Source organism: Pseudomonas sp. G2-4 (assembly GCF_030064125.1).
Classification (GTDB): domain Bacteria; phylum Pseudomonadota; class Gammaproteobacteria; order Pseudomonadales; family Pseudomonadaceae; genus Aquipseudomonas.
In genome coordinates, this window is record NZ_CP125957.1 from 6,545,343 (window position 1) to 6,602,490 (window position 57,148).

Below are 57,148 nucleotides of genomic sequence, written 5' to 3' on the forward strand. Positions count from 1 at the left end.
ATCCACATCCTGATTGATGGTTGAACCTGCGGCCGTGTTTGAACCATCAGCGATGGTCACCGGCGCTACCAGCGAGTTATTGGAGCCGATGAACACATCCTCACCCAGCACGGTTTTCCACTTGTTGGCACCGTCGTAGTTGCAGGTGATGGTACCGGCGCCAATGTTGGTGCGAGCGCCGATTTCAGCATCGCCCAGGTAAGTCAGGTGACCGGCCTTGGCGCCTTCGCCCATGTGAGCATTCTTCAGCTCGACAAAGTTACCCACATGGGCGCGCGCTTCCAGCACGGTACCGGGACGCAGGCGGGCAAACGGGCCGGCATCGCTGCCTTCCCCCATGACCGCGCCGTCGAGGTGACTGTTCGCCTTGATCACCACGCCTTTGCGCAGGGTGCTGTCCTTGATTACACAGTTCGGACCGATCACCACATCGTCTTCGATAACCACCTTGCCTTCGAGGATGACGTTGATATCGATGACCACATCACGCCCCACGCTGACGTCACCGCGCACGTCAAAACGAGCCGGGTCGCGCAGGGTCACGCCTTGCGCCATCAGGCGGCGGGCGGCACGCAGCTGGTAGTGACGTTCCAGCTCGGCCAGTTGCCGACGATCGTTGGCGCCCTGCACTTCCATGGCGTCCAACGGTTGCTCGGTGGCTACCGTCAGACCGTCGCTGACGGCCATGGCGATCACATCGGTCAGGTAGTACTCGCCTTGGGCGTTGTTGTTCGACAAGCGGCCCATCCACTCACCCAGGCGCTCAGCCGGTACGGCCAAAATCCCGGTGTTGCCCTCGGTGATAGCGCGCTGGACCTCGTTAGCGTCCTTCTGCTCGACGATGGCAGTCACCTGGCCATCGGCGTTGCGCACAATGCGGCCATACCCGGTAGGGTCCTCCAGCACGACGGTCAACAAACCCAACTGCTGTGGAGCGACATGCTTGAGCAGGCGCTGCAAGGTCTCGACTTCGATCAGCGGCACGTCGCCATAAAGAATCAGCACCGTATCGGCGGTAATGAACGGCACGGCCTGGGCCACCGCATGACCGGTCCCCAATTGCTTGTCCTGCAGGACGAAATTCAGGTCATCAGCCGCCAGGCGCTCACGTACCGCATCGGCACCGTGGCCGATCACCACATGAATGCGCTGTGGATCAAGTTGCCGGGCGCTGTGGATAACATGGCCGAGCATGGAATTGCCAGCCACCGGGTGCAAGACCTTGGGCAGCGCCGAACGCATGCGGGTGCCTTGACCGGCCGCGAGGATAACGATTTCGAGAGACATGACTGGCTACCAATCCTGGGTGGTCAGCGGCTGCGACCAGAAGATGAATGTCGGGAAAAAGAAAAAGGGTAGCCGAGGCTACCCTTTTTAATCAATCGCACAGAAAGCAGACGGCTTAGCCGCCGAACTTCTTGCGGATCTGCTGGACGGTGCGCAGCTGGGCTGCGGCCTCGGCCAGACGAGCAGCAGCAGAACCGTAGTCGAACTCCGCGCCCCGCTCGTGCAAAGCCTTCTCGGCAGCCTTGACGGCTTCCTGAGCAGAGGCTTCATCCAGGTCGGCAGCACGTTGCACGGTGTCGGCAAGTACCATCACTCTGTTCGGCTGAACCTCGAGGAAACCACCGGAGATGTAATACACCTCGGCTTCCCCGCCCTGCTTGATCAAGCGGATCGGACCTGGTTTCAGATTCGTGATCAGCGGTGCGTGACCCAAGGCGATACCAAGATCACCCAGCTCACCATGCGCAATCACCATCTCGACCAGACCGGAGAAGATTTCCCCTTCCGCACTGACGATATCGCAATGGACTGTCATAGCCATCTGATTGCCTCAACCTAAATTAGCGCCCGTTACCGGGCGCCGGGATTACAGTTTCTTGGCTTTCTCGATCGCTTCTTCGATGCCGCCGACCATGTAGAACGCTTGTTCTGGCAGGTGGTCGTAGTCACCGTTGAGGATGCCTTTGAAGCCAGCAATGGTGTCTTTCAGGGAAACGTATTTACCCGAGGCACCGGTGAAGACTTCAGCCACGAAGAACGGCTGCGACAAGAAGCGCTGGATCTTACGAGCGCGGGATACCAACTGCTTGTCGGTTTCCGACAGTTCGTCCATACCCAGGATCGCGATGATGTCCTTCAGCTCTTTGTAGCGCTGCAGCACGTACTGGACGCCGCGAGCGGTGTCGTAGTGCTCCTGGCCAATCACGTTCGGGTCCAGCTGGCGCGAAGTCGAATCCAGTGGGTCTACCGCTGGGTAGATACCCAGGGAAGCGATGTCACGGGACAGAACGACGGTGGCGTCCAAGTGGGCGAAGGTGGTCGCTGGCGACGGGTCGGTCAAGTCATCCGCAGGTACGTATACCGCTTGGATCGAGGTGATCGAACCTTCCTTGGTCGAAGTGATGCGCTCTTGCAGTACGCCCATCTCTTCAGCCAGGGTCGGCTGGTAACCTACTGCCGAAGGCATACGGCCCAGCAGTGCGGATACTTCAGTACCGGCCAGGGTGTAACGGTAGATGTTGTCGACAAACAACAGTACGTCGTTACCTTCGTCACGGAACTTCTCGGCCATGGTCAGGCCGGTCAGGGCTACGCGCAGACGGTTTCCCGGCGGCTCGTTCATCTGACCGTAAACCAGCGCCACTTTGTCCAGAACGTTGGAGTCCTTCATCTCGTGGTAGAAGTCGTTACCCTCACGAGTACGCTCCCCCACACCGGCGAACACGGAATAACCGCTGTGCTCGATGGCGATGTTACGGATCAGCTCCATCATGTTTACGGTCTTGCCCACACCGGCACCACCGAACAGACCGACTTTACCGCCCTTGGCGAACGGGCAAACCAGGTCGATAACCTTGATGCCGGTTTCCAGCAGGTCGTTGCCGCCTGCCTGTTCAGCGAAGGATGGCGCAGGACGGTGAATGCCCCAGCGCTCTTCGGTGTCGATCGGGCCAGCTTCGTCGATCGGGTTACCCAGTACGTCCATGATCCGGCCCAGGGTCGCTTTACCGACCGGTACGGAGATGGCAGCGCCAGAGTCGATAACGTCCAGACCGCGCTTCAAGCCTTCGGTAGAACCCATCGCAATGGTACGAACCACGCCGTCGCCCAGCTGCTGCTGAACTTCCAGGGTGGTTTCCGCGCCTTGTACTTTCAGCGCGTTGTAGATGCTCGGTACGCTGTCGCGTGGAAATTCCACGTCGATAACGGCGCCGATGATTTGAACGATACGTCCGCTACTCATAGCTGGATCCTCTGAATATTTGAACCGTTAAACCGCGGCAGCGCCGCCGACGATTTCCGAGATCTCTTGGGTGATCGCAGCCTGACGCGCCTTGTTGTAGATCAGCTGCAAATCGCTGATCAAATCACCGGCGTTGTCGGTAGCGTTCTTCATCGCGATCATCCGCGCCGCTTGTTCAGCTGCGTTGTTCTCGACCACCGCCTGGTACACCTGCGACTCCACGTAGCGGACCATCAAGCCGTCAAGCAGCTCCTTGGCATCCGGTTCGTAGAGGTAGTCCCAGTGGTGCTTGAGTTCCTGTTCCGGGGTCGCCACCAGTGGGATCAATTGCTCCACGGTTGGCTGTTGCGTCATGGTGTTGATGAACTTGTTGGATACCACGGACAGACGGTCAATCCGGCCTTCCAGGTATGCATCCAGCATCACCTTGACGCTGCCGATCAGATCATTGATCGACGGCTCTTCACCCAGGTGGCTGATAGCGGCGACGACGTTTCCGCCGAAGTTGCGGAAGAATGCCGCACCCTTGCTACCAACCACGCACAGATCGATCTCGACGCCTTGTTCACGGTTTGCAGCCATGTCCTTGACCAGGGCCTTGAACAGGTTGGTGTTCAAGCCACCGCACAGACCACGGTCACTGCTCACCACGACGTAACCGACGCGCTTGATGGCGCGGTCGATCATGAACGGGTGGCGATATTCCGGGTTGGCGTTGGCCAGATGACCAATAACCTGGCGGATGCGCTCCGCATAAGGACGGCTAGCAGCCATGCGCATTTGTGCCTTGCGCATTTTACTGACCGCCACTTTTTCCATGGCGCTGGTAATCTTTTGCGTGCTTTTGATGCTCGCAATCTTACTGCGAATCTCTTTTGCGCCTGCCATGTAACACCTATCAGGTTAGCAAGCGGGAGCCTTGCGGCTCCCGCTGCGGCTTACCAGGTTTGGGTGGCCTTGAACTTCTCGATACCGGCTTTCATGCCAGTGTCGATTTCGTCATTGAAGTCACCCTTCACGTTGATCTTCGCCATCAAATCGGCGTGATCGCGGTTGAAGTAAGCAATCAGCGCTTGTTCAAAGCTGCCGACCTTGGCGATTTCGACGTCAGTCAGGAACCCACGCTCAGCGGCATACAGCGACAACGCCATGTCAGCGATCGACATAGGAGCGTATTGCTTCTGCTTCATCAGCTCGGTAACGCGCTGACCATGCTCAAGTTGCTTACGGGTCGCTTCGTCCAGGTCAGAAGCGAACTGGGCGAATGCCGCCAGTTCACGGTACTGAGCCAGAGCGGTACGGATACCACCGGAGAGCTTCTTGATGATCTTGGTCTGAGCGGCACCACCCACACGGGATACCGAAACACCGGCGTTCACAGCAGGACGGATGCCCGAGTTGAACATGGCCGATTCCAGGAAGATCTGACCGTCGGTGATGGAGATCACGTTGGTCGGAACGAACGCGGAAACGTCGCCAGCCTGGGTTTCGATGATCGGCAGTGCGGTCAGGGAACCGGTCTTGCCAGTCACTGCGCCGTTGGTGAACTTCTCTACGTACTCTTCGGAAACGCGGGATGCGCGCTCCAGCAGACGGGAGTGGAGATAGAACACGTCGCCTGGGTAGGCTTCACGGCCTGGTGGACGACGCAGCAGCAGGGAGATCTGGCGGTAAGCCACTGCCTGCTTGGACAGATCGTCATAAACGATCAGCGCGTCTTCACCGCGGTCGCGGAAGTATTCGCCCATGGTGCAACCGGAGTACGGTGCCAGGAATTGCAGCGCAGGAGATTCCGAAGCACTGGCAGCCACGATGATCGTGTTGGCCAGGGCGCCGTTTTCTTCCAGCTTGCGAACCACGTTGGCGATGGTCGATTGCTTCTGACCGATTGCTACGTAGACGCAGAAAATGCCGCTGTTCTTCTGGTTGATGATCGCGTCGATCGCCAGAGCGGTTTTACCGATCTGACGGTCGCCGATGATCAGCTCACGCTGGCCACGGCCGACAGGAATCATGGCATCGACAGCCTTGTAGCCAGTCTGTACAGGCTGGTCTACCGACTTACGCCAGATCACGCCAGGAGCAACTTTCTCGACCGCATCGGTCTCGGTGTTGTTCAGCGGACCTTTGCCGTCAACAGGGTTACCCAGTGCGTCGACTACGCGACCCAGCAGTTCCTTACCTACCGGAACCTCGAGGATGCGGCCAGTGCACTTGGCGCTCATGCCTTCAGCAAGAGAGGTGTACGCGCCCAATACCACGGCACCTACAGAGTCTTGCTCCAGGTTGAGGGCCATACCGTAGACGCCGCCCGGAAACTCGATCATCTCGCCGTACATGACGTCGGCCAGACCGTGAATCCGCACGATGCCGTCAGATACGCTGACGACAGTGCCTTCGTTACGGGCTTGGGAGGTCACATCGAGCTTGTCGATGCGGCCCTTGATAATTTCACTTATTTCGGAAGGATTGAGTTGCTGCATTGCTCTGCTGCCCCTTCAAACTCAAGATTTCAATGCTTCGGCAAGTTTCGCGAGTTTGCCGCGAATCGAGCCATCGATAACCAGGTCGCCGGCGCGGATTACAACGCCCCCTATCAGGGACTTGTCTTCCTCGACTTGCAGGCGCACTTCCCGGTTGAGTCGTGCACTGAGAACCTTGGCGAGTTTGTCTTGCTGTTCTTGGTTCAATGCAAAAGCACTGGTCACTTCCACGTCTACCGACTTCTCTTGCTCGGCCTTGTACAGGTCGAAAAGAGCGGCAATCTCCGGCAGAAGCGGGAGACGGTCGTTTTCGGCAACGACGTGGATGAAATTCTGTACCTTGGCATCGAACTTGTCGCCGCACACGTCAATGAACGTGGCGGCCTTTTCTGCGCTCGTCAGTCGCGGGGCCTTGAGCACGCGCTGCATGGTGTCGTCTTGCGACACCGCTGCTGCCAGGCCGAGCATGGCTGACCAATTGGCCAGTTGCTGGTGGGCCTGAGCGTGCTCGAAGGCCGCCTTAGCGTAAGGTCGGGCCAACGTGGTCAGTTCTGCCATGATCGCCCTCGCTTAGATTTCAGCAGCCAGTTGGTTAACCAGCTCTGCGTGCGCGTTTTGATCGATTGTGGCACCCAGGATCTTCGAAGCACCGCCAACGGCCAGGCTACCCACTTGGGCACGCAGCGCGTCTTTGACACTGTTGATTTCCTGTTCGATCTCGGCCTGAGCCTGAGCCTTCACACGGTCAGCTTCGACGCGAGCCTGTTCACGGGCTTCGTCGACAATCTGGGTACCGCGTTTCTTGGCTTGCTCGATGATTTCAGCTGCTTGAGCTTTCGCTTCGCGCAGTTGCTGACCCACTTTTTCATGGGCCAACTCCAGGTCGCGAGCTGCACGGCTGGCAGCGTCCAGACCATCAGCGATCTTCTTTTGACGTTCGTGCAATGCCGCAATGACCGGAGGCCATACGAACTTCATGCAGAACAGTACAAAAATCAGGAACGCAACGGACTGGCCAATCAGGGTCGCATTAATGTTCACGCCAACACCTCGCAGTTACGTTGTCCATCACACCAATTCACTCGAAACATCCGAGCAATTAGCCAGCGATTTGACCAACGAACGGGTTCGCAAAGGTGAAGAACAGAGCGATACCAACACCGATCATGGTCACGGCGTCGAGCAGACCGGCCACGATGAACATTTTGACTTGCAGCATCGGAACCATTTCTGGCTGACGCGCAGCGCCTTCCAGGAACTTGCCGCCCAGCAGGCCGAAACCAATTGCGGTACCCAGTGCGCCCAGGCCGATCAACAGTGCAACAGCGATAGCGGTTAGACCAACTACAGTTTCCATCTTTCCTCCCGACTTTTACGTCGTATGGTTTAGGTTTTTTAGATTAAAGCGGTAAAACAAATCGTTTCATCAAGCCCGTTCGGGCCCCTTCCCGGGTGACCGGGAAGGACATCAGACTAGTCGAGACTGGCCTTAATGGTTTTCTTCGTGCGCCATCGACAGGTAGACGATGGTCAGCATCATGAAGATGAACGCCTGCAAGGTGATGATCAGGATGTGGAACACAGCCCACGCCCACTGCAGGACCACGCCCAGGCCACTGAGCCAGAGCAGGCCGCTGCCGAACATCACAGCGATCAGGATGAACACCAGCTCGCCGGCATACATGTTGCCGAACAGACGCAGGGCCAGAGAGATTGGTTTTGCAATCAGGGTCACGAATTCCAGCAGGAAGTTCACCGGGATCAGCAGAGCTTGGACCAGGATGTTCTTGCTACCGAACGGATGCAGAGTCAGTTCGCCGATGAAGCCGCCGATGCCCTTGACCTTGATGCTATAGAAAATGATCAGTGCGAAGACCGAGAGCGCCATGCCCAGTGTCGCGTTCGGGTCGGTGGTCGACACGGCGCGGAATGGGATGTGCGGGTCACCGGAGATGAGGATGGCCAGCTGAGGAATCCAGTCGACCGGTATCAGGTCGACAGCGTTCATCAGGAACACCCAGACGAAGATGGTCAGTGCCAGCGGTGCAATCACCGGGCTGCGGCCATGGAAGCTGTCTTTCACGCTGCCATCGACGAATTCGACCAATACTTCAACGAAGTTCTGCAGTGCACCAGGCTGACCGGAAGTCGCCTTCTTGGCCGCCATGCGGAAAAGAAGAACGAAGACCAGACCCAATGCGACCGACCAGCCGAGGGTATCGACGTGGAAAGCCCAGAAACCCATTTCCTTGGCTTCTGCTGCGGTGTGGGCGAAGCCCCAGCCGCCGTTGGGTAGCTGACCGAAGGTCAGGTTCTGCAAGTGGTGCTGGATATAGCCCGAAGCGGTTGTCTCTGCCATGGTTGCCTCAAACGCCCTAAGGTCTCGAAAGTCTTGTTCTCATTAGCAGGGGAGCGAACCAGCTAACCAGTTGGGTCAGCAAGAAGACACCGAATACAGCCAGTGGTGCCAACGGCTTCACACCTGCGAACGTCAATGCAAACAGCACTGCCGTCAAAATCAGTTTCCCTGCCTCGCCGGCATAAAAAGACCGGACGATGGCTTGGGCTGCTCGGGCGCCGGAAAACCGAAAGGCCCTATGAGCAAAATAAATATTGGGAAGCAAGGCTATCAGGCCTCCGCAAAGCCCTGAGTATCCGGCGACGACTCCTTTCCATTGCCAGAGCGCCAATGCGGCGATCAGTACAACGACGAACTGGGTCATCAAAACCGGGAAAACTGCCAGACGATGGAACGGCAAGCGGTTTGGCGTGCGGGTTTCCATCGCTTTTGCTCTCCAATGGTCGGCCGCCATAATTCAATAACTTGGCATAATTTGTGCCGACAAAATGCGCGCAGAGTATAGGGGCGGTTCTGCCCCTATTCAACTGCTAGGTAGTGATTTCCGACTGCGCGCTACATGAGCAATTGTTTCAGCGAATGTGCGCAAGGACACCCTGTAGCTCATCAAGTGAGTTATAGCCAATCACCAATTGCCCTTTGCCCTTCTTACCGTGGCGAATCTGCACCGCAGAGCCCAGGCGCTCGGCCAGGCGCTGCTCCAGGCGAGCGATATCCGGATCGGTTTTAGGCGCTTCGACAGGGGCCGGTTTGCCGCTCAGCCACTGACGCACCAGTGCCTCGGTTTGGCGCACGGTGAGGCCTCGTGCGACAACATGTCGCGCCCCTTCAACTTGTTGATTTTCCGGCAAACCGAGCAATGCCCGGGCATGACCCATTTCCAGATCACCGTGGGACAACATGGTCTTGATGACTTCCGGCAGCGCAATCAGCCGCAACAGATTGGCCACGGTTACGCGGGACTTGCCCACCGCTTCGGCGACCTGTTGCTGGGTCAACTGGAACTCCTGCTGCAAACGTTGCAGGGCCACGGCTTCTTCAATCGGGTTGAGGTCTTCACGCTGGATGTTCTCGATCAGCGCCATGGCAATGGCGGTTTCATCCGGCACATCACGGACCATCGCCGGGATGGTTTCCTGGCCGGCCTGCTGGCTGGCGCGCCAGCGACGTTCGCCGGCGATGATCTCAAAGCGTCCGTTGGCGATCGGACGCACCACGATCGGCTGCATCACGCCCTGGCTCTTGATCGACAGGGCCAGTTCTTCCAACGCCTGGGGATCCATGTCCCGACGTGGCTGATATTTGCCACGCTGGATCAGGTCCAGAGGCAGGTGCTGCAACTCGCGCTGATCGACCTGCACGGCCTGCTCTTCCAGCGAACTGACAGTGGGACCACTGAGCAGTGCATCCAGTCCACGTCCGAGACCTCGTTTCTTGACGGCCATGGGGTTTCCTTAAGTTGGCTGGGCTGCAGCGGTGCGTGGATTACGGCGCTGACGGCGAACCATCTCGCCTGCCAGGGCCAGGTAGGCCAGCGCACCGCGGGATTGTTTGTCGTAGGCCAAGGCCGGCATGCCGTAGCTCGGTGCTTCGGCCAGGCGGATGTTACGCGGAATGACCGTGTCGTAGAGTTGCTCGCCGAAGTGTTCCTTGAGCTGGGCCGATACGTCGTTCATCAGGCTCAGGCGCGGGTCGTACATGGTCCGCAGCAGCCCTTCGACTTTCAGTTCCGGGTTCAGCAGTTCGGCGATGCGCTTGATGTTATCCACAAGGTCGCTCAAGCCTTCAAGGGCGAAGTACTCGCACTGCATGGGGATAATCACCCCATCGGCGGCCACCAGGGCATTGAGGGTCAGCATCGACAGCGACGGCGGACAATCAATCAGGATGTAGTCGTAGTTTTCCCGGATCGGCGCCAAGGCGCTACGCAGACGGCTTTCCTTCATCTGCATTTCCAGCAGCACCACTTCGGCGGCCGTCAGGTCACGGTTGGCCGGCAGCAGTTGATAACCGCCGTGTTCGGAAAAATGCATAGCCTGACCCAGATCGCACTCTCCGATCAGGACGTCGTAGATGGAGTTTTCCAGGCCATGTTTATCCACACCGCTACCCATGGTGGCGTTGCCCTGTGGATCGAGATCGATCAACAGCACCCGGCGCTTGGTCGCGACCAGGGATGCTGCGAGGTTGATACAGGTGGTGGTCTTGCCCACACCACCCTTCTGGTTCGCTATCGCGAATACCTTAGCCATTCTTGCTTGTGTTCCCAATCATGCCGTGCGGCGCAGTATCAGCAGATGGCGTTGGCCTTGGCAACCGGGTACGGCCAAGGCGTGTTCGCTATCGAGGTGGAAGTCTGCCGGCAATGCTACCAGCTCATCGGCCGGATGAACGCCCTTCATTGCCAGCCAGCGCGTGTCGGCGTCGCCCAGATGGCGAGTCCAGTTGCTGAAGTTCTCCATGCTGCTGAACGCCCGGGAGATGATCCCGTTGAAAGGTTGTGCAGGCTGGAACGCTTCGACACGGCTGTGGATAACTTGCAGGTTATCCAGTTTGAGTTCGAGTTTGACCTGGGTGAGGAAACGGGTTTTTTTGCCGTTGCTGTCCAGGCAGGTCACTTGCGAGTCCGGAAACAGGATCGCCAATGGGATTCCCGGCATACCACCGCCACTGCCGACATCGAGCCAGCGACCGTTTTCGATGAAGGACATGACGCTCAGGCTGTCGAGCAGATGCCGGGAGACCATTTCATCCGGATCGCGCACCGCTGTCAGGTTGTAAGCCTTGTTCCATTTGATCAACAACGCCAGATAACCCAGCAATTGCGCGTGCTGGGCTTCGCTCAGGCTGACGCCGAGCTGACGGGCACCTGTGGATAACTCTTCGGCGTGTTGCGAGGTGACCATCGAACTCAAGCGCTTTGCTCCAACTGACGGCCCGCGCCGCGTTTTTTCAAATGAATCATCAACAGGGAAATGGCCGCCGGGGTCACGCCGGGGATGCGCGAAGCCTGGCCCAGGGTTTCTGGACGGGTTGCACCGAGCTTGCTCTGGATTTCTTTCGACAACCCGGAAATGCCCGTGTAATCGATATCCACAGGCAGCTTCGTGTCTTCACTGGCGCGCAGGCGGGCGATTTCGTCTTGCTGACGGTCGATGTAGCCGGCGTATTTGGTCTTGATCTCGACCTGTTCGGCCACCTGCGGATCTTCCGCGCCCTGGCCGGTGACTTCCACCAGCCCGACGTAATCGATTTCCGGCCGGCTCAAGAGATTGAGCAGGTTGTATTCGTGGGTCAGCGGCGTGCCGAATTTCGCTGCAATGGCATCGCCCTGCTCGGTACCGGGACGAACCCAGGTACTTTTCAGACGCTGCTCTTCCAGCTCGATGCTCTCGCGTTTCTTGCAGAACGCGGCCCAACGGACATCATCCACCAGCCCCAGCTCACGACCTTTCTCGGTCAGGCGCAGGTCGGCGTTGTCTTCGCGAAGGATCAGGCGATATTCCGCACGGGAAGTGAACATCCGATACGGCTCCTGGGTACCCAGGGTAATCAGGTCATCCACAAGTACACCGATGTACGCCTCATCGCGACGCGGGCACCAGCTGTCCTTGCCCTGGGCACGCAGTGCAGCGTTGGCCCCGGCCAGCAGGCCTTGGGCACCGGCCTCTTCGTAACCGGTGGTGCCATTGATTTGCCCGGCGAAGAACAGACCGCCAATGACTTTGGTTTCCAGGCTGTACTTCAGGTCACGAGGATCGAAGTAATCGTATTCGATGGCGTAGCCCGGGCGAACGATGTGGGCGTTTTCCATGCCGCGAATCGACTGCACGATCTGCAATTGCACATCGAACGGCAGGGAGGTGGAGATCCCGTTCGGGTATAGCTCGTGAGTCGTCAGGCCTTCGGGCTCGATGAAGACCTGGTGGCTTTCCTTGTCGGCAAACCGATGGATCTTGTCTTCGATCGATGGGCAATAACGCGGGCCAATCCCTTCGATTTCACCGGCAGCGGAATACATCGGCGAACGATCAAGGTTCGCCGCAATGATTTCATGGGTGCGGGCATTGGTATGGGTGATCCAGCAACTGACTTGCCGTGGATGCTGTTCCTTGTTGCCCATGAACGACATTACCGGGATCGGCGTATCACCAGGCTGCTCGGTCATCACCGAGAAATCCACGGACCGACCGTCGATACGCGGTGGCGTACCGGTTTTCAAGCGCCCGACACGCAATGGCAGCTCACGCAGACGATGAGCCAGAGCAATCGACGGCGGATCACCAGCGCGACCGCCGGAAAAGTTCTGCAAACCAATGTGGATAAGTCCACCGAGGAATGTCCCGGTGGTCAGCACTACGGAATCGGCGAGGAAACGCAGGCCCATTTGCGTGACGACACCGCGTACCTGGTCTTGCTCGACGATCAGGTCATCGGCCGCTTGTTGAAATATCCACAGGTTCGGCTGGTTTTCCAGGATCTCGCGGACAGCGGCCTTGTACAAAACTCGGTCGGCCTGGGCGCGAGTAGCACGCACGGCGGGACCTTTGCGGCTGTTCAACACGCGAAACTGGATACCGCCCTTATCAGTGGCCATGGCCATCGCACCACCGAGGGCATCGATTTCCTTGACCAGGTGACTTTTGCCGATCCCGCCAATGGCAGGGTTGCAGCTCATGGCGCCGAGGGTTTCCACGTTATGCGTCAGCAGCAGGGTTTTTGCTCCCATGCGGGCTGATGCAAGTGCTGCCTCGGTACCGGCATGACCGCCGCCGATGACGATCACTTCAAAACGGGAAGGGAAATCCACCACGCACCTCGTGCCTGCTTAATTCAGGTAATTCGGAAAATAGGTCTTGAGCCTGGCCAGAGCGTTTTTCGAGCCAGGTCGGCAAGTATAGGGACTTCGCCTTGCCTAAAGAACCCTTTGCACAAAATTTAACCAGCTGTGGAAAACTCGCGGTTAAAGAAATTAAAAAGAAAGAAATTTATAAAACCTTTGTTTTTATGTTTATTCTTACTGAGCCACTTATCTGTGGATAGATTGCTACAGACCTTTATTATCATAATGTACAGAGATTTTAAAACCTGTGGTCATGTGGCAATGAGAGGCTTGGATAACCGGTGTAAGCCTGTGGATGAATGGCATGGTTATCCACAGAGGCGGTTATCTTCAGTTTTCAAGGGGGTTTATCAACCTACCTTAAGGCCAGTTATTCACAGGGCTTAATCCGCTGAAATGGTCCTCTGCCGGACAGAACCTTGCCCACAGACAAGCCGCCACGAAGGGCAATCGTTCTGGACAGGAAGGAAACCGGACTGGGTTCGCCTCGATGTGCGGTCGAGTGACAGCCCGGTTTTTAGAGAAAGGAGGTTATTTGCCGATGCAGAAGCTGGAAAAGATTCGCCCCAGCAAGTCATCGGAGCTGAAAGCACCGGTGATTTCCCCAAGGGACTGTTGAGCCTGACGCAAATCTTCGGCCAGCAACTCACCAGCACCGGCCAGGGTCAATTGCGCGCGACCGTGCTCCAGCGCCGCGCTGGCGTGGCGCAGGGCTTCAAGGTGCCGACGGCGGGCGCTGAAGCTGCTTTCCGAGGTTTGCTCATAGCCCATGCAGGCCTTGAGGTGTTCGCGCAGCAACTCCAAGCCTTCTCCCGCCGATTTTGCGCTCAGGCTGATGGTCACATGGCCATCGCCGCTGACTTCCAACACAATCGCTTCCCCGGTCAGGTCGGCCTTGTTGCGAATCAAGGTGACTTTGGCCGGGTCCGGGCGGATCTCGAGGAATTCAGGCCACAGGGCAAATGGATCGTCCGCTTCCGGCGCGGTGGCATCCACCACCAGCAAGACCCGGTCGGCCTCGCCAATGGCCTTTAGTGCTCGTTCAACACCGATCTTCTCCACCTGGTCGTCGGTATCCCTCAAGCCTGCGGTGTCGACCACATGCAGTGGCATGCCGTCGATGTGGATATGTTCGCGCAGGATGTCCCGGGTCGTGCCGGCGATCTCAGTAACAATGGCGGCCTCACGACCGGCCAGAGCGTTCAATAGACTGGATTTGCCGGCGTTTGGCCGTCCGGCAATCACCACGGTCATGCCGTCGCGCAACAAAGCTCCCTGTCCCGCTTCGCGCAACACTGTGGATAACTCATCGCGTACCTTATCGAGCATGCTCAACACATGGCCATCGGCGAGGAAGTCTATTTCCTCTTCCGGAAAGTCGATCGCAGCCTCCACATAAATCCTCAAGCCGATCAATTGTTCGGTGAGGTTATGCACACGCTGTGAGAATGCACCCTGCAAGGAACGCAACGCATTGCGCGCGGCCTGGGCAGAACTGGCTTCGATCAAATCGGCGATGGCCTCAGCCTGGGCCAGGTCGAGCTTGTCGTTGAGGAACGCCCGCTCACTGAACTCCCCCGGCCGGGCCAGGCGACAGCCCAGTTCCAGGCAACGCTTGAGCAACATGTCCAACACGATCGGACCGCCGTGTCCCTGCAGTTCCAGGACGTCCTCACCGGTGAAGGAGTTGGGGCCCGGGAAATACAAGGCCAGGCCTTCGTCGAGCACCTGCTGGTCATCACTGAAGAACGGTCCGTAGTGGGCAAACCGCGGTTTAAGTTCACGGCCGCTGATAGCCTTGGCCGCGACACTGGCCAAAGGTCCGGAAATACGGACGATGCCGACCCCTCCACGACCTTGGGCGGTGGCAACGGCAGCAATGGTTTCACGCGGTACGCTCATAAACCGGTATCCAGACAAAAGTGGCAGATAGCAAAACGCCCCACTAGGGGGCGTTTTGTGTGGTTATCCACAGAGCAAGTTACGCCTCGGCTTTTTTCGCAGCCGCTTCGATCTTACGCGTGATGTACCACTGTTGAGTAATGGACAACACGTTGTTCACAACCCAGTACAGCACCAGGCCTGCTGGGAACCACAGGAAGAAGAAGGTGAAAATAATCGGCATCATCTTCATGACCTTCGCTTGCATCGGGTCCGGAGGTGTCGGGTTCAGCTGCTGCTGGATGAACATGGTCGCGCCCATGATGATCGGCAGGATAAAGAACGGATCCTTGATCGACAGGTCGGTAATCCACAGCATGAACGGTGCCTGACGCATCTCCACGCTTTCCAGCAGAACCCAGTACAGCGCCAGGAACACAGGCATTTGTACGAGAATCGGCAAGCAACCACCCAACGGGTTGATCTTCTCCTTCTTGTACAACTCCATCATGGCCTGGGACATTTTCTGCCGGTCGTCGCCATGTTGTTCTTTCAGAGCGGCCAGTTTCGGTGCCACTGCGCGCATGCGCGCCATGGATTTGTAACTGGCTGCCGACAATGGGAAGAAGATCCCCTTGATCAGCATGGTCAGGAAGATGATCGACCAGCCCCAGTTACCGACGAGGCTGTGGATATGTTGCAGCAGCCAGAAGATCGGCTGGGCAATGAACCACAGGAAACCGTAGTCCACGGTCAGTTCCAGACCTGGGGACAACTCTTTCAATACCGCCTGGCTTTTTGGACCGGCATACAGAATGGCACTGGTCTCGACTTTCGCACCTGGCGCGGCAGTCAATGCCGGGCCGGTGTAGCCGACGATGTAGTTGCCTTTGCTGTCTTTACGCGTCTGGACGACGTTGCTTTCGCCCTTCTGCGGGATCCAGGCAGTTACAAAGTAGTGCTGCAACCAGGCAACCCAGCCGCCCTGAACGGTTTCCTTGAGCTGCGCCTTGTCCATGTCTTTCATGGACACTTTCTTGTACGGCTCCGAACTTGTCCACAGGGCTGCGCCCAGGTAAGTCGCGGTACCGGTGGCAGTGCTCGACGACGGATCAGAACTGGCGTCACGCTTCAGTTGCGCAAACATCGCACCGGACCAGGACTGAGCGCTCTGGTTGTCAATCAAATAGGAAACGGTCACGTCGTACAGGCCACGTTTCAAGGCGAAACGCTTGATGTAGTTGACGCCGTCCTTGCTGAACTTCAGGTCCACGACCAACTGGTCCTGACCGTCAGCCAGTTGAAAAGTCTTCTTCTCGGCGGAGTAAACCGGGCGACCGGCCGGGCTTGCGTCCGGGCCATTGGTGCCAATCAGGCCACTTTGGGCCAAATAGGTCAGCTCGTTGCCGTTGTCGAACAGCTGGAACGGAATGTCCGGATGATCCTGGCGACGTGGATACAACGGCAGCTTCAGCTGGGCGATGTCACCACCTTGTGGATCGATTGCCAGTTCAAGCACATCGGTCTTGACCTGAATCAGATCCTTGCTCGCAGCCACGGGGGCTTCGGCTGGGGCACTGGTATCGTTTGCCGCGCGCGGAATATCGTCATTGCTGGCAGCGGTGGTACCCGTTGGGGTGTCCGGCAGGCTCGGTGCGGTATTGCTGGCTGCAACATTCTGAGTCGGCAGGGCAGCCTGGCCATAGTCCTGGTTCCATTTAAGGACCATGACGTAGGACACGATTGCCAGGGCGACGATCAGGATCGTGCGTTTGATATCCATGATTACTCGGCCATCGAAGAAGAACGGGAGGTAGGGATAGGCGGAACCGGGTCATAACCGCCGGGATTCCACGGATGACAGCGACCTAAACGACGAAAGGTCAGCCAGCCACCGCGCAGAAGGCCATGATTTTCTATGGCTTCATACGCGTAGCAGGAACAACTGGGGTAGAAACGACAGTGACTGGCCATCAGGGGACTAATGGCATAGCGATAAAACTGGATCGGAACGAGTGCCAGTTTACGCATCGGGACTGTCTACCCCTACAGTTTCGGTGTTGACTGCTGGTACTGGCTTGTTGCGTGCCAGACGCTTCCAGAGCTTGCCGAAATGCTGAATCAATTCGGGGTTTTCTACATCACCCAAACCTTTGCGCGCGACGATAACGATGTCCCAACCGACCAGTGAATCCTGGTTCAGGCGAAACGATTCGCGCATCAGACGTTTGAGGCGATTGCGCTGAACGGAGAGCTTGACGCTCTTTTTCCCGATAACCAGCCCTAGTCGGGGGTGATCGAGATCGTTGTTGCGCGCAAGGAGCAGGAGATTTTTCCCCGGAACCTTGCCGGTAGGGGAGTCAAAGACTGCCTTGAAATGCCGGGGGGTAAGCAGACGCTTTTCCCGACTGAAGTCCTGACTCACCTCCAGTGCCGGATTATCAAACTGCCAGACGCGCACGACCTTTGGCGCGGCGACGCGACAGGACGGCACGACCGTTCTTGGTAGCCATGCGAGCACGGAAACCGTGGGTACGAGCGCGTTTGATAGTGCTTGGTTGGAAAGTACGTTTCATGTCGTGTTACCTGGTTCGTCCACAACGGGCCGGAATGGCCCCCGTTTTAAGAGACCGGGGATTCTAGAGAAAGCAAGCCTCTAGGTCAATTTCCAACCAGCGTTTCCTTCAAATAGATCTCCAGCCGCTTCGATGGATTCACTCCGCAGCGCTAGATATAGAAATAAAGAAGGGAATTATTTAAAGCTTTTCTGTAAAGCTTATAAAAGCAAGGGTGGCCGTTGCCTGTGGATAACAGCGCTTAGCCCTTGTAATTCAGCATGTACAGAGAATGACAACTACAAGGGAAAGCAGTGGTCAGCCTGTGCTGCGCTGTCGGATAAGCTGTGTGTGGAATGGCTAGTTATCCACAGGGCGGTTACCCACAGACTTTCACCCCTACTTGTGCAACGACCTCAAGGGTGGTTATCCACAGAGCTTATCCACCGACCGCCTGTCGTCTTTCTCTCTGTTAAGGCATTGATAAATCATGGGCGATCAGCAACCTGCATGTGGATAAGTGGACGTCTGCTCGCTACAATGGCCGCTTGTTTTTGCCTCACCGGCTTTCAACTTAGGGGATATCCGTGTCAGTGGAACTTTGGCAGCAGTGCGTGGAGCTTTTGCGCGATGAGCTGCCTGCCCAACAATTCAACACTTGGATCCGTCCACTACAGGTCGAAGCCGAAGGCGACGAGTTGCGCGTCTACGCACCGAACCGTTTCGTTCTCGACTGGGTTAACGAAAAGTACCTGGGCCGGGTCCTTGAACTGCTCGACGAGCATGGCAATGGCATGGCGCCTGCGTTGTCCTTATTAATAGGTAGCAAGCGCAGCTCGGCGCCGCGGGCCGCACCCAATGCCCCGCTGGCTGCTGCAGCCTCCCAGGCCCAGGCCGTAGCGGCGCCGGTTAACCATGCTGCACCGGTCCCTGCGCCTGCTTCGAGCAAACGTAGTACGCAAAAAACGGCCGAGGTCAGCGAAGAGCCCTCTCGGGACAGCTTCGATCCAATGGCCGGCGCCAGCTCCCAGCAGGCTCCGGTGCGCGCCGAACAGCGCACCGTCCAGGTCGAAGGGGCGCTCAAGCACACCAGTTACCTGAACCGCACCTTTACCTTCGAGAATTTCGTCGAGGGTAAGTCCAACCAACTGGCCCGAGCGGCCGCCTGGCAGGTCGCGGATAACCCCAAGCATGGCTATAACCCGCTCTTCCTTTATGGTGGCGTGGGCTTGGGTAAGACCCACTTGATGCACGCGGTGGGTAACCACCTATTAAAGAAGAACCCGAATGCCAAGGTCGTGTACCTGCATTCCGAGCGTTTCGTGGCCGACATGGTCAAGGCGCTGCAACTGAACGCAATCAACGAGTTCAAGCGTTTCTACCGTTCGGTGGACGCCTTGCTGATCGACGATATTCAGTTCTTCGCCCGCAAGGAACGCTCCCAGGAAGAGTTTTTCCACACCTTCAACGCGTTGCTTGAAGGCGGGCAGCAGGTCATTCTCACCAGCGACCGCTACCCGAAAGAAATCGAGGGCCTTGAAGAACGCCTGAAGTCGCGTTTCGGCTGGGGCCTGACGGTAGCCGTCGAGCCGCCAGAGCTGGAAACCCGGGTGGCGATCCTGATGAAGAAGGCCGACCAGGCCAAGGTCGAGCTGCCTCACGACGCCGCGTTCTTCATTGCCCAGCGTATCCGCTCGAACGTGCGTGAGCTCGAAGGCGCCCTCAAGCGCGTGATTGCTCATTCGCACTTCATGGGCCGCGACATCACCATCGAGCTGATTCGTGAATCCTTGAAGGATCTGTTGGCGCTCCAAGACAAACTGGTTTCTGTGGATAACATTCAGCGTACTGTTGCTGAATACTACAAAATCAAGATTTCCGATCTGCTGTCCAAGCGTCGCTCGCGTTCGGTGGCTCGCCCACGCCAGGTGGCCATGGCCTTGTCCAAGGAACTGACCAACCACAGCTTGCCGGAAATTGGCGATGTGTTTGGCGGGCGTGACCACACCACGGTGTTGCACGCCTGCCGCAAGATCAATGAACTTAAGGAATCCGACGCGGACATCCGCGAGGACTACAAGAACCTGCTGCGAACACTGACCACTTGATGACCACCAGCGCAGCTTATTAAGGCAAGGGACTAGACCATGCATTTCACCATTCAACGCGAAGCCCTGTTGAAACCCCTGCAACTGGTCGCAGGCGTCGTCGAACGCCGCCAGACCTTGCCGGTACTTTCCAACGTGCTGCTGGTTGTCGAAGGCCAGCAATTGTCGCTGACCGGTACCGACCTGGAAGTCGAGCTGGTCGGTCGTGTGCAGCTTGAAGAGCCTGCTGATCCGGGTTCCATTACCGTACCGGCGCGCAAGCTGATGGACATCTGCAAAAGCCTGCCCAACGACGCCCTGATCGACATCAAGGTCGATGAGCAGAAGCTCGTGGTCAAGGCCGGTCGCAGTCGCTTCACCTTGTCGACCCTGCCGGCCAACGATTTCCCGGCGGTGGAAGAAGGCCCGGGCTCGCTGACCTGCAGCCTCGAGCAAAGCAAATTGCGTCGCCTGATCGAACGCACCAGCTTCGCCATGGCCCAGCAGGATGTGCGTTATTACCTCAACGGCATGCTTCTGGAAGTCTCCGCCGGGATCATCCGCGCCGTCGCCACCGACGGCCATCGCCTGGCGATGTGCTCGATGCAGGCCGATATTGGTCAACCCGACCGCCACCAGGTGATCGTGCCGCGTAAAGGTATTCTGGAGCTGGCCCGTCTTCTGACTGAGCCGGACGGCAACGTCAGCATCGTGCTCGGCCAGCACCACATCCGCGCGACCACCGGCGAGTTCACCTTCACCTCGAAACTGGTGGACGGTAAATTCCCTGACTACGAGCGTGTGCTGCCTAAAGGCGGCGACAAGTTGGTATTGGGCGACCGTCAGGCGCTGCGCGAAGCCTTCAGCCGTACCGCGATTCTGTCCAACGAGAAGTACCGTGGCATTCGCCTGCAACTGGCCAATGGTCTGCTGAAAATCCAGGCGAACAACCCGGAGCAGGAAGAGGCGGAAGAAGAAGTGGGCGTTGAATACAACGGCGGCTCCCTGGAAATCGGCTTCAACGTCAGCTACTTGCTCGACGTGCTGGGCGTGATGACCACTGAGCAAGTACGTCTGATCCTGTCTGACTCCAACAGCAGTGCGCTGGTGCAAGAGTCCGATAACGACGATTCGGCTTACGTTGTCATGCCGATGCGTCTGTAATCATGTTCAGCAGAAGCTAGATGTCTTTAAGTCGCGTCTCGGTCACCGCGGTGCGCAATCTGCACCCGGTGACCTTCTCCCCCTCCCCCCGCATCAATATCCTTTACGGCGCCAACGGCAGCGGCAAAACCAGTGTCCTGGAAGCCATTCACCTGCTGGGGCTTGCCCGTTCGTTTCGCAGCAGCCGCCTGTTACCGGTCATCCAGTACGATCAATTGGCTTGCACAGTGTTCGGGCAGGTGGAGCTCGCTGAAGGGGGTCACAGCGCCTTGGGGATCTCCCGAGACCGGCAAGGTGAGTTCCAGATTCGCATTGATGGACAGAACGCTCGCAGCGCCGCGCAGCTGGCTGAGATCCTGCCATTGCAGTTGATCAACCCGGACAGCTTCCGTTTGTTGGAGGGCGCGCCGAAGATCCGTCGGCAGTTCCTGGACTGGGGTGTGTTTCACGTGGAACCACGTTTCATGTCGACTTGGCAGCGCTTACAGAAGGCGCTGCGCCAGAGAAACTCTTGGCTGCGACATGGTACACTTGACGCCGTTTCGCAAGCGGTTTGGGACAGGGAACTGTGCCAGGCCAGCGCTGAAATCGATGAATACCGCCGCGCTTACATCAAAGCCTTGAAACCGGTCTTCGAGCAGACCTTAAGCGAACTGGTTGAGCTTGAGGGTCTGACGCTCAGCTATTACCGAGGCTGGGACAAGGATCGGGAATTGAGTGCCGTGCTGGCTGGCTCGCTGCAGCGGGACCAGCAGATGGGCCATACCCAGGCCGGACCACAACGCGCTGACTTGCGCCTCAGATTGGGCGCGCATAACGCCGCGGACATCTTGTCCCGGGGGCAGCAGAAGTTGGTGGTGTGTGCCTTGCGTATCGCCCAAGGGCACCTGGTCAGCCAGGCCCGTCGCGGTCAGTGTATTTATCTGGTGGATGACTTGCCGTCCGAGCTGGACGAAGCCCACCGTCGCGCACTTTGCCGCTTGTTGGAAGACTTACGCTGCCAGGTGTTCATCACCTGTGTAGATCACGAATTATTGAGGGAAGGCTGGCAGACGGAAACGCCAGTCGCTCTGTTCCACGTGGAACAGGGCCGTATCACCCAGACCCACGACCATCGGGAGTGAAGGCATTGAGCGAAGAAAATACGTACGACTCAACGAGCATTAAAGTGCTTAAAGGCCTGGATGCCGTACGCAAACGTCCCGGTATGTACATTGGTGACACCGACGATGGCAGCGGTCTGCACCATATGGTGTTCGAGGTGGTCGACAACTCGATCGACGAAGCCCTGGCCGGCCATTGCGACGACATCAGCATCATCATCCACCCGGATGAGTCCATCACCGTTCGCGATAACGGCCGTGGCATCCCGGTAGACGTACACAAAGAGGAAGGCGTTTCCGCCGCCGAGGTCATCATGACCGTCCTCCATGCTGGCGGTAAGTTCGACGATAACTCCTATAAAGTATCCGGCGGTCTGCACGGTGTAGGTGTCTCGGTCGTGAACGCACTGTCCGAACAGCTTGTTCTCACCGTGCGCCGCAGTGGCAAGATCTGGGAGCAGACCTACATCCACGGCGTGCCCCAGGCACCGATGGCAATCGTTGGCGACAGCGAAAGCACCGGCACCCAGATCCATTTCAAGGCTTCCAGCGATACCTTCAAGAACATCCACTTCAGCTGGGACATCCTGGCTAAGCGGATTCGTGAGCTGTCCTTCCTGAACTCCGGTGTCGGCATCGTCCTCAAGGATGAACGCAGCGGCAAGGAAGAGCTGTTCAAGTACGAGGGCGGCTTGCGTGCGTTCGTCGAGTACCTGAACACCAACAAGACGCCGGTCAACCAGGTGTTCCACTTCAACGTCCAGCGTGACGACGGCATTGGCGTGGAAATCGCCCTGCAGTGGAATGACAGCTTCAACGAGAACCTGCTGTGCTTCACCAACAACATTCCCCAGCGCGATGGCGGTACCCACTTGGTGGGCTTCCGTTCAGCGCTGACGCGTAACCTGAACACCTACATCGAGCAGGAAGGCCTGGCGAAGAAGCATAAAGTCGCCACCACCGGTGACGATGCTCGTGAAGGCCTGACCGCGATTATCTCGGTGAAGGTGCCGGATCCGAAGTTCAGCTCCCAGACCAAAGACAAGCTGGTCTCTTCCGAAGTGAAGACCGCGGTCGAACAGGAAATGGGCAAGTACTTCTCCGACTTCCTGCTGGAGAACCCGAACGAAGCCAAGCTGGTGGTCGGCAAGATGATCGACGCCGCACGTGCCCGTGAAGCCGCGCGCAAGGCCCGTGAGATGACCCGCCGCAAAGGCGCGCTGGACATCGCCGGCCTGCCGGGCAAACTGGCCGACTGCCAGGAAAAGGACCCTGCCCTGTCCGAGCTGTACCTCGTGGAAGGTGACTCTGCTGGCGGTTCCGCCAAGCAGGGACGCAACCGCCGGACCCAGGCCATCCTGCCGCTCAAGGGTAAGATCCTGAACGTCGAGAAGGCGCGCTTCGACAAGATGATCTCTTCCCAGGAAGTCGGCACGTTGATCACCGCGCTGGGCTGTGGCATCGGCCGCGAAGAGTACAACATCGACAAGCTGCGTTATCACAACATCATCATCATGACCGATGCTGACGTCGACGGTTCGCACATCCGTACCCTGCTGCTGACCTTCTTCTTCCGTCAGTTGCCGGAGCTGATCGAGCGCGGCTACATCTACATCGCTCAGCCACCGCTGTACAAGGTCAAGAAAGGCAAGCAAGAGCAATACATCAAAGACGACGACGCCATGGAAGAGTACATGACGCAGTCGGCCCTGGAAGATGCGAGCCTGCACCTTAACGAAGAAGCCCCAGGCATCTCTGGCGAAGCCCTCGAGCGCCTGGTCAACGACTTCCGCCTGGTGATGAAGACCCTCAAGCGCCTGTCGCGCCTGTACCCACAGGAACTGACCGAGCACTTCATCTACCTGCCGGCTGTCAGCATGGAGCAGCTGTCCGATCACGCGGCGATGCAAGATTGGCTGGCCCAGTATGAAGTTCGCCTGCGCACCGTAGAGAAGTCTGGCCTGGTCTACAAAGCCAGCCTGCGCGAAGATCGTGAACGTAACGTCTGGCTGCCGGAGGTCGAACTGATCTCCCATGGCCTGTCGAACTACGTCACCTTCAACCGCGACTTCTTCGGCAGCAATGACTACAAGACCGTTGTATCCCTCGGCGCGCAACTGAGCACGCTGTTGGATGATGGCGCCTACATTCAGCGCGGCGAGCGCAAGAAAGCCGTCACCGAGTTCAAGGAAGCCCTTGAATGGCTGATGGCCGAAAGCACCAAGCGCCATACCATCCAGCGCTACAAAGGTCTGGGTGAAATGAACCCGGATCAGCTGTGGGAAACCACTATGGACCCAAGCTCGCGCCGGATGCTGAAAGTCACCATCGAAGACGCCATTGGCGCGGACCAGATCTTCAACACCCTGATGGGTGATGCGGTCGAACCTCGCCGTGACTTCATCGAGAGCAATGCGTTGGCGGTGTCTAACCTGGATTTCTGATCCAGCAACCGCTCCAACGAAAAAAGGCCAACGCTCATGCGTTGGCCTTTTTTTATACCTGAAACAACAAGGTATTCCCTCGACAGACCGACGGGTCAGTAAGCGGGTAACCCAGTAACACCCCAACACAAAATCTTTTAATTCAATGAGTTAAGAATATGACGTGGGCCCCGGCATACGGGGAGATGGCAATCCCTGGCGTAGATCTTGCGTATTAAATAAATTACACATCGTTTTTTTAAATTTACACAGAAAACGATGGTCCGAGGTGGTACGAATAAATCTAATACCAAGGGTAGTCTCAATGAGCGGTACGCAAACATCCAACACTCTGGAGCAAGGCCTTAAACCACGGCATGTGACCATGCTATCCATCGCCGGCGTAATTGGCGCCGGCCTTTTCGTCGGCTCCGGCCACGCTATCGCAGCGGCCGGTCCGGCCGTGCTGTTGGCCTACGCTGCCGCGGGCGCACTGGTGGTGCTGGTGATGCGGATGCTGGGCGAAATGGCGGTGGCATCGCCGGACACCGGTTCATTCTCGACTTATGCCGACCGTGCGATCGGTCACTGGGCCGGTTTCACCATCGGCTGGCTCTACTGGTGGTTCTGGGTCCTGGTTATTCCGCTGGAGGCCAACGCGGCCGCGACCATCCTGCACGCCTGGTTCCCCAACGTGGCCATCTGGGCCTTCACCCTGGTCATCACCCTACTGCTGACGGTCACCAACCTGTTCAGCGTGAAGAACTACGGCGAGTTTGAGTTCTGGTTCGCCCTGGTCAAGGTTGTAGCGATCATTGGCTTCATTGGCCTAGGCATCCTGGCGATCTTTGGCTTGCTGCCCAACAGCGAGGTTAGCGGCGTTTCTCACCTGTTTGATACCCAAGGCTTCCTGCCCAACGGTATGGGCGCGGTGCTGGGGGCGATCCTGACCACCATGTTTTCATTCATGGGCACCGAGATCGTGACCATTGCGGCCGCCGAATCGAAGAACCCTGGCCAGCAGATTTCCAAGGCGACCAACTCGGTCATCTGGCGGATTGGCTTGTTCTATCTGGTGTCCATCTTCATCGTCGTGGCCCTGGTGCCATGGAACGATCCGATTCTTACCAGTGTAGGTTCCTACCAGACGGTGTTGGAGCGCATGGGCATCCCGAATGCCAAGCTGATCGTCGATATCGTGGTCCTGGTGGCGGTTACAAGCTGCCTGAACTCCGCGTTGTATACGGCTTCGCGCATGATGTTCTCGTTGGGCAAGCGCGGTGATGCACCGGCCGTTTCCCAGCGTACCAACAAGAGCGGCACACCTTACTGGGCTGTGATTCTGTCGACCACTGCAGCCTTCGTTGCAGTGTTCGCCAACTACGTGGCCCCGGCCGCTGTCTTTGAATTCCTGCTGGCCAGTTCGGGTGCCATCGCGTTGCTGGTGTACCTGGTCATTGCGGTTTCGCAACTGCGTATGCGCAAACAGCGCATGGTTCGCGGTGAGAAAATCGCCTTCAGCATGTGGCTGTTCCCGGGCCTCACCTACGCGGTGATCGTGTTCATCGTCGTGGCTTTGACCATCATGCTGTTCCAGGAGGCCCATCGCGTGGAGATTCTTGCGACCGGTCTGCTGAGTGTGTTGGTGGTGATATCCGGCGTGCTGATACAGCGTCGCCGGATCGCAAAAGCAGGAAGCTTGGTACCGACGATCGGGTGATATCCGTTGTGTGTGGCGAGGGAGCTTGCTCCCGCTTGAGTGCGAAGCGCTCACAAAAAAGGGGCTGCTGCGCAGCCCAGCGGGAGCAAGCTCCCTCGCCACGGGGATGCCATCCAGTATGAGCCGTCGGTTTCCTAACTGGCCACCGACGCCTCACTGCCTGCCGCCACACTCTCCAACCGATACCCATACCCGTAAATCGTCAGCAGCTGCCAACCTCGATCCGCCGTCAGCCCGAGCTTGTTGCGCAGGCGATAGATGTGGGTGTCGAGCGGACGCGACGAGGTCATTTCCTCGTGGGTCCAGAAGCGCTCGTAGAAATACTCCCGGGACAGCGGACGGCCCAGATTGGCGAACAGGCAACGGGCCAAACGGTATTCCCGTTCGGTCAGGCTGATGGGGATGCCGGCGCGGGTGACGGTCAGTTCAGCGTCGTCGAACTCCAGATCGTTGAACACCAGCACATCGCTGGCGGGGGTGCGCTGTAGGTTGTGACGGCGCAGCACGGCTGTGACCCGCGCCTTGAGTTCGTTGGGCCTGAAGGGTTTGCTGACATAGTCGTCAGCGCCGGCGTTGAGGGCCTGGACGATGTCGTGCTCGCCGTCGCGGCTGGTGAGCATGATGGCCGCCGGTGGCGAGTCCATGTGCTCGCGTGTCCAGCGCAGCAGCGACAACCCGCTGATATCGGGCAATTGCCAGTCGAGGATCAACAGGTCGAAGGTTTCCCGGCGCAGTTGGCGCAACAGGTCTTCGCCGCGTTCAAAACTATGCAGGGTCCAGGCTTGCTCGTTCTTGCTGGGGATTTGTTGCAGTGTCTGTTCCACCCGGCGCAGTTCGGCCGGTTCGTCATCCAGTATGGCGACACGCATGGGACGCGATTCCTTGATCTCGGGAGTAACGGACATCTCAGGGTTTATGCAATCTGGATCAGCTTGCGGCGTGCCAGCTGATTCATGCCATTGCCCTGTCGCTGGCTGCGACAATACCGGCTCGCGGCGTTCAGGGAAAGCCAGCTGCGCGCTACCTGGCGAGTCCGCTATAGTCTGGGGCTTTCTTTCGTCCCGTCGTTCCACTGTTCAGTCAGAGTGCCTATGAGCAACCAGCGTCGCCGTGAAAGTCGTGAACCGACCCAGGTCCAACGATTGTTTCGACAATTGGTGCGGGAGTGGTTGTGGATAAGTTTGCTTCTACTGCCGCTCACTGCCCTGCTGTCGTTCACTACCCAGACCATGAGCAACGGGTCGGTTGCAGCCTTGTTGTCGGTGTGCCTGGTAGCCTGCGTATTGGGATTGCTGCTGCTGCGCCCGCAGCTGGCGCTATGGACGACGGTGGGGGGCATGGGCCTGGCACTGTTGCTCAGCGCGGTGCTGGGCGCGGAGGGCTGGTGGTGGTCGCCGATGGCCAGTGTCTTGGGCATGTTGTTGGGTTACCTGATCTGGAACTGGCGGCGTCTGAGCGTAGTGCTGGCCTATTTCGGCTGGGAGTTGGCGCGCCTGGATGGGGAGCCGAAGGTGTTCCCGGAACGTCGCCGTGCCCCGTACACCGGCAGTGACCGCCTGCAGGGCCAGATCATGGCCCTGGAACAAGCCATGAGTCGAACGCGGGACACGCGCCGTTTCATCGCCGACGGCCTGGAATACCTGCCCGTGGCAACCATGATCAGCGACCCTCAAGGCAAGTTGTTGCTCGGTAACCGCAAGGCACGTGATCTCTTCGGCCATGGCCTGGCGGGCGGTGATGTGCTGGAGCATCTCGCGCAACTGGGTTACCCGGCGCTGGAGCGAGGGCCCCATCGGTTATCCACATTGCCGTTGGTGGAGTTTCGCGACACTCGCGAGCGCAGCTTGCGTCTGGAACGGGCCGCCCTATTGCCTGTCGACGGCGATGCGCCGATTGGCTGGCTGCTGAGCCTCACCGATCTGAGCGCGGAGCGAGAAGCCGAAGAGCAACGCAGCGTCATGCTGCGTTTTCTGTCCCATGATCTGCGTGCGCCTCACTCGGCGATCCTCGCGTTACTGGATGTGCAACGCCATCAGGCGGGCGATACCAACCCGGTGTTCGATCAGATCGAGCGCCAGGTGCGTCGCGCCCTGGACCTGACCGATGGCTTCGTGCAATTGGCCAAGGCTGAATCCGAGGCTTATCAATTTCAACCGACGTTGTTCGCCATGCTGGTTCTGGACGTGGTCGACCAGGCATTGCCCATCGCACAAGCAAAACGCATTCAACTCAGCCACGAAATACACAACGAAGAAGCGATGGTGAAAGCAGACCAATCTTTGCTGACCCGTGCGCTCTTCAATCTGCTGGAAAATGCCATCAAGTACAGCTCGCCCGACTCCTGCATTTCGCTGCAGGTCCATTGCACGATGGGTTGGTTGACCTGCACTGTCGCTGACCAAGGCAAGGGCATCAGCGTCGAAGAACTGCCGGACCTGTTCACCCAGTACCGACGATTTTCATCCGCTCAGGGAGTGGATGGCATTGGCCTGGGACTGTCGATGGTCAAGGCGGTGGTTGACCATCATGGCGGAAAAATCGAGTGCCACAGTGTGGTGGGTAAAGGCACGACGTTTAGCTTGGGATTCCCCTTGCTGGAAGACTAAAAAAAATCGCTGCCCTCAGCAGGAAGTGCCGATGGCAGCGATCTTTTTTGGAGCGCTATAAAAACTTATGCACCTTTTTGGCCGTTTTATGTGTTTATGAAATATGTATAAAAAACATAGTCTTAGAACATAAAAGCGACGCTTTCAGGGAAAACGGTACACAGCTTATCCACAGATCTCAAACAGCGATTTGATCCGTAGCAGTGGGAGCTGCGGGCAGTGAACCCATCTCCCGTTGCGTCTGTTCATTCCAGGCTTGTACACGGTCGTTAAGCTCGGCGATGGCCCGAGGCCCACTGCCTTGGGCATACATCGGCGCGCCGATCACCACCGTGATGACCCCCGGCGTTTTTATCCAGCCAGCCTTGGGCCAGAATTTGCCGGCATTGTGTGCAATCGGCAGTACCGGCAGATCCGCATTCACCGCCAACGCGCTACCGCTGCGGGAGAATTTTCCGACCGTTCCATAAGGAACACGAGTGCCCTCGGGGAAGATCAGTACCCAAGTCTTGTCCTTGAGCAGTTCGTCACCCTTCTTCGCCACTTGCTTGAGCGCCACCTTGGGATTGTCGCGATCGATGGCAATCGGACGCAGCATTGCCATGGCCCAGCCGAAGAACGGCACGAACAACAGTTCGCGCTTGAGCACTTGGCTCAACGGCTCGAAATAGGCCGAGAGGAAGAATGTCTCCCAGGTGCTCTGGTGATTGGACTGGATCACGCAGGGCCGGTCAGGCACGTTCTCAGCGCCCTTCACTTCATAGCTGATGCCCAGGAACACCTTGCTCAACCACAGTGCGCAACGGCACCAGTACACATTGATAAAACGGTAGCGCGCCCTGAACGGCAAGAAAGGCGCGATAAAGAAACTCAGGGAGCACCACAGCAAGGAACTGGTGCCCAACAGCAGGTAAAAGAGAAAGGTTCTGATGGCCTGCAATATCGACATAGCGGCATTTACCGTTGCGGGCAATGCCCGCCTGTTCAAGCGCTTCCCGAACAATCCTTGATCAGGTTGTCTTGGGAGCTCTAATTGTGGATAAGTTCAGCGGCAATCGCCGCCAGGTCGTCAAAAATCAAGGTGCCCACCGGCAGGGTCTTGCCCAGAGTCTTCTCGCCTTTCCCGGTCTTTACTAAAACTGGCTGACAATCGACGGCTTTGGCCGCCTCCAGGTCACCGAGGCTGTCGCCGACGAACCACACACCCGCCAGCGGCACATCATAATGCTCGGCAATGGCCTTCAACATGCCCGGCTTGGGCTTGCGGCAATCGCAGCCTTCGTCCGGCCCGTGAGGGCAATAGACGATCAGCCCGACTTCCCCGCCCTGCTCGGCCACCAATGCGCGCAAGCGCTCATGCATGGCGTCCAGCACGGCGAGGTCGTAGTAACCGCGAGCAATGCCCGACTGGTTGGTGGCCACCGCCACCGTCCAGCCGGCCTTGCTCAACTGCGCGATGGCTTCGATCGAACCGGGCAGCGGCAACCACTCCTCCACCGATTTGATATAAGCGTCGGAGTCGTGATTGATCACCCCGTCCCGATCGAGAATCAGCAGTTTCAAGGCTTACCCCAGCAGCGAAATATCGGCGACGCCGAGGAACAAACCACGCAGGCGCGCCAAAAGCGCGTAACGGTTGGCCCGTACGTTGGCATCTTCGGCATTGACCATCACTGCTTCGAAAAACGCATCCACCGGTTCGCGCAGTGCCGCCAGGCGCGTCAGGGTTTCATTGTATTGACGTGCCGCCGCCATTGGCTGGACAGCCTGGTCCGCCTGCTGGATCGCCGAATACAGGGAGAACTCATTGGCGTTGTCGAAGTATTTGGCTTCGACGGTGGCCGCGATCTTGCCTTCGGCTTTGCTCAGCAGGTTCGACACACGCTTGTTCACCGCTGCCAACGCTGCAGCTTGCGGCAGTTGGCGGAACGCCTGCACCGCTTGTACGCGCTGGTCGAAATCCAGGGCCGAACCCGGCTTCAGTGCACGCACCGACAGGTAGGTCGCGACATCGACGCCTTCGTCTTCATAACGCGCACGCAGGCGGTCGAAGATGAATTCCAGCACGGCATCCGCCAGGCCGGCCGACTTGACCTTGCTGCCGAACGCGTTGACGGCGAACGCCACGGCGTCGTTCAGGTCCAGGTCCAGTTGCTTGTCGATCAGGATCCGCAGCACGCCCAGTGCCGCACGACGCAAGGCATACGGGTCTTTGCTGCCGGTAGGCAGCATGCCGATGCCGAAGATGCCGACCAGGGTGTCGAGCTTGTCGGCGATGGCCACGGCCGCACCGGTCAGGGTGGTCGGCAGTTCAGCGCCGGCACCGCGGGGCATGTACTGCTCGTTCAGCGCCAGGGCTACGTCTTGTGGCTCGCCATCATTGAGGGCGTAGTAGTAACCGGCGACACCTTGCATCTCCGGGAACTCACCGACCATCTCGGTGGACAGGTCGCACTTGGACAGCAGTCCGGCACGGGCCGCGCGCTGGGCGTCGCCGCCGATGCGCGGGGCGATGAACGCCGCCAGTTTCGATACGCGCTCGGCCTTGTCGTAGACGCTGCCGAGTTTTTCCTGGAACACCACGTTCTTCAGGCGCTCGTTGAAGCTTTCCAGCGGCTGTTTCTTGTCTTGCTTGAAGAAGAACTCGGCATCGGTCAGGCGCGGGCGAACGACTTTTTCGTTACCGGCGATGATCTGCTGCGGGTCTTTGCTTTCAATGTTGGCCACCGTGATGAAGCGCGGCAGCAACTTGCCGTCGGCGTCCAGCAGGCAGAAGTACTTCTGATTGTCCTGCATGGTGGTGATCAGCGCTTCCTGTGGCACTTCGAGGAAACGTTCCTCGAACGAGCACACCAGCGGCACTGGCCATTCCACCAACGCGGTCACTTCGTCCAGCAGGTTGGCCGGCACGATGGCGGTGCCTTCCTGTTGGGAGGCCAGCTCTTCGGTGCGCTTGCTGATCAGCTCGCGACGTTCGTTGGCGTCGGCCAGCACGTAGGCGCCACGCAGATCGGCCAGGTAGTTGGCCGGCGAGGTGATGCGCACGCTCTGCGGATGATGGAAGCGGTGCCCACGGGAATCGCGACCGGCCTTCTGGGCCAGGATCGTGCAATCGATGACCTGGTCACCGAGCAGCATCACCAGCCATTGGGTCGGACGCACGAACTCTTCCTTGCGCGCGGCCCAGCGCATGCGCTTGGGGATCGGCAAGTCATTGAGGGAGTCTTCGACGATGGTCGGCAGCAGGCTGGCGGTCGGCTTGCCCTTGATGCTCTGGCTGTAGCGCAGCTTCGGGCCGCTCTGGTCGATTTCGCTCAGGTCCACGCCACACTTCTTGGCGAAACCGAGGGCGGCCTGGGTCGGGTTGCCGTCGGCATCGAACGCGGCCTGGCGTGGTGGGCCGTCGAGGTTGATGCTGCGGTCCGGCTGCTGGGTCGCCAGGGCGGTGATCAGCACGGCCAGACGGCGCGGCGCGGCGTAGACGTGCTTGGCTTCGAAGTTCAGGCCAGCGGCTTGCAGGCCTTTTTCGATACCGGCCAGGAATGCATCGGCCAGGGTGTTCAGGGCTTTGGGTGGCAGTTCTTCGGTGCCCAGTTCAACCAGAAAATCTTGAGCACTCATTGTGCAGCCTCCAGCTTAGCCAACACTTCATCACGCAGATCCGGGGTCGCCATCGGGAAGCCCAGCTTGGCACGGGCCAGCAGGTAGGCTTGCGCAACGGAACGCGCCAGGGTGCGTACACGCAGGATGTATTGCTGGCGCGCGGTCACGGAAATTGCCCGGCGTGCATCCAGCAGGTTGAAGGTATGGGACGCCTTCAACACCATTTCATAGCTCGGCAATGGCAGCGGCTGGTCCAACTCGATCAGGCGCTTGGCTTCGCTTTCGTAGAAATCGAACAGCTCGAACAGCTTCTCGACGTTGGCCTGTTCGAAGTTGTAGGTCGACTGCTCCACTTCGTTCTGGTGGAACACATCGCCATAGGTCACTTTGCCGAACGGGCCGTCAGCCCATACCAGGTCATAGACTGAGTCCACGCCTTGCAGGTACATGGCCAGGCGTTCCAGACCGTAGGTGATCTCGCCGGTCACCGGGTAGCACTCGATGCCGCCCGCTTGCTGGAAGTAGGTGAACTGGGTGACTTCCATGCCGTTGAGCCAGACTTCCCAGCCCAGGCCCCAGGCGCCCAGGGTCGGCGATTCCCAGTTGTCTTCGACGAAACGAATGTCGTGCACCAGCGGGTCGAGGCCCACGTGCTTGAGGGAGCCGAGGTACAGCTCCTGGAAGTTTTCCGGGTTCGGTTTCAGCACCACCTGGAACTGGTAGTAGTGCTGCAGACGGTTCGGGTTTTCGCCGTAGCGGCCGTCAGTCGGGCGGCGGCTGGGCTGCACATAAGCGGCGTTCCAGGTTTCCGGGCCGATGGCACGCAGAAACGTGGCGGTGTGGAAAGTGCCGGCGCCTACTTCCATATCGTAGGGCTGAAGTACCACGCAACCTTGCTCGGCCCAGTATTGCTGGAGGGCGAGGATCAAGTCTTGGAAGGTACGCACGGCTGGCGTAGGCTGGCTCACGAAATTCACCTGTTTCTTGGGCTGCGATTTAAAGAGCGGGAGTATACCCGATTCGTTCGTGCGCACGCCCCCTGGAGCCTTATGCCACGCTGCTTTTGGTGTTCTGACGATCCGTTGTACATGGCTTATCACGATCAGGAGTGGGGCACGCCGCTGCGCGATGCGCAGGGTTTGTTCGAGTTGCTTTTGCTCGAAGGGTTCCAGGCCGGACTGTCCTGGATCACCGTTTTGCGCAAACGCGAGCGCTATCGGCAAGTGCTGTTTGGCTTTGACGTGCAACGAGTGGCGCAGATGAGCGATGCGGAAATCGACGACCTGATGCTCGACTCCGGCATCATCCGCAACCGCCTCAAGCTCAAGGCGGCCCGGCGCAATGCCCAGGCCTGGATGGCCCTGGAAGATCCGGTGGCGTTTCTCTGGTCGTTCGTGGGCGACAAACCCATCATCAACCACTTCAAGGACCGCACCGAAGTGCCGGCCATCACGCCCGAGGCGCTGGCGATGAGCAAAGGCCTGAAAAAAGCCGGGTTCACCTTCGTCGGCCCAACCATTTGCTACGCCTTGATGCAGGCCTCGGGGATGGTCATGGACCACACCCAGGATTGCGACCGTTACGCCGAGCTGGCAAACGGTGGTTAGAATAGTCGGCTCGCAATACGACCCAAGAATTCAGGAGTGACCTGTGGATAAGTTGAAAGGCGCCTTGCTGGTCGGCGCTCTGCGGTTGTTTGCGCTGCTGCCCTGGCGCGCGGTGCAAGCGGTGGGCTCGGCCATTGGCTGGTTCATGTGGAAGCTGCCCAACCGCTCCCGCGACGTGGTGCGGATCAACCTCGCCAAGTGCTTCCCCGAGATGGACCCGGCCGAGCGCGAGCGCCTGGTGGGCCAGAGCCTCAAGGACATCGGCAAATCCCTGACCGAAAGCGCCTGCGCCTGGATCTGGCCGGCCCAGCGCTCCATCGACCTGGTGCGTGAAGTCGAAGGCCTGGATGTATTGAAAGAAGCGCTGGCGTCCGGCAAAGGCGTGGTGGGCATCACCAGCCACCTGGGCAACTGGGAAGTGCTCAACCACTTCTATTGCAGCCAGTGCAAACCGATCATTTTCTACCGCCCGCCCAAGCTCAAGGCGGTGGATGACTTGCTGCGCAAACAGCGCGTGCAATTGGGCAACAAAGTCGCGGCGTCGACCAAGGAAGGCATCCTCAGCGTCATCAAGGAAGTGCGCAAAGGCGGCCAGGTGGGCATCCCCGCCGACCCCGAACCGTCGGAATCCGCCGGCATCTTCGTACCCTTCTTCGCCACCCAGGCCCTGACCAGCAAGTTCGTCCCCAACATGCTCGCCGGCGGCAAAGCCGTCGGCGTCTTCCTCCACGCCCTGCGCCTGCCGGACGGCTCCGGCTACAAAGTCATCCTCGAAGCCGCACCAGACGCCATGTACAGCACCGACACCGAAACCGCCTGCGCCGCCATGAGCCAAGTGGTGGAGCGCTACGTGCGGGCCTACCCGAGTCAGTACATGTGGAGCATGAAGCGCTTCAAGAAACGCCCACCGGGCGAGGCGCGGTGGTACTGAAGGCAGGGTTCTAATTGTGGCGAGGGCGCTCGCTCCCGCTGGGCTGCGCAGCAGCCCCACCCCCAACCTTCAACCTAAAGCTTGAGCCCCCACTGTCGATAACCCATGTATCCGCCAATCATGGACCGATGAAATGGAACTCTCTCTTAGCACTGCCTCTATCACTCCAGCCAACACCAACCTCACCCGTTCCGAGCAGAAGTTGGTCACCCATCCTCCAGCAGGCTCCGTAAAGGAACTGGAAAATGGCGGCCCAGCGGCCATCTACCACCCCAGTGAAGAAACCCAGGCCATGGAGCAAACGCTGGTGGTCACCACCACCTGGGTGGGTCGATCCCAATCGCCCGATTTCCCTCGACTTGCCGAGATCACCGCGGGAGCGAAAAGCACGCTGACCACCTCCTTCGAGACATTCCAGTCAACGCTGTCGGCAACCGATCCGGACTTGGCCAGCAAGAAATACGGCTTCACCGTCGAGGCCGACGGCAAGCTGAAAGTGCTCAACACGGCCGGCCAGCTCAGCAGCTCGGAAATCCAGCGGCTCACCGATTTGCTCAATGAATCCGATGACCTGAAAGCCGCCGCCAATGCGTTCCGCGACGCCTCCATCGACATGGTCGACGCCGACTCACCATGGTCCGGTAGCTATCTGGGTCTCTACAACCTGACCAAGGAAAACTTCGCCAGCACCATCGATCTGGCGCCGATGCTCAAGCGCGCCGGCTCGGTGCCGCCCAAGGAATTTTCGGATGGGTTGTTTTTCAACCAACTGGCGTACAAAGGCGAACGGGCCACGCGCGAGACGGAAGCCGCGATGCTTGAACGGCGTGCTGCGCAGCGATTTACCGCGCAGGCTTGAACGGCAGGGTCGCGCGTGATCAGTAGCGGTCAGGAATTAATTCTGGAAAAGGATTAAGTGTGGTGAGGGGATTCATCCCCCGATAGGTTGCGCAGCAACCCCGTCATTGTGGCGAGGGGATTTATCCCCGCTGGGCTGCGCAGCAGCCCCAAGTTTGATCGTTTCCAAGCCTACCCTGAACCCCGTGGCGAGGGAGCTTGCTCCCGCTGGGCTGCGAAGCAGCCCCAACCGACCAAGCGCACAACCCAACGGAGGCGAAATGGATAACGCTCCAGGCAAACGCGTCATCGTCATCGGTGCGGGCATCGTCGGCGCATCCCTGGCCTACCACCTGGCGGCCAAAGGCGCGTATGTCACGGTCGTCGAGGCCAAAGGCATTGCGTCAGGCGTGACCGGCAGCTCATTCGCCTGGATCAACACCACACACGGCGACCCCGATCCTATTGCGCCATTGCGCGGTGCCGCCATCCAGGAATACCACCAACTTGAAACACAGCTACCCGGCCTGAAGATCCAATGGACTGGCGCCCTGTCTTACGGCGTGAGCACAAAAACTCCGGCAAACCGGATACCCCGATCGAGCATTCTCGAGCTTGAGCCAAACCTCAAGAACCCTCCTCAATTCGCTTCGTATGCAGCAGAAGAAGGCGCATTGGACGCCGTAGCAGCCACCCATGCATTGATCGCCGGCGCCCAGGCGAATGGAGCGCAAGTACTCACCCAAACGCCGGTTCTCGGCTTTAAAACCCAGGGTTCCACGGTGTTGGGCGTCGAAACCGCCGCAGGTATCATCGAGGCCGATATTGTCGTACTGGCAGCCGGCACAGGCATCAAGAAGCTGACCGACCTGCTTGAAGTGCCCCTGCCCATAGAAACTTCGCCGGCGATTTTCATCCGCTACACGTCGCAACCCAACGTGGTACGCACCCTCATCTCCAACCCGGAAATGGAAGTGAGGCAAACCCCAGAGGGTACGTTGCTGGCGGCCGAAGACTACCTGGGCGACGCCTTGGAAAACCAACCCTCGGAGATTGCGTTGCGAACGGCCAACGCCATCAAAAACGAGCTCCACGGCGTCATCTCCCTGGACCTGCAATCGGCTTGTGTCGGATACAGACCCATGCCTGCCGATGACATCCCCATCATTGGTTATCTTCCGCAGGTCGGCGGCGTATACGTGTGCGTCATGCACCCCGGCGTTACCCTGGCGGCGGTTGTGGGCCGTCTTGCCAGTGAAGAGATCATCGGCGACAAGCCTTCCCCTGCCCTCACTCCCTGCCGTCCGGATCGATTTTTTCAAGCTTAGTGAGGCGTGAATGGCCTAAGCTCGCCTACTCCCCAATCAGCCAAGGAAGCGTCAATGGGCATTCGCGGAAATGACCGTCAAATCGATAACATCGAGTTCAATGTCAACGACATCGCCCGAAGCAAAGCTTTCTATGGCAGCGTATTCGGCTGGCGTTTCGTCGACTACGGCCCGACCTATACCGAATTCAGCGACGGTCGCCTGACCGGTGGGTTCACGACCGGTGAACCTGTTCGCCCAGGTGGCCCGTTGATCATCCTGTACGCGGATGACCTTGAAGGCACCCAACTCAGGCTCGAAGCCGCAGGGGCCACCATCAGCCGTGAAGTGTTCGCCTTCCCGGGTGGCCGACGTTTCCACTTTATCGACCCAGATGGCTATGAATTGGCGGTGTGGTCGGCTTCCTGAGTGACTGATCAAAAACAGGCCCCGAGTAAAGATCTTTCCAATAAAACGAACCCGACTATTTGCGTCAGGTTCGTTTACTCCACTCAGGCTGTCCGTCACAACAACACCCACAAAGAGGCGCAAATCCCCAATCGCGTCCATGATTAACCCCCTGCGATATCGAAAGCGCTGGATGAACGACGATTCGAGACCCTCGAAGATCCATCTCTAACCCCGTTTAACTATCATCCAGCCAAAAATATCGCGCAGCCCCCAGGTCCATTCATCAAGGAGTTCCTCCCATGAAAATCGACTTCACCGGCCGTCACGTCTTAGTCACCGGATCCACCAGCGGTATCGGTTTCGCCACAGCCAAAGGCTTCCTCGAAGCCGGCGCCCAAGTGGTTATCAACGGTCGCAGCGAGAGCAGCGTGGAAGATGCGTTGCAGCGCTTGGGCGATCTTGCCTCAAGGGCCGACGGTTTCGTGGGGGACCTCAGCAACGAGCCGGGCTGCCAGGCATTGATCACGAAGTACCCGCGCTTCGATATCGTCATCAACAATCTCGGCATTTTCAAACAGCAGGATTTCTTCGAAACACCGGACAGCGAATGGCAACGCTTCTTCGAAACCAACGTGATGTCGGGCGTGCGTGTTTCCAGGGCCTACGCGCAGGGCATGGTCGAGCGGGGTTGGGGGCGGATTGTGTTCATCTCGTCGGAATCGGGCGTGAACATCCCAGCGGACATGATCCACTACGGCTTCACTAAGACCGCCCAACTTTCCATTGCTCGCGGCTTGGCCAAGCGGCTCGCTGGCACGGGCGTTACGGTGAACTCGGTGCTGCCTGGGCCGACGCTTTCCGAAGGGGTCGCCCAGATGCTCCAGGCAGACGTTGAGCGCACCGGGGAAAGCCTGGAAAAGGTCGCGGCAGATTTCGTCAATGAGCACCGTAGCACTTCGATCATCCAGCGCGCGGCGCGCGTCGAGGAAGTCGCCAACATGATCATTTACGTCAGCTCGGAGCAGGCTTCGGCTACCACGGGTGCGGCACTGCGTGTCGATGGTGGCGTGGTGGATAGCATCGTTTAGGATCCCACGACACGTTGCAAAAAAAACGCCGCTTCCTCATGAGAGATAAGCGGCGTTTTTTGTTTTGGAGACAACATGGGTTGATTTGACCGACTTTGGCGTGGTGAAGGGCTTGTTCAGCCCACTCTGTTTTCCATCAGGCGATCCGAACCACCTTCGGCTACACGGTTTTCGATCAGTCGGTCCGAGCCACCTTCGGCTACACGGTTTTCGATCAGTCGGTCCGAGCCACCTTCGGCTACACGGTTTTCGATCAGGCGATCCGAACCACCTTCGGCTACACGGTTTTCGATCAGGCGATCCGAACCACCTTCGGCTACACGGTTTTCGATCAGGCGATCCGAACCACCTTCGGCTACACGGTTTTCGATCAGGCGATCCGAACCACCTTCGGCTACACGGTTTTCGATCAGGCGATCCGAACCACCTTCGGCTACACGGTTTTCAATCAGGCGATCCGAACCACCTTCGGCTACGCGTTTTTCGATCAGGCGATCCGAGCCGCCTTCGGCTACGCGCTTTTCGATCAGTCGATCCGAGCCACCCTCAGCGAACGTAGGTTGAACAAATGAAGTGGCGAACGCATTGCCGAGGGACAGTGCCAGAAGCGAACCAACGAGTGTTTTGCGGAAAGTTTTCATGTCCTGATCCTTTTATTTGTATGTGAGTGAGTTAGACGGTGACGTGCAAACGGACGTCGACGTTGCCGCGTGTTGCGTTGGAGTACGGGCAAACCTGGTGAGCCGCGTCGACCAGCGCTTGAGCATCGGCTTGGTCCAGACCTGGCAGGCTGATGTGCAGGTCGATGTCCAGACCGAAACCGCCAGGGATCTGGCCGATGCCGACGTGTGCCGTGATCGAGGCGTCGGCAGGAATGCTGCGTTTGCTCTGGCTGGCGACAAATTTCAGTGCGCCGATGAAGCAGGCGGAGTAGCCGGCTGCGAACAGTTGCTCAGGGTTGGTGGCTTCACCACCGGCACCACCCAAGGCTTTTGGCGTGGCCAGTTTCACGTCGAGAATCTTGTCGCTGGAAACAGCACGGCCATCACGGCCACCGGTGGAGGTTGCGACTGCGGTGTAGAGAACGTTCATGGTGTTTCCTCTTGCTGAATGGGCTGATCGAATTTTGGTTTTTGGCTGCGCCAAATATTTGTGCGCTAACCAGTTGCGATTAAATTAACGCTCAAATAATTAGCGCGCAAGATAAATTTTCAAAAATTTAGCGGGATTTATTTAAATTATTGATCTTAAAAGAAATTTATTTTCACGAGGCGCAGTGCCGCCAGCTTGTGTGGGCCAGAGGTGAGCCAAGGGGAAGGAGGTGCTAGGGGATATCAGCAGGGCCAGCGCAATTGCAGGCCTTCGGAGAGAGGGAGTTCACAGCACAATGATGGTCTTCTGGATCGTTCCCGCGCTCTGCGTGGAAATGCCGCCAGGGACGCTCCGCGTTCCGCTTCTGGAAGGGGACGCAGAACATGGACACGAGCAAATCACGACTGATGAGGCAAAGCCAACCCGACTAAGCAACAGCCACTCGATTGCGCCCCAGCGCCTTCGCCCGATACAGGGCCTTATCCGCATCGTTCATCAAGCCGTGAAGATCCTTATTACAGGCCTCCGTCGACGCGACGCCAAGGCTGGCGGTTATGCAGTGAACAGGCTCGATCATCAAACCCGCAATTGTATCGATGAGCTGTTCTGCAATCTGGGTGGCGACCTCAATAGACGTATCCGGAAGCAGAATGGCGAATTCCTCTCCCCCTAACCGGCCGTGAACGTCCGTGGCCCGAAAGGACGAGCTGATGACCATCCCCATCTGGCGCAGAACCTGATCCCCCACCTGATGGCCGTAGGTGTCGTTGATGTGCTTGAAGTGATCCATATCCAACATGACCGCACACAACTCCAACCGGTTGGTTTTGCACTTGTTGTAGAGCTGTTGGGCATGTTCGAAAAAGGCGCGTCGGCTCTTCAGGCCGGTGAGTTCATCGGTTTGGGCTGCGCGGGTTGAAATGCTGTTCGCCTGTTCCATTTCACGGGTGAGTCGAAAAGCGGTTTCCAGTGCCTGGGACATTTTGTGTGCAGCGAGGGCAGCAAATGCGGTGAACACCAAAATCGACAGTGCCATGCCGACTTGAGTCGGGGACGGTTGAAAGAGAAGCCAGGCGGTGCACGGCAATAGAACCGAGCCAATGGAGACAAGCGTCATGTTGCGGTAGGCGGAGTAGCAAGACACCGCACTGACGGACATCCCGACAGTAAAGAGCATGACCAATGCCTGGGACAAAAGATCGTCTGCCGGCATGAGCGCTAATGCGCCGCCCCCCCAGATGCTGGCGGACAGCACCAGCGTGATCCAGTATTTGCGCTCCCAGCGTTCAGGCGTGCGCTCACTTTTGTCGCTGCGGACGTAGGCAACAAACAACGAGATGCGCAACAGCGTCGATCCGGTCAGGATGGCCAGCCACCAAAAGATAACGTTGTGTTCAAAACGATCCCAGCACAGCCAACTCAGCATGATGGCAGCGAGGTAGCTACCAAAAACGGCAGACACGGATTGGCTAAAGAGTTGCTGCAATCGGTCAGTTCGCACCTGCTCGGCTATGAAAAGCGCCTGGTCATTCCGTGATCTTGGGCCATGCATGTGATCCACCTGATCGTGACGCAACGAAAACGACGATTGTGGCACCCGGCCACCAATGCAAACAACTGAATTACACCCACGGCCCCGATTGAACCAAAACCCCGTGGCGAGGGAGCTTGCTCCCGCTGGGCTGCGTAGCAGCCCCACCCTTCTCACAGACAAATCGAATCAGGATCAGGCTGGAATCAATCCTGTTTCCCGATAGCTCAAAATCAGATCATCGAACAGACCGACATCCGCCCGAGTTCGCGCGATTAACTGAGCACCCGCAACAGCGGAGTAAATGGCGCGGGCGCGGCGTTCGCATTCTTTTGCACTGCCTGTTCCAGCATCTGCCAACAGCTGGGCGAGCCATGTCACATTAACGTCCGCAAAAGCCCTGATCTCTCGTGACACCTCCTCGGGAAGGTCTTCGTATTCGGCTGCCATGAAGCTGGACAGACAGAGCTTGTTGCCGTCCTCAAGCGACTTTCGAAAAATGGAGGGGTACAGCCGTACGCACTCCTTCGGATCGCTATTGGCGGCGCGGATCCCTTCAAGCCCCCGCAGCGTGTCCTGCCAGTAGCGTTCAGCAACCGCCGCAGCCAGGCCTGCCTTGCTGGGAAAGTGGTAGTAGATGCTGGCGTTCTTGATACCCACTTGGTCGGCAATGCTACGGAAATTGATACCGCTGTAACCGTGCAGTTGGGCTGCGGATCTAGCCGCCGCCAAAATGGCCTCTCGAGCATTTTCGTTCATGTTGCCACCTCGCTTCGAGTGTTCGACTCATTCATCCGCCCGGATTCTACTCCCTGATGCGCTTACCTGCCAATTGTCAGGTAGGGGCTTGACAGCGTAAATTCTCCGGCCCAGTCTTTACCTACCAATTGACAGGCAGGTGATCGAATCATGACTTCTTCACAGCAGCGCGTTGATGTTCCTACTCATCCCACGATGAAAATCTACGATTGGTTCAACGGCCCTTACCCCGCCCGAGTGCGCATAGCGCTGGCGGAAAAAGGCTTGTTACCGAAGATTGAATTCGTGTCGGTGAATCTCTGGACCGGCGAGCATAAGAAACCCGAGTTCCTGGCCATCAATTACTCCGGGACGCTGCCTGTGCTGGAACTGAACGATGGGACGCGGATCGCGGAGTGCACGGCGATTACCCAATATCTGGATAGCCTGGACGGTCATCCGACGCTGACGGGCGAAACGCCTGTGGAAAAAGGCATCATCCATATGATGACCAAGCGTGCCGAGATCGAGTTTCTCGATGCCGTCAGCGTGTATTTCCACCATGCCACGCCGGGCCTCGGCCCAGATGTCGAGCTATACCAGAATGCTGAATGGGGCGGCCGGATGCGTGATAAGGCGATCAGGGGCATGCGCTATTTCGACAACCTGCTCAAGGACCGACCCTTTGTTGCGGGTGAGACGTTCTCGATGGCCGACATTGCGGTACTGGGCGGCATGATCTTCGCTTCGCTGGTGCAGCTCCCCGTTCCTGATGAGTGTGCAGCGCTGCGAGCCTGGCACGCCAGGATGCAAGAACGCCCTAGCGTCCAGGTATGGCGTGCCATGGTCGAGGGTGGCCCTGCGTAGCACTAAAGAAAAACCCGACGCTATACGTCGGGTTTTTCGTGGGGCACGGCTTGGGTTACTCGACTTGCGACAGCTTGGCGTCGTCGCAACCGGCAGCACGGCACTCGCGCTCGACAGCTTTGAGTATGACGATACGCGCCTCGGTCTTCTCATTGGCACAGTCCAGGTAGAGCAGGCCATCGTTGGAACAGGCGCTGTCACGATTTTTGATCCACTGGATTTGAGCGGCTTTCACTTTTTTCTTTTGATCCGGGTTCAGGGCACTCATCGTCTTCTTGTATTGATCATTGATGTCCTGATCCGACTGAACCATTTTCAGCGACGCGCAATAGGTTCTGTCATAGGCGTTTCTAGGGTTATCGCAACTCATCGCAGATGCCGATGCTGATGCCATTGCCAGCAATGTCCCAACCAACAAAGACTTGATCACCATTTCTCTCCCTGAATGCCCTCTATTCATTAGAGGTCGCGGCGGGGAATTTATCATGGGGGTTGTAGAACAATGAAGCAGATCCTTACGAGCAAAAAAAAACGGGCCTGCATTCTCACGCAGCCCCGTTTTTTCACCATCCGATCAGATCAAAACGCCGGCAAAACCGCGCCTTTGTACTTCTCAAGAATAAAAGCCTTCACTTCCGGCGTATGCAACGCCGCAACCAGCTTCTTCATCGCCTCACTGTCCTTGTCATCCTCGCGAGCCACCAGAATATTCACATACGGCGAGTCGCTACCTTCAATCACCAGCGCATCCTTGGATGGATCAAGCTTCGCCTCCAACGCGTAGTTGGTATTGATCAACGCCAAATCCACCTGGGTCAGCACCCGAGGAATAGTCGCCGCTTCCAGTTCACGGAACTTCAGATCCTTGGGGTTCTCGGTGATGTCCTTGGTGGTCGACAGGATGTTGTTCGAATCCTTCAACTTGATCACCCCAGCCTTCGCCAGCAGCAACAGCGCACGGCCGCCGTTGGTAGCGTCGTTAGGGATCACTACGTTAGCGCCGCCCGGCAGTTCTGTCAGTGCCTTGTACTTGCTGGAATACGCGCCCAGGGGTTCCAGGTGCACACCGGCCACGCTCACCAGATGGGTGCCCTTGGCCTTGTTGAATTCATCCAGGTACGGCTGGTGCTGGAAGAAGTTGGCGTCCAGGCGCTTTTCGGCGACTTGTACGTTCGGCTGGATGTAGTCGGTGAAGACCTTGACCTTGAGGTCCACGCCTTCCTTGGCCAGCGCTGGCTTGACGAATTCGAGGATTTCCGCGTGCGGGACCGGCGTTGCGGCGACGGTCAGGGTGTCGGCGGCGTGGGCGGAAAACGCTGCGGCGGCAGCGAAGGCAACCAGTAATTTTTTCATTCAGCTAACTCCTTTTTAGGCGCCCGCTCTCGGCGCCTGCCAGCGAATGGCCGGCTCATGGTTTATTGGCCGCGAGGCCTTATTTTCTAGAAAAATGTACAACCAGTTTGTCGCCCACGGTTTGCAGAACTTGGACCAGCACCAGCAGCAACACCACCGTGACCACCATGACGTCGGTCTGAAAGCGCTGGTAACCGAAGCGGATCGCCAGGTCGCCCAAACCGCCGGCGCCGACCACACCGGCCATTGCCGTGTAGGACACCAGCGTAATCGCTGTCACCGTAATCGCTGCAAAAATGCCTGGACGGGCTTCCGGCAGCAAGGCGTTGACGATGATCTGTCGAGTCGTCGCGCCCATGGCCTGAGTCGCTTCGATGATGCCGCGATCGACTTCGCGCAGGGCGGTTTCCACCAACCGCGCAAAGAACGGCGTCGCGCCGACCACCAGCGGCGGGATCGCACCAGCCACGCCCAACGAGGTGCCGGTAATCAATACCGTGAACGGGATCATCACGATCAACAGGATGATGAACGGCAGCGAGCGCAGGATGTTCACGATCAGCGACAGCAGCGCATAGAGGCCGCGAGCCTCGAGCAGTTGGCGCGGGCTGCAGAGGAACAGCAACACGCCCAGGGGCAGGCCGAGCAGCACGGTAAACAACAGCGAACCGAAGAGCATCAGGAAGGTGTCGCCGGTGGCCAGCCAGATTTCCAGCCAGTCGATGTTGGAGAAGAACGAGCTCAACAGTTCCATCAGCGCAGCACCTCCATGTGGACATCAGCCGCGGTGAAGCGGGCAAATGCCGCCTCCATGTCACCGCCGGTGATGGCGAGGGTCAGTTGCCCGTAGGGGGTGTCTTTGATGCGGTCGATGCGACCGGCCAGGATGCTGTAGTCCACACCGGTTTCCCGGGCGACGGTTCCGAGCAGCGGCGCGTAGGTTGCTTCGCCCTGGAATGTCAGACGCACGATGCGCCCCGGTACGTGAGCAAAGTCGTCGCGCTGTTCGCTTTCGTCGATCTGTTCGTCTTCCTGGACGAAACGCTTGGTGGTCGGGTGCTTGGGGTGCAGGAACACCTCGGCCACCGAGCCTTGCTCGACAATCACGCCGGCGTCCATCACCGCCACTTGATCGCAGACCCGGCGGATCACGTCCATTTCATGGGTGATCAACACGATGGTCAGCTTCAGTTCGCGGTTGATCTCCGCCAGCAGTTGCAGCACTGATGCGGTGGTTTGCGGGTCGAGGGCGCTGGTGGCTTCGTCGCACAGCAAAATCTTGGGCTTGGTCGCCAGGGCGCGGGCGATGCCGACGCGTTGCTTCTGGCCGCCGGACAGTTGCGCCGGGTATTTCTTGGCGTGGTCGGACAAGCCCACGCGGGCGAGCAACTCGGCGACGCGCTGGTCAATTTCGCTGCGGGACAATTCGCCCGCCAGCGTCAGCGGCAGCGCCACGTTGTCGGCCACGGTCTTGGACGCCAGCAGGTTGAAGTGCTGGAAAATCATCCCGACCTGCTGACGGAAACGCCGCAGGCCGCTGGCGTCCAGGGCGGTGACTTCTTCGCCGTCGACGATGATCTTGCCGCCACTGGAATCTTCCAGGCGATTGATCAGGCGCAGCAGGGTACTTTTCCCCGCACCGGAATGGCCGATCAGGCCGAAGACCTGACCGTTCTCAATCGTCAGACTGGTCGGGTGCAGGGCGGGGATATCCCTACCGGCAACCCGGTAGGTTTTATGGACGTTTTGAAACTCGATCACGTAGCGAACCTTGTGGGGCGCGTTGGAAAAGGGTCAGCGGTTAGCCGGCCGCGCATTTTAGCCTGTCCGTATAGAGGTTCTTAGCATTTATTTGCGATCAGACCTGTCATTTGGCAATAACGCGATCAAAGGCCATAAAAAAGGAACACGGCCAAACGGCATCGGTCACTCATTAAGCCACTCGAAAATGCCCGGGTACGGAACCTGCGGTATCGAACTCAAGAGTCCTGGCCTCCGGGATCGCAAAGAGGAGTTATGCCTGATGAGTACCAAAAAGCCCACGGTCAACAAGAGCCAGCTGGCCGGGACCGACACCCTGGATCGCGGCAACACCAACGCCAAGCTCGAGAGCCTGGAGCCATTTCGCTCTGACGCCACCGAACAGGCGTTGCGCACCAATCAGGGTGTGAAAATCGCCGATAACCAGAACACCCTCCGGGTCGGTGCCCGTGGCCCGTCGCTGCTGGAAGACTTCATCATGCGTGAAAAAATCACGCATTTTGACCATGAACGCATCCCGGAGCGCATCGTTCACGCCCGCGGTACCGGTGCCCATGGTTACTTCCAGAGCTATGAAGCACATTCGGCACTGACCAAGGCCGGATTCCTACAAGACCCAAGCAAGAAAACCCCGGTGTTCGTGCGTTTCTCCACCGTGCAAGGTCCACGGGGTTCCGGCGACACCGTGCGTGACGTTCGTGGCTTTGCGGTCAAGTTCTTCACCGATGAAGGCAACTTCGATCTGGTGGGCAACAACATGCCGGTGTTTTTCATCCAGGATGCGATCAAGTTCCCCGACTTTGTCCACGCGGTGAAACCCGAACCCCACAATGAAATCCCTACGGGCGGTTCAGCCCACGATACGTTCTGGGATTTCGTCTCGCTGGTGCCTGAATCGGCGCACATGGTGATCTGGGCGATGTCCGACCGGGCCATTCCGAAAAGCCTGCGGAGCATGCAGGGCTTCGGTGTGCACACCTTCCGCATGATCAACGCCGAAGGCAAAAGCAGCTTCGTCAAATTCCACTGGCGGCCAACAGTCGGTACTTGCTCGTTGGTGTGGGACGAAGCCCAGAAGCTGGCGGGCAAAGATACCGACTACCACCGTCGCGATCTCTGGGAGTCGATCGAGATGGGCGACTACCCGGAATGGGAATTCGGCGTACAGATCGTCGCCGAGGAAGACGAGCATAAATTCGACTTCGATCTGCTCGACCCGACCAAGATCATCCCCGAAGAACTCGTGCCTATCACGCCGTTGGGCAAGATGGTGCTCAACCGTAACCCGGACAATTTCTTCGCCGAGGTTGAGCAAGTTGCGTTTTGCCCTGGGCACATCGTGCCGGGCATCGACTTTTCCAACGACCCCTTGCTGCAGGGCCGGCTGTTTTCCTACACCGATACGCAAATCAGCCGACTCGGCGGGCCGAACTTTCATGAGCTGCCGATCAACCGGGCGATCACCCCGGTGCACAACGGTCAGCGTGATGCCATGCACCGCACCACTATCGACAAGGGCCGCACGTCCTACGAGCCGAACTCCATCGATGGCGGTTGGCCGAAGGAAACCCCGCCAGGCCCTGAGGACGGTGGCTTCGAAAGCTATCCAGAGCGTATCGATGCCCACAAGATCCGTCAGCGCAGTGAGTCGTTCGGCGATCATTTCTCCCAGGCCCGGCTGTTCTACAAGAGCATGAGCGCCCACGAGCAGGAGCACATCATCGCGGCCTACAGCTTCGAACTGGGCAAGGTAGAGCGGGAGTTCATTCGGGCGCGGCAGGTCAACGAGATCCTCGCCAACATCGACCTGGAACTGGCTGCGCGGGTGGCGAAAAACCTGGGGCTGCCCGCCCCTACTGCGGGCACCGTCGATGTACCGACACCCTCGCTGGAGCAATCCCCCGCCTTGAGTCAGGCGAACCTGCTGTCTGGGGACATCAAGACGCGAAAAGTGGCGGTGCTGGTGGCTAACGGCGTCGATGGGGCGATCATCGATTCGCTCAAGAAGGCTTTGAAGGCGCAGGGCGCCCACGCGAAGGTGCTGGGGCCGACTTCTGCGCCAGTGACCACCGCCGATGGGAAAACGCTACCGGTGGATGCGTCCATGGAAGGGTTGCCGTCCATCGCCTTTGACGCCGTGTTCGTACCGGGTGGCGCGGAGTCGGTCAAGGCCTTGAGTGGCGATGGTGTAGCCCTGCATTACCTGCTGGAAGCCTATAAGCACCTCAAGGCCATTGCTCTGAATGGCGAAGCGCGGCAGTTGCTGGTGTTGTTGAAACTGGAGGCGGATGCGGGGCTGATTCCTGACGCGGATGCTGGCAAGTTCCAGACGTTCTTCGATGCGATTGCCCAGCATCGGGTGTGGGCGCGGGAGCCCAAGGCGAAGGGGATTCCGGCTTGATGGGTGTCTGAAAGAGGCTTGTTGTCTGGTAGGGCGCTATCGCGAGCAAGCTCGCTCCCACAGGGTTAGGTGTCGATCACTAAACTGTGATCACCCTAGATCCAATGTGGGAGCGAGCTTGCTCGCGATGCTGTTAAGGCTTGCGCGGTGTCAGCACCATCTGCGCGGGCACATTGCGCAGGGTCTGCTTGCGCAGATTCAGTTCAAACCCTGGATCAAGCTTCTTAACCCGCTTGGTCAGCAAGGTCGCCAGCCACGGATAGTCATCGGTGCGCGGTGCCTGGATGCTGACGTCACACTGGTAGTTCACTACATCGGCGGCGATGGCGTCCAGTTGGCGACGCATTTTCTGGATATCACCGATATTAAGCGCAACAGTAGTGCTCTCGGCACTCGGATCAATCACTTTGGCAACCGGTTTGGCTTCGGCGGCCTTGAGGGCAGCTTCGGCTTTTTCCAGTTCGGCCTTGCGGGCTTCGGCAATGGCGCTGTTGACCTCGCCGGACAGCGCCGGCGCCTTGGGCATCAAGGCGCGCGCACGGCTCAGTGCGGTGGTGGCGGCGTTGACATCGCCTTTTTGCAGATCGATCTGGCTGCGGCGCAAGTATGCCTCGGCCAATTGCCGTTGGTAGGGCTCCAGCGCCGGATCTTCGGGCGTCTGGGCCTGCAAGGCGGCCAGCTGGCCTTCGGCCGTGGCCAGCTCATTGCTGGCCAGGCTTTGTTCGAGCTGCGCGATGGCCGGGCCCCGCGTATCGGGAGCCTCGGTGACCGGCGGTGAACTCTGACAAGCGCCCAGTAGCAGGGAAAATGCGACAAGGAGCAGATAACGGGAGGCGAACGGCTTCATTCCTGCGACTCTCTATTTGCGCAAAAAGCGAGCAAGTCTACACCCCTCGGCGGGGCAGGACAAAACTCAGCAGAAACAGCGCAGCGGCGCTGACCACGATCGACGGCCCCGCCGGGGTGTCCTTGAACCACGACAACGCCAGCCCGCCACACACTGCGAGCATGCCCAGCAGGCTCGCGCCCAGGGCCATTTGCTCCGGGGAGCGGGCGTGTCGCTGGGCCGCGGCCGCGGGGATGATCAGCAACGAAGTAATCAGCAGCACACCGACGATTTTCATCGCCACGGCGATCACCACGGCAATCAACAGCATCAGCGCCAAACGCAGCCCCACCACGGGCAGGCCTTCGACCCGCGCCAATTCCTCGTGCACGGTGACGGCCAGCAACGGCCGCCAGAGCGCCACCAGCAACAGCAGCACCGCCGCGCTACCGCCCAGGATCCACGACAGGTCCATGGGGCTGATGGCCAACAGATCACCGAACAGGTAGGCCATCAGATCAATTCGCACGTCATGCATGAAGCTTAGTACCACCAGCCCGAGGGACAGGGTACTAGGGGCCAAAATGCCCAGCAGCGTGTCGGACGCCAGCGGCTGGCGCTGTTGCAAGGTCACCAGCAGCACCGCCAGCAACAGGCAGCCGACGGTCACCGCCACCGCAGGGCTGACGTCCAGCAGAAACCCAAGCGCTACGCCCAGCAGCGCCGCGTGGGACAGGGTGTCGCCAAAATAGGCCATGCGTCGCCAGACCACGAACGAACCCAAGGGGCCGGCCACCAGCGCGAGGGCCAGGCCTGCGAGCAGGGCATACAACAGAAAATCAGCCATGCTTGCAGCCATCTCCATGAACATGGGTAGAAACAGAGGCGTCGCTGACCACTGAACCATGCAGGTCATGGGCGTGGTCATGATGGTGGTGATAAATCGCCAGGCTTTGTGCGTTCTTTCCGAACAGTTCGACGAAAGCCGGATCGCCGCTGACCTGCTCGGGGTGCCCGGAGCAACAAACGTGGCGATTGAGGCAGACTACCTGGTCGGTGGTGCTCATCACCAAGTGCAGATCGTGGGACACCATCAGCACGCCGCAGCCGTGACGGTCGCGCAGGCGGGTGATCAGGCTGTACAACTCGGCTTGGCCCGCGACATCGACGCCTTGCACCGGCTCGTCGAGCACCAGCAATTCAGGCTCGCGCAGCAGGGCGCGGGCCAGCAGCACGCGCTGCATTTCGCCACCGGAAACACTTTGCACCGGGCTGTCGATCACCTGTTCGGCGCCGACTTCGTTGAGCGCCGCCAAGGCCCGCTCGCGATCCACGCCGGGCACCAGACGCAAGAAGCGCAACACTGACAGTGGCAGCGTCGGGTCTACGTGGAGTTTTTGCGGCATGTAGCCAACTCGCAGCTTCGGCTTGCGCCAGACACTGCCGCTGTCCGGCTTGAGCAAACCCAGCACGGCGCGCACCAGGGTGGTCTTGCCGGCGCCATTGGGGCCGATCAGGGTGACGATCTGCCCCGGCTCGACGCTCAGCTGGATGTTATCCAGCACGCTTTGCCCGGCGAACGTCACGGCCACCTGCTCGAGGCGGATCAAGGCGTTGCTCATCAGGCCCCCTGGCAGCCGGAGCACAGGCCGACCACTTCGACGGTCTGGCTCTCGACCACGAAGCCCACGTCCTTGGCGCTGGCGACAATGGCATCGCTGATGGATTTCTGCTCCAGCTCAATGGCTGCGTGGCAGACACGGCAGATCAGGAACTGGCCCTGGTGCGCGTGCTCCGGATGGTTGCAGCCGACGAAAGCGTTCAGCGACGAGATGCGGTGCACCAGGCCGTTTTCCAATAAAAAATCCAGTGCCCGATACACCGTTGGCGGCGCGGCGCGGCGGCCGTCCTGCTCACTGAGCACGGCCAGGATGTCGTAGGCGCCCAGCGGCTTGTGGCTTTGCCAGACCAGCTCGAGCACGCGTCGACGCAGGGCGGTCAGGCGCAAGCCCAGGCGCGCGCAGATGGCATCGGCCTCGGACAGCGCGGTGTGCACGCAGTGGGAGTGATCGTGGGGGCGACTGGCAAGGGGTGTGATAGGCATGGGCAGCGACGAGTTCAGTGAGAGACGTTATTATGTTACCCGTTCTCAGCACTTCGAGTGGTCATCGTGTCCCGGATTTTTTCGATCTTTGTCGTTTTTGTCGCAAGTTTTCTGTTGATTGGCCCGGCCCAGGCCGAAGTCAAAGTCCTTACCAGCATCAAGCCGTTGCAGCTGATCGCCGCTGCAGTGCAGGACGGCGTAGCCGTTCCAGAGGTGCTGCTGCCACCCGGCGCGTCGCCCCATCACTATGCGTTGCGGCCATCCGACGTACGGAAGGTGCAGTCGGTGGATCTGCTCTATTGGATCGGCCCCGACATGGAAAGCTTCCTGCCGCGGGTGCTGAACGGTCGTACGCTCCCTTCCGTTGCCGTACAGGATCTGCCAGGCCTCAAATTGCGTCATTTCGCCCAGGACAGTCAGTCTCACGCCGAAGATGACCATGACGGCGACGAGCATGATCACGACCACCGCCCTGGCAGCATTGACGCCCACCTGTGGCTGTCGCCGACCAATGCACGGGTGATCGCCGCAAAAATGGCGGCTGACCTGAGTACGGCCGATCCGGCCAATGCCGCGCGTTACCAGAGCAATCTCAAGGGCTTCAACGAACGTCTCGACGCCCTCGATATGCGTCTGAAGGCGCGTCTGGCCGGGGTCGTGGGCAAGCCGTATTTCGTGTTCCACGAAGCGTTCGACTATTTCGAGGACAACTACGGCCTCAAGCACGCCGGGGTGTTCGCCGTGGCCGCCGAGGTCCAGCCCGGCGCCCAGCACGTGGCGGCAATGCGCACGCGCTTGCAGACTGTGGGCAAGACCTGTGTCTTCAGCGAACCGCCCCTGCGCCCGCGCCTGGCCGAAACCCTGGTGGCCGGGTTGCCGGTGAAGTTGGCGGAGCTGGATGCACTGGGCGGCTATACCCCGGCGACGGCGCAGGGGTATGAGCAGTTGTTGGAGAAGTTGGGCAATGATCTGGCGGGGTGCCTGGAGTCGCTATAGCTCCGGCCCCGCCCTCTGCTGTCGAACATCGATCCTATGTGGCGAGGGAGCTTGCTCCCGCTCGGTTGCGCAGCGACCGAAAAATCTTGGGGCTGCTGCGCAACCCAGCGGGAGCAAGCTCCCTCGCCACAAGAGCATCCTGCTTCGCGCCTGGTTACAGGGCGAAAGGCAACAACGCGCTGACCGTCTGCCGCTGCGCCAATCGCTGCTGAAACTCCATCGGATCGTGAATCAACACATCCTGCCCGGCAAACGATTCGGCGGCGATCAACCGCGACAACCAGAACCGCACGCACGCCACGCGCAACAGGGCCGGCCATAATTCGGCCTCGGCGGCGGTGAACGGCCGCAGCGCCGCATAGGCCCCCAGCAGCGCCCGCGCCCGTGCGCCATCGAGCACACCGTCGTCATCCGAACACCAGTCGTTCAAGGCGATGGCGACGTCATACAGCATCGGCCCGGAGCAGGCATTGTAGAAGTCGATCAGCCCGGTCAGGTGCGTGCCTTCGAACATCGCGTTGTCGCGGAACAGGTCCGCGTGGATGTTGGCCCGGGGCAGCGCCAGGATGCCCACCTTGCGCAACGAAATTTCATCCAGCGCAGCCTGCAGCAACTGGCGCGGCTCGGCATCGAGGTGCGACAGCAGCTTCGCGCCCTCCTCCTGCATCCAGTCCAGGCCACGATCGGTCTTGCGCTTGATCATGTTGTCTCTGGTCGCCAGGTGCAGGTGCGCCAGCAACTCGCCGACCTGGGCGCAATGCTGCGCGTTGGCCTGCTTGATGTGCTTGCCCGCCAGGCGCGGTTGCAACAACGCCGGCTTGCCCGCCAGTTCCCGCAGCGCCACGCCGTCGGTTGTGCGCAAGGCGTAAGGCACCGGGAGGTCGGCGTCATGCAGCACGTCCAGCAGTTCGATGAAGAACGGCATTTCCTGCACCGGGCCACGTTCCACCAGGGTCAGGACGAATTCGCCTTGCTCCAGGCTGATGAAGAAATTGGTGTTTTCGCTGCCAGCGGCGATCCCCTGGAAATCAAGCAGACGGCCGAGCCCATAAGGGGCGAGAAAGGTTTCCAGCTCGGGCCGAGCCAGGGGCGTGAACACAGACATGGTTAAAACTGCCAGTACGGGCGCCCTTCAGCGAGCGCCGGTTGAAGTGCAGAGCGGTATTACCACTCAAAGATTTTCCAGGACGGAATCAGCATATCCGGCTGATCCGAACGGATGAAGTTTGCATCGGTACCGTCGGCCCGGACCAGGAAATAAGGCTTACCGTTCTTGGGCGTGACCTTGATCGCGTACAAAAAGCCGTTTTGCCGGTACTCCTGAATGGTTTTATCACCTTCGGTGCGGATGGTGACATCCGGGTCCGCCGAGGGTGCGTCATCCGCCGCCATGACGGCCAACGGGGTGAGTGCAAACAAGCCAGCCAGTAACAGGCGATTGAGTGTGCGCATGATAACCTTGTCCCTTTGTCGTCAACGGTCCCGCTATTCTAGCCCCGGACCCGCCGAAAAGGTTGATCCTGCTCATGAGCCAAGCCCCCCTCGTCCTGGTGGACGGTTCTTCTTATCTGTACCGCGCCTTTCACGCGCTGCCACCGCTGACCACTTCCAAAGGCCTGCCGACCGGTGCGGTCAAGGGCGTGCTGAACATGCTCAAGAGCCTGCGCAAGCAGTATCCAGACAGCCCGTTCGCCGTCGTATTCGACGCCAAGGGTGGGACGTTTCGCGATGCGCTGTACGCCGAATACAAGGCCAACCGCCCGAGCATGCCCGACGACATGCGCGTGCAGATCGAGCCGCTGCATGCCAGCGTCAAGGCCCTGGGCTTCCCGCTGCTGTGCGTGGACAACGTCGAGGCTGATGACGTGATCGGCACCCTGGCTCGCAGCAGCGCGGCAGCCGACCGTCCGGTGGTGATCTCCACCGGTGACAAAGACATGGCGCAGCTGGTCGACGGGCACATTACCTTGGTCAATACCATGACCGGTAGCGCCCTGGACGTGGCTGGCGTGAAGGAGAAGTTTGGCGTCGCTCCAGAGCAGATCATCGATTACCTGGCGCTGATGGGCGATTCGTCCGACAACATCCCGGGCGTTCCGGGCATCGGGCCGAAGACCGCATCCGGCCTGCTGGTGGGCGTCAATGGTGGCCTGACCGAGCTGTATGCACAGCTGGACATCGTCGCGACCTTGCCGATCCGTGGCGCCAAGACCCTGGCCGCCAAGCTCGAAGAGCACAAGGAAATGGCGTTGCTTTCCTATGAGCTGGCAACGATCAAGACCGATGTGCCTCTGGATGTCGGTCTCGATGACCTGCAGATGGGCGAGCCGGATCACGAAAAACTCGCCGAGCTGTACACCCTGCTGGAGTTCAAGAGCTGGTTCGAAGACAACCAGCGCGACGCCAAGCGTGCCGGCCAGGAGATCGTCGAAGTCACCGAAGAACAGCCCGGTGCTGCCGAGGCCCAGTATGAGGTCATCCTCGATCAGGCGCGCTTCGAGGCGTGGCTGGCCAAGCTGGACAAGGCGCCGCTGTTTGCCTTCGTCACCGAAACCAACGGCGGCGATGCCCAGCATTCGCAACTGGTGGGACTGTCGTTCGCCGTCGCCCCGTTTGAAGCCGCCTACATCCCACTGACCCATTCCTACATGGGCGTGCCGGAGCAACTGGACCGCGACACAGTGCTCAAGGCCCTCAAGCCGCTGCTGGAAAACCCGAACAAGCTCAAGGTTGGCCAGCACGCCAAGTTTGAAACCAACATCCTGGCCAACTGCGCCATCGGCAGTGATCAAGACAACGGCATCCTGGTTCAAGGCATCGCTTTCGACACCATGCTGGAGTCCTATGTGCTGGACTCCACGGCGACCCGCCACGACATGGACAGCCTGGCCCTCAAGTACCTGGGCCAAAGCAAGACCGATTTCCAGGATATCGCTGGCAAAGGCGTCAAACAGCTGACTTTTGACCAGATCTCCCTTGAACTGGCTGGCCCTTACGCCGCCGAAGACGCGGACGTGACCTTGCGCTTGCATCAGGCGTTGCAGGAAAAACTGGCCGTCACGCCAAGCCTGGGCACCGTGCTCAACGACATTGAAATGCCGTTGATGCCAGTCTTGGCGCGCATCGAGCGCCAGGGCGCGCTGGTCGATGCCAACCTGCTGGGCGTACAAAGCGTTGAATTGGGCGAGAAACTGGTGGCGCTGGAGCGTGAGGCGTTTGCCATTGCCGGCGAGGAATTCAACCTGGGCTCGCCGAAGCAATTGGGCGTGATCCTGTACGAAAAACTCGGATTGCCGGTACTCAGCAAGACCGCCAAGGGCCAGGCGTCCACCGCCGAAGCGGTGCTCGCCGAGCTGGCCGAGCAGGATTACCCGTTGCCCAAGGTGCTGATGCAGTACCGCTCGCTGAGCAAGCTCAAGAGCACCTACACCGATCGCCTGCCGGAGCAGATCAACAGCCGCACCGGCCGTGTCCATACCAATTACCAGCAGGCCGTCGCCGCGACCGGACGCCTGTCCTCCATCGACCCGAACCTGCAGAATATTCCGATCCGCACCGCCGAAGGCCGGCGGATCCGCCAGGCGTTCGTCGCGCCGAAAGGCTACAAGTTGCTGGCGGCGGACTATTCGCAGATCGAGCTGCGGATCATGGCGCACTTGGCCAAGGATGAAGGTCTGCTCCACGCGTTTCGCAACGACCTGGACGTGCACCGGGCCACGGCCGCCGAGGTGTTTGGCGTCGAACTGGAGGCCGTCACCCATGATCAGCGCCGCAGCGCCAAGGCGATCAACTTCGGCTTGATCTACGGCATGAGCGCGTTTGGCCTGGCCAAGCAGATCGGTGTCGATCGCAAGCAGTCCCAGGCTTACATCGACCGTTACTTCGCCCGCTACCCAGGCGTGCTGGCGTACATGGAGCGCACTCGCGCCCAGGCCGCCGAGCAAGGTTTCGTCGAAACCATTTTCGGTCGCCGGTTGTACCTGCCCGATATCAATGCGAAAAACCCGGCTTTGCGCAAAGGCGCCGAGCGCACGGCGATCAACGCGCCGATGCAAGGCACTGCCGCCGACATCATCAAGAAGGCCATGGTGGCTGTGGATCGCTGGCTGACCGCCTCAGGGCTGGATGCCAAGGTCATCCTGCAGGTACACGACGAACTGGTGCTGGAAGTGCGCGAAGATCTGGTCGATCTGGTGCGCGAGGAAATTCGCCAGCACATGAGTGCCGCCGCCACGCTGGATGTACCGCTGTTGGTCGAGGTGGGCGTGGGGAACAACTGGGATGAGGCGCACTGAGTCGTAGTGCTCCGAAGCCGGAGCAGGTCCCGTGGCGAGGGAGCTTGCTCCCGCTTGAGTGCGAAGCGCTCACAAAATGTTTGGGGCGGCTGCGCCACCCAGCGGGAGCAAGCTCCCTCGCCACATTGGCTCACTGAAAACCCAGGGACGATGGCCTTAGTTCAGAAAATTCCTAAGGCTATTTCCAAAAATAATCTGAACTAAACCCGTCAAATCGCACTCAGAGATTTTGAATGGCTGGTGAAGCCCTTCAATGCTCCTATGTTGTGTTAAGTGTTGGCAGATATCTGGACCCCGCCCTAGCGGTCCGGAACTTGGACCCCGAACTTCCCCCTCCCCATAAGAAGTCCGGGGTTTTTTTTGCCTGCGATTTGGCTTATTCCGCCGCCTCGCTGCCTTTGTCTGCCAATTCCATCCAGTCGGCCAATACAGTGTAGGCCTCTTCCAGGCCCATGCGCTTGGGGGCCGAGAACAACTGGATGGTGATTGCGTCGCCCCAGCCTTTGCGAATTTCCGACTGCACTTTGAGCAAGCTATTTTTTGCCGCGCCGTAGGTGAGCTTGTCCGCCTTGGTCAGCAGAATGTGCATGGGCATGCCGCTGGCGACAGCCCAGTCGAGCATCAGCAGGTCGAAGTCGGTCATCGGATGGCGGATGTCCATCATCAGAATCAGGCCTTTCAAACTCTCGCGGCTGCCCAGGTAGGCTTCCAGGTGGCGCTGCCAATGTTGCTTGAGCGGGATCGGTACTTTCGCGTAGCCGTAGCCGGGCAGGTCGACCAAACGCCGTTCATCGTCTAGCTTGAAGAAGTTCAAGAGCTGCGTGCGACCCGGGGTTTTCGAGGTGCGTGCCAGGCTTGCATGGGTCAAAGTGTTGAGCGCGCTGGATTTGCCGGCATTGGAGCGCCCGGCAAACGCCACTTCGAAG

General features: G+C 58.9%; 55 protein-coding genes (2 of these 55 only partly in view). 16 read left to right on the top strand and 39 right to left on the bottom strand.

Features of this window, described 5'->3' with window-relative positions; all coding sequences use genetic code 11:
* From glmU to rpmH, 19 genes are all read right to left on the bottom strand, one after another.
* Positions 1-1,287: the 5' portion of a bifunctional UDP-N-acetylglucosamine diphosphorylase/glucosamine-1-phosphate N-acetyltransferase GlmU gene (gene glmU, locus QNH97_RS28830; protein ID WP_283554950.1), read on the bottom strand. Its footprint begins 78 nt before the window's first position; the window shows 1,287 of its 1,365 coding nt (coding positions 1-1,287); the start codon lies at positions 1,285-1,287; its stop codon lies beyond the left edge, outside the window.
* Positions 1,288-1,402: 115 nt separating this feature from the next.
* The gene (locus QNH97_RS28835) at positions 1,403-1,828 is read right to left on the bottom strand and encodes a F0F1 ATP synthase subunit epsilon (protein WP_283554951.1); all 426 of its coding nucleotides are present in this window, start codon (positions 1,826-1,828) and stop codon (positions 1,403-1,405) included.
* 45 nt (positions 1,829-1,873) lie between these two features.
* Complete coding sequence (gene atpD, locus QNH97_RS28840; protein WP_020294925.1) at positions 1,874-3,250, bottom strand: F0F1 ATP synthase subunit beta; 1,377 nt, start codon at positions 3,248-3,250, stop codon at positions 1,874-1,876.
* A 27-nt stretch (positions 3,251-3,277) separates the two neighbouring features.
* On the bottom strand, positions 3,278-4,138 hold the full coding sequence (gene atpG / locus QNH97_RS28845; RefSeq protein WP_283554952.1) for a F0F1 ATP synthase subunit gamma: 861 nt from the start codon (positions 4,136-4,138) through the stop codon (positions 3,278-3,280).
* Between the two features lie 50 nt (positions 4,139-4,188).
* Positions 4,189-5,733 carry a F0F1 ATP synthase subunit alpha gene (gene atpA, locus QNH97_RS28850; protein WP_283554953.1) on the bottom strand — a complete coding sequence of 515 codons (1,545 nt, stop codon included), beginning with the start codon at positions 5,731-5,733 and terminating at the stop codon, positions 4,189-4,191.
* A 21-nt stretch (positions 5,734-5,754) separates the two neighbouring features.
* Complete coding sequence (locus QNH97_RS28855; RefSeq protein ID WP_283554954.1) at positions 5,755-6,291, bottom strand: F0F1 ATP synthase subunit delta; 537 nt, start codon at positions 6,289-6,291, stop codon at positions 5,755-5,757.
* 12 nt (positions 6,292-6,303) lie between these two features.
* Entirely contained in the window at positions 6,304-6,774 is a 471-nt protein-coding gene (locus tag QNH97_RS28860; RefSeq protein WP_283554955.1) for a F0F1 ATP synthase subunit B, read from the bottom strand.
* 58 nt (positions 6,775-6,832) lie between these two features.
* On the bottom strand, positions 6,833-7,090 hold the full coding sequence (gene atpE / locus QNH97_RS28865; protein WP_003097235.1) for a F0F1 ATP synthase subunit C: 258 nt from the start codon (positions 7,088-7,090) through the stop codon (positions 6,833-6,835).
* 132 nt (positions 7,091-7,222) lie between these two features.
* Complete coding sequence (gene atpB, locus QNH97_RS28870; RefSeq protein WP_283554956.1) at positions 7,223-8,092, bottom strand: F0F1 ATP synthase subunit A; 870 nt, start codon at positions 8,090-8,092, stop codon at positions 7,223-7,225.
* 16 nt (positions 8,093-8,108) lie between these two features.
* Positions 8,109-8,516: a F0F1 ATP synthase subunit I gene (locus QNH97_RS28875; RefSeq protein WP_210642144.1), complete on the bottom strand. Its 408-nt coding sequence runs from the start codon at positions 8,514-8,516 to the stop codon at positions 8,109-8,111.
* Between the two features lie 148 nt (positions 8,517-8,664).
* On the bottom strand, positions 8,665-9,537 hold the full coding sequence (locus tag QNH97_RS28880) for a ParB/RepB/Spo0J family partition protein (RefSeq protein ID WP_283554957.1): 873 nt from the start codon (positions 9,535-9,537) through the stop codon (positions 8,665-8,667).
* A gap of 9 nt (positions 9,538-9,546) precedes the next feature.
* Entirely contained in the window at positions 9,547-10,344 is a 798-nt protein-coding gene (locus QNH97_RS28885) for a ParA family protein (RefSeq protein ID WP_003187199.1), read from the bottom strand.
* A gap of 18 nt (positions 10,345-10,362) precedes the next feature.
* On the bottom strand, positions 10,363-10,998 hold the full coding sequence (rsmG, locus tag QNH97_RS28890; RefSeq protein ID WP_200868940.1) for a 16S rRNA (guanine(527)-N(7))-methyltransferase RsmG: 636 nt from the start codon (positions 10,996-10,998) through the stop codon (positions 10,363-10,365).
* A gap of 5 nt (positions 10,999-11,003) precedes the next feature.
* A complete protein-coding gene (gene mnmG, locus QNH97_RS28895) occupies positions 11,004-12,902 on the bottom strand; it encodes a tRNA uridine-5-carboxymethylaminomethyl(34) synthesis enzyme MnmG (protein ID WP_283554958.1) in 1,899 nt (632 codons plus the stop codon).
* A gap of 564 nt (positions 12,903-13,466) precedes the next feature.
* Positions 13,467-14,837, bottom strand: a complete 1,371-nt coding sequence (gene mnmE / locus QNH97_RS28900; RefSeq protein WP_283554959.1) for a tRNA uridine-5-carboxymethylaminomethyl(34) synthesis GTPase MnmE — start codon at positions 14,835-14,837, stop codon at positions 13,467-13,469.
* 79 nt (positions 14,838-14,916) lie between these two features.
* Positions 14,917-16,599, bottom strand: coding sequence for a membrane protein insertase YidC (yidC, locus tag QNH97_RS28905; protein ID WP_283554960.1), 1,683 nt, complete (start codon positions 16,597-16,599; stop codon positions 14,917-14,919).
* Positions 16,600-16,601: 2 nt separating this feature from the next.
* Positions 16,602-16,847 (bottom strand): membrane protein insertion efficiency factor YidD, encoded by a 246-nt coding sequence (gene yidD / locus QNH97_RS28910; protein ID WP_010465488.1) that lies wholly within the window; start codon positions 16,845-16,847, stop codon positions 16,602-16,604.
* Complete coding sequence (rnpA, locus tag QNH97_RS28915) at positions 16,840-17,241, bottom strand: ribonuclease P protein component (protein ID WP_025216287.1); 402 nt, start codon at positions 17,239-17,241, stop codon at positions 16,840-16,842. The genes yidD and rnpA overlap by 8 nt, the downstream gene beginning before the upstream one ends.
* Positions 17,242-17,257: 16 nt before the next feature.
* Positions 17,258-17,392 carry a 50S ribosomal protein L34 gene (gene rpmH / locus QNH97_RS28920; protein ID WP_003213577.1) on the bottom strand — a complete coding sequence of 45 codons (135 nt, stop codon included), beginning with the start codon at positions 17,390-17,392 and terminating at the stop codon, positions 17,258-17,260.
* 566 nt (positions 17,393-17,958) lie between these two features.
* On the opposite strand from rpmH, the gene dnaA reads away from it, so the two are divergent.
* From dnaA to gabP, 5 genes are all read left to right on the top strand, one after another.
* Positions 17,959-19,479, top strand: coding sequence for a chromosomal replication initiator protein DnaA (gene dnaA / locus QNH97_RS28925; RefSeq protein WP_283554961.1), 1,521 nt, complete (start codon positions 17,959-17,961; stop codon positions 19,477-19,479).
* Positions 19,480-19,518: 39 nt separating this feature from the next.
* On the top strand, positions 19,519-20,622 hold the full coding sequence (dnaN, locus tag QNH97_RS28930) for a DNA polymerase III subunit beta (protein WP_283554962.1): 1,104 nt from the start codon (positions 19,519-19,521) through the stop codon (positions 20,620-20,622).
* 20 nt (positions 20,623-20,642) lie between these two features.
* Positions 20,643-21,746, top strand: a complete 1,104-nt coding sequence (recF, locus tag QNH97_RS28935) for a DNA replication/repair protein RecF (protein ID WP_265032274.1) — start codon at positions 20,643-20,645, stop codon at positions 21,744-21,746.
* A gap of 5 nt (positions 21,747-21,751) precedes the next feature.
* Positions 21,752-24,169 (top strand): DNA topoisomerase (ATP-hydrolyzing) subunit B, encoded by a 2,418-nt coding sequence (gene gyrB / locus QNH97_RS28940; RefSeq protein WP_283554963.1) that lies wholly within the window; start codon positions 21,752-21,754, stop codon positions 24,167-24,169.
* A gap of 304 nt (positions 24,170-24,473) precedes the next feature.
* On the top strand, positions 24,474-25,868 hold the full coding sequence (gene gabP, locus QNH97_RS28945) for a GABA permease (RefSeq protein WP_283554964.1): 1,395 nt from the start codon (positions 24,474-24,476) through the stop codon (positions 25,866-25,868).
* Positions 25,869-26,002: 134 nt separating this feature from the next.
* Here the strand turns inward: gabP and QNH97_RS28950 are convergent, their stop codons facing one another.
* Positions 26,003-26,737 carry a response regulator transcription factor gene (locus QNH97_RS28950; protein ID WP_283554965.1) on the bottom strand — a complete coding sequence of 245 codons (735 nt, stop codon included), beginning with the start codon at positions 26,735-26,737 and terminating at the stop codon, positions 26,003-26,005.
* A 222-nt stretch (positions 26,738-26,959) separates the two neighbouring features.
* Here QNH97_RS28950 and QNH97_RS28955 point away from each other — a divergent pair, with 222 nt between their 5' ends.
* Positions 26,960-28,474 carry a sensor histidine kinase gene (locus tag QNH97_RS28955; protein WP_283554966.1) on the top strand — a complete coding sequence of 505 codons (1,515 nt, stop codon included), beginning with the start codon at positions 26,960-26,962 and terminating at the stop codon, positions 28,472-28,474.
* Between the two features lie 178 nt (positions 28,475-28,652).
* On the opposite strand, the gene QNH97_RS28960 is transcribed toward QNH97_RS28955, so the two are convergent.
* From QNH97_RS28960 to glyQ, 4 genes are all read right to left on the bottom strand, one after another.
* Entirely contained in the window at positions 28,653-29,423 is a 771-nt protein-coding gene (locus QNH97_RS28960) for a lysophospholipid acyltransferase family protein (RefSeq protein WP_283554967.1), read from the bottom strand.
* 80 nt (positions 29,424-29,503) lie between these two features.
* Complete coding sequence (gene gmhB, locus QNH97_RS28965; protein ID WP_283554968.1) at positions 29,504-30,037, bottom strand: D-glycero-beta-D-manno-heptose 1,7-bisphosphate 7-phosphatase; 534 nt, start codon at positions 30,035-30,037, stop codon at positions 29,504-29,506.
* A 3-nt stretch (positions 30,038-30,040) separates the two neighbouring features.
* Positions 30,041-32,095, bottom strand: a complete 2,055-nt coding sequence (gene glyS / locus QNH97_RS28970) for a glycine--tRNA ligase subunit beta (RefSeq protein ID WP_283554969.1) — start codon at positions 32,093-32,095, stop codon at positions 30,041-30,043.
* Positions 32,092-33,045, bottom strand: coding sequence for a glycine--tRNA ligase subunit alpha (gene glyQ / locus QNH97_RS28975; RefSeq protein WP_283554970.1), 954 nt, complete (start codon positions 33,043-33,045; stop codon positions 32,092-32,094). The genes glyS and glyQ overlap by 4 nt, the downstream gene beginning before the upstream one ends.
* 81 nt (positions 33,046-33,126) lie before the next feature.
* On the opposite strand from glyQ, the gene QNH97_RS28980 reads away from it, so the two are divergent.
* The 6 genes from QNH97_RS28980 to QNH97_RS29005 all read left to right on the top strand — a co-directional run bounded on the left by QNH97_RS28980 (position 33,127) and on the right by QNH97_RS29005 (position 38,258).
* Positions 33,127-33,684 (top strand): DNA-3-methyladenine glycosylase I, encoded by a 558-nt coding sequence (locus tag QNH97_RS28980; protein WP_283554971.1) that lies wholly within the window; start codon positions 33,127-33,129, stop codon positions 33,682-33,684.
* A gap of 43 nt (positions 33,685-33,727) precedes the next feature.
* Positions 33,728-34,615, top strand: coding sequence for a lysophospholipid acyltransferase (locus QNH97_RS28985; RefSeq protein WP_283554972.1), 888 nt, complete (start codon positions 33,728-33,730; stop codon positions 34,613-34,615).
* A gap of 133 nt (positions 34,616-34,748) precedes the next feature.
* Complete coding sequence (locus tag QNH97_RS28990) at positions 34,749-35,474, top strand: hypothetical protein (protein ID WP_283554973.1); 726 nt, start codon at positions 34,749-34,751, stop codon at positions 35,472-35,474.
* A gap of 259 nt (positions 35,475-35,733) precedes the next feature.
* On the top strand, positions 35,734-36,780 hold the full coding sequence (locus tag QNH97_RS28995; protein WP_283554974.1) for an NAD(P)/FAD-dependent oxidoreductase: 1,047 nt from the start codon (positions 35,734-35,736) through the stop codon (positions 36,778-36,780).
* 54 nt (positions 36,781-36,834) lie between these two features.
* A complete protein-coding gene (locus tag QNH97_RS29000) occupies positions 36,835-37,188 on the top strand; it encodes a VOC family protein (RefSeq protein WP_283554975.1) in 354 nt (117 codons plus the stop codon).
* A gap of 281 nt (positions 37,189-37,469) precedes the next feature.
* The gene (locus QNH97_RS29005) at positions 37,470-38,258 is read left to right on the top strand and encodes an SDR family NAD(P)-dependent oxidoreductase (RefSeq protein ID WP_283554976.1); all 789 of its coding nucleotides are present in this window, start codon (positions 37,470-37,472) and stop codon (positions 38,256-38,258) included.
* Positions 38,259-38,374: 116 nt separating this feature from the next.
* Here QNH97_RS29005 and QNH97_RS29010 read toward each other — a convergent pair whose 3' ends face one another.
* From QNH97_RS29010 to QNH97_RS29025, 4 genes are all read right to left on the bottom strand, one after another.
* Complete coding sequence (locus tag QNH97_RS29010; protein WP_283554977.1) at positions 38,375-38,899, bottom strand: phage infection protein; 525 nt, start codon at positions 38,897-38,899, stop codon at positions 38,375-38,377.
* Between the two features lie 31 nt (positions 38,900-38,930).
* On the bottom strand, positions 38,931-39,350 hold the full coding sequence (locus tag QNH97_RS29015; protein ID WP_030139009.1) for an organic hydroperoxide resistance protein: 420 nt from the start codon (positions 39,348-39,350) through the stop codon (positions 38,931-38,933).
* A 427-nt stretch (positions 39,351-39,777) separates the two neighbouring features.
* Positions 39,778-40,902 carry a GGDEF domain-containing protein gene (locus QNH97_RS29020; RefSeq protein ID WP_283554978.1) on the bottom strand — a complete coding sequence of 375 codons (1,125 nt, stop codon included), beginning with the start codon at positions 40,900-40,902 and terminating at the stop codon, positions 39,778-39,780.
* A gap of 174 nt (positions 40,903-41,076) precedes the next feature.
* Positions 41,077-41,640, bottom strand: coding sequence for a TetR/AcrR family transcriptional regulator (locus QNH97_RS29025; protein WP_283554979.1), 564 nt, complete (start codon positions 41,638-41,640; stop codon positions 41,077-41,079).
* A gap of 150 nt (positions 41,641-41,790) precedes the next feature.
* Between QNH97_RS29025 and QNH97_RS29030 the strand changes: the two genes are divergently transcribed.
* On the top strand, positions 41,791-42,486 hold the full coding sequence (locus tag QNH97_RS29030) for a glutathione S-transferase (RefSeq protein WP_283554980.1): 696 nt from the start codon (positions 41,791-41,793) through the stop codon (positions 42,484-42,486).
* Positions 42,487-42,541: 55 nt separating this feature from the next.
* On the opposite strand, the gene QNH97_RS29035 is transcribed toward QNH97_RS29030, so the two are convergent.
* The 4 genes from QNH97_RS29035 to QNH97_RS29050 all read right to left on the bottom strand — a co-directional run bounded on the left by QNH97_RS29035 (position 42,542) and on the right by QNH97_RS29050 (position 45,600).
* On the bottom strand, positions 42,542-42,919 hold the full coding sequence (locus QNH97_RS29035) for a lysozyme inhibitor LprI family protein (protein ID WP_283554981.1): 378 nt from the start codon (positions 42,917-42,919) through the stop codon (positions 42,542-42,544).
* A gap of 146 nt (positions 42,920-43,065) precedes the next feature.
* Positions 43,066-43,839, bottom strand: coding sequence for a MetQ/NlpA family ABC transporter substrate-binding protein (locus QNH97_RS29040; RefSeq protein WP_230146884.1), 774 nt, complete (start codon positions 43,837-43,839; stop codon positions 43,066-43,068).
* Between the two features lie 79 nt (positions 43,840-43,918).
* Positions 43,919-44,593 carry a methionine ABC transporter permease gene (locus tag QNH97_RS29045; protein WP_265032336.1) on the bottom strand — a complete coding sequence of 225 codons (675 nt, stop codon included), beginning with the start codon at positions 44,591-44,593 and terminating at the stop codon, positions 43,919-43,921.
* A complete protein-coding gene (locus tag QNH97_RS29050; RefSeq protein ID WP_283554982.1) occupies positions 44,593-45,600 on the bottom strand; it encodes a methionine ABC transporter ATP-binding protein in 1,008 nt (335 codons plus the stop codon). Before QNH97_RS29050 ends, QNH97_RS29045 begins: the two co-directional genes overlap by 1 nt.
* Positions 45,601-45,862: 262 nt before the next feature.
* Here QNH97_RS29050 and katE point away from each other — a divergent pair, with 262 nt between their 5' ends.
* Complete coding sequence (katE, locus tag QNH97_RS29055; RefSeq protein ID WP_283554983.1) at positions 45,863-48,001, top strand: catalase HPII; 2,139 nt, start codon at positions 45,863-45,865, stop codon at positions 47,999-48,001.
* Positions 48,002-48,134: 133 nt separating this feature from the next.
* On the opposite strand, the gene QNH97_RS29060 is transcribed toward katE, so the two are convergent.
* Genes QNH97_RS29060 through zur form a run of 4 tightly spaced genes read right to left on the bottom strand, consistent with a single transcriptional unit; the run spans position 48,135 to position 50,931 of the window.
* On the bottom strand, positions 48,135-48,848 hold the full coding sequence (locus tag QNH97_RS29060; protein ID WP_283554984.1) for a PA5502 family lipoprotein: 714 nt from the start codon (positions 48,846-48,848) through the stop codon (positions 48,135-48,137).
* Between the two features lie 37 nt (positions 48,849-48,885).
* Positions 48,886-49,674, bottom strand: a complete 789-nt coding sequence (znuB, locus tag QNH97_RS29065) for a zinc ABC transporter permease subunit ZnuB (protein ID WP_025211082.1) — start codon at positions 49,672-49,674, stop codon at positions 48,886-48,888.
* Positions 49,667-50,449, bottom strand: coding sequence for a zinc ABC transporter ATP-binding protein ZnuC (gene znuC / locus QNH97_RS29070; protein WP_283554985.1), 783 nt, complete (start codon positions 50,447-50,449; stop codon positions 49,667-49,669). The genes znuB and znuC overlap by 8 nt, the downstream gene beginning before the upstream one ends.
* Positions 50,449-50,931 (bottom strand): zinc uptake transcriptional repressor Zur, encoded by a 483-nt coding sequence (zur, locus tag QNH97_RS29075; RefSeq protein ID WP_283554986.1) that lies wholly within the window; start codon positions 50,929-50,931, stop codon positions 50,449-50,451. The genes znuC and zur overlap by 1 nt, the downstream gene beginning before the upstream one ends.
* 66 nt (positions 50,932-50,997) lie before the next feature.
* Here zur and znuA point away from each other — a divergent pair, with 66 nt between their 5' ends.
* A complete protein-coding gene (gene znuA / locus QNH97_RS29080; RefSeq protein ID WP_283554987.1) occupies positions 50,998-51,927 on the top strand; it encodes a zinc ABC transporter substrate-binding protein ZnuA in 930 nt (309 codons plus the stop codon).
* 154 nt (positions 51,928-52,081) lie between these two features.
* On the opposite strand, the gene QNH97_RS29085 is transcribed toward znuA, so the two are convergent.
* The gene (locus QNH97_RS29085; RefSeq protein WP_283554988.1) at positions 52,082-53,032 is read right to left on the bottom strand and encodes a homoserine kinase; all 951 of its coding nucleotides are present in this window, start codon (positions 53,030-53,032) and stop codon (positions 52,082-52,084) included.
* Positions 53,033-53,091: 59 nt separating this feature from the next.
* Complete coding sequence (locus tag QNH97_RS29090; RefSeq protein WP_283554989.1) at positions 53,092-53,379, bottom strand: DUF2782 domain-containing protein; 288 nt, start codon at positions 53,377-53,379, stop codon at positions 53,092-53,094.
* A 74-nt stretch (positions 53,380-53,453) separates the two neighbouring features.
* Here QNH97_RS29090 and polA point away from each other — a divergent pair, with 74 nt between their 5' ends.
* Complete coding sequence (gene polA, locus QNH97_RS29095; protein WP_283554990.1) at positions 53,454-56,222, top strand: DNA polymerase I; 2,769 nt, start codon at positions 53,454-53,456, stop codon at positions 56,220-56,222.
* A gap of 376 nt (positions 56,223-56,598) precedes the next feature.
* On the opposite strand, the gene yihA is transcribed toward polA, so the two are convergent.
* Positions 56,599-57,148: the 3' portion of a ribosome biogenesis GTP-binding protein YihA/YsxC gene (gene yihA, locus QNH97_RS29100; RefSeq protein WP_283554991.1), read on the bottom strand. Its footprint extends 92 nt past the window's final position; the window shows 550 of its 642 coding nt (coding positions 93-642); the start codon falls outside the window, past its right edge — the gene reads right to left on this strand; the stop codon is at positions 56,599-56,601.

Bases quoted from the DNA above. Each gene is read 5' to 3' on its own strand.
- QNH97_RS28835 (WP_283554951.1), bottom strand. From the start codon at position 1,828: ATGGCTATGACAGTCCATTGCGATATCGTCAGTGCGGAAGGGGAAATC.
- atpD (WP_020294925.1), bottom strand. From the start codon at position 3,250: ATGAGTAGCGGACGTATCGTTCAAATCATCGGCGCCGTTATCGACGTG.
- atpG (WP_283554952.1), bottom strand. From the start codon at position 4,138: ATGGCAGGCGCAAAAGAGATTCGCAGTAAGATTGCGAGCATCAAAAGC.
- atpA (WP_283554953.1), bottom strand. From the start codon at position 5,733: ATGCAGCAACTCAATCCTTCCGAAATAAGTGAAATTATCAAGGGCCGC.
- QNH97_RS28855 (WP_283554954.1), bottom strand. From the start codon at position 6,291: ATGGCAGAACTGACCACGTTGGCCCGACCTTACGCTAAGGCGGCCTTC.
- atpE (WP_003097235.1), bottom strand. From the start codon at position 7,090: ATGGAAACTGTAGTTGGTCTAACCGCTATCGCTGTTGCACTGTTGATC.
- atpB (WP_283554956.1), bottom strand. From the start codon at position 8,092: ATGGCAGAGACAACCGCTTCGGGCTATATCCAGCACCACTTGCAGAAC.
- QNH97_RS28875 (WP_210642144.1), bottom strand. From the start codon at position 8,516: ATGGAAACCCGCACGCCAAACCGCTTGCCGTTCCATCGTCTGGCAGTT.
- QNH97_RS28880 (WP_283554957.1), bottom strand. From the start codon at position 9,537: ATGGCCGTCAAGAAACGAGGTCTCGGACGTGGACTGGATGCACTGCTC.
- QNH97_RS28885 (WP_003187199.1), bottom strand. From the start codon at position 10,344: ATGGCTAAGGTATTCGCGATAGCGAACCAGAAGGGTGGTGTGGGCAAG.
- rsmG (WP_200868940.1), bottom strand. From the start codon at position 10,998: ATGGTCACCTCGCAACACGCCGAAGAGTTATCCACAGGTGCCCGTCAG.
- mnmE (WP_283554959.1), bottom strand. From the start codon at position 14,837: ATGAGCGTACCGCGTGAAACCATTGCTGCCGTTGCCACCGCCCAAGGT.
- yidC (WP_283554960.1), bottom strand. From the start codon at position 16,599: ATGGATATCAAACGCACGATCCTGATCGTCGCCCTGGCAATCGTGTCC.
- yidD (WP_010465488.1), bottom strand. From the start codon at position 16,847: ATGCGTAAACTGGCACTCGTTCCGATCCAGTTTTATCGCTATGCCATT.
- rpmH (WP_003213577.1), bottom strand. From the start codon at position 17,392: ATGAAACGTACTTTCCAACCAAGCACTATCAAACGCGCTCGTACCCAC.
- dnaN (WP_283554962.1), top strand. From the start codon at position 19,519: ATGCATTTCACCATTCAACGCGAAGCCCTGTTGAAACCCCTGCAACTG.
- recF (WP_265032274.1), top strand. From the start codon at position 20,643: ATGTCTTTAAGTCGCGTCTCGGTCACCGCGGTGCGCAATCTGCACCCG.
- gabP (WP_283554964.1), top strand. From the start codon at position 24,474: ATGAGCGGTACGCAAACATCCAACACTCTGGAGCAAGGCCTTAAACCA.
- QNH97_RS28950 (WP_283554965.1), bottom strand. From the start codon at position 26,737: ATGCGTGTCGCCATACTGGATGACGAACCGGCCGAACTGCGCCGGGTG.
- QNH97_RS28955 (WP_283554966.1), top strand. From the start codon at position 26,960: ATGAGCAACCAGCGTCGCCGTGAAAGTCGTGAACCGACCCAGGTCCAA.
- QNH97_RS28960 (WP_283554967.1), bottom strand. From the start codon at position 29,423: ATGTCGATATTGCAGGCCATCAGAACCTTTCTCTTTTACCTGCTGTTG.
- glyS (WP_283554969.1), bottom strand. From the start codon at position 32,095: ATGAGTGCTCAAGATTTTCTGGTTGAACTGGGCACCGAAGAACTGCCA.
- QNH97_RS28980 (WP_283554971.1), top strand. From the start codon at position 33,127: ATGCCACGCTGCTTTTGGTGTTCTGACGATCCGTTGTACATGGCTTAT.
- QNH97_RS28990 (WP_283554973.1), top strand. From the start codon at position 34,749: ATGGAACTCTCTCTTAGCACTGCCTCTATCACTCCAGCCAACACCAAC.
- QNH97_RS28995 (WP_283554974.1), top strand. From the start codon at position 35,734: ATGGATAACGCTCCAGGCAAACGCGTCATCGTCATCGGTGCGGGCATC.
- QNH97_RS29000 (WP_283554975.1), top strand. From the start codon at position 36,835: ATGGGCATTCGCGGAAATGACCGTCAAATCGATAACATCGAGTTCAAT.
- QNH97_RS29005 (WP_283554976.1), top strand. From the start codon at position 37,470: ATGAAAATCGACTTCACCGGCCGTCACGTCTTAGTCACCGGATCCACC.
- QNH97_RS29010 (WP_283554977.1), bottom strand. From the start codon at position 38,899: ATGAAAACTTTCCGCAAAACACTCGTTGGTTCGCTTCTGGCACTGTCC.
- QNH97_RS29015 (WP_030139009.1), bottom strand. From the start codon at position 39,350: ATGAACGTTCTCTACACCGCAGTCGCAACCTCCACCGGTGGCCGTGAT.
- QNH97_RS29020 (WP_283554978.1), bottom strand. From the start codon at position 40,902: ATGCATGGCCCAAGATCACGGAATGACCAGGCGCTTTTCATAGCCGAG.
- QNH97_RS29025 (WP_283554979.1), bottom strand. From the start codon at position 41,640: ATGAACGAAAATGCTCGAGAGGCCATTTTGGCGGCGGCTAGATCCGCA.
- QNH97_RS29030 (WP_283554980.1), top strand. From the start codon at position 41,791: ATGACTTCTTCACAGCAGCGCGTTGATGTTCCTACTCATCCCACGATG.
- QNH97_RS29035 (WP_283554981.1), bottom strand. From the start codon at position 42,919: ATGGTGATCAAGTCTTTGTTGGTTGGGACATTGCTGGCAATGGCATCA.
- QNH97_RS29040 (WP_230146884.1), bottom strand. From the start codon at position 43,839: ATGAAAAAATTACTGGTTGCCTTCGCTGCCGCCGCAGCGTTTTCCGCC.
- QNH97_RS29045 (WP_265032336.1), bottom strand. From the start codon at position 44,593: ATGGAACTGTTGAGCTCGTTCTTCTCCAACATCGACTGGCTGGAAATC.
- katE (WP_283554983.1), top strand. From the start codon at position 45,863: ATGAGTACCAAAAAGCCCACGGTCAACAAGAGCCAGCTGGCCGGGACC.
- QNH97_RS29060 (WP_283554984.1), bottom strand. From the start codon at position 48,848: ATGAAGCCGTTCGCCTCCCGTTATCTGCTCCTTGTCGCATTTTCCCTG.
- znuB (WP_025211082.1), bottom strand. From the start codon at position 49,674: ATGGCTGATTTTCTGTTGTATGCCCTGCTCGCAGGCCTGGCCCTCGCG.
- znuC (WP_283554985.1), bottom strand. From the start codon at position 50,449: ATGAGCAACGCCTTGATCCGCCTCGAGCAGGTGGCCGTGACGTTCGCC.
- zur (WP_283554986.1), bottom strand. From the start codon at position 50,931: ATGCCTATCACACCCCTTGCCAGTCGCCCCCACGATCACTCCCACTGC.
- QNH97_RS29085 (WP_283554988.1), bottom strand. From the start codon at position 53,032: ATGTCTGTGTTCACGCCCCTGGCTCGGCCCGAGCTGGAAACCTTTCTC.
- QNH97_RS29090 (WP_283554989.1), bottom strand. From the start codon at position 53,379: ATGCGCACACTCAATCGCCTGTTACTGGCTGGCTTGTTTGCACTCACC.
- polA (WP_283554990.1), top strand. From the start codon at position 53,454: ATGAGCCAAGCCCCCCTCGTCCTGGTGGACGGTTCTTCTTATCTGTAC.